The sequence below is a fragment of the Peribacillus sp. GL_122 genome (assembly GCF_057835005.1).
The window spans coordinates 984,214-1,041,884 of sequence record NZ_CM174415.1 but is presented as its reverse complement, the minus strand read 5'-3'; the positions used below and the strand labels follow the sequence as shown (position 1 = coordinate 1,041,884).

Here is a 57,671-nt window from a genome sequence, read left to right as displayed (position 1 = left end):
GTATTTTCTATGGCTAATTCCAATTCTTCTTTTCCTTCTCCTATATAACGTTTGGTCATGTTCAAATCTTTATGCCCCATCAATTTTGAAACGGTTTGAAGGTCTATCCCCTTATCGATTAATTTTTGGCAAAACGTATTCCGTAGCTTATGGGGAGTCGCATTATATTTAGCCAGCATATATTGCACGGACCTTGGCGTGATCCGCTGATTCACACTGGATATGAAGATGGCTTCCGTTTCCATATTTAAAAATTCCTTGTATGCCTTGATCTTTTCACTAGCAGTCATGGAGAGTGGAATCTTCCTGTCTATATCACCTTTCGAATCCCGGATGAGGATATATTGTCTTTCTCCCTCTTTTTGAATGTCGCTATGGTTCAAATCACAAAGTTCGGACACCCGGATACCCGTATGAATCATTGTATAAACAATAGCAATATTCCTGAAATGCCCAGAGGCCTCGATTTCTTTTAGGAGAGCAGCTTGCTCAAGCATGTTCAGGGCTTTTGGCGGATCTTCTTTCTTTTCCTTTGCTTTACGATCGATGTTGAGGACGATTTCGGGTTTATCAAGGAACCTGGAAAACATGGTAATGGCTGAATAATGTTTTTCAATCGTTCCTCCACTCTTATTTGACTGTTCCATATCATCTAAATAGGTTTGGACGTGGGATTTTTCAATCTCTTCCGCCTCATCTTTAAACCATTGAAGAAGCTGGGAGATGACTCCCACATAGGTTTTAATCGTACCATCGGATTTATTTTGACCCATTAACCATTTCGCAAAAGAATGAAGAATTTGTTTATTGTCCAGGATTTCTTCTTTTCTGGTCATTCGAGAAGCCCCCTACCAAAATCATGCTATTAATAAGCCTTTCCAACGAATTGTGGAATTTATACAAAAAAACCTTAGGATAATCCTAAGGTTTCGAATGCGTAGATAGGATTAGAACCTGTTTATACGGGTTTATGAATCCTAATTGATGTGATAAATATTGCTTGGCGGCGTCCTACTCTCACAGGGGGAAACCCCCAACTACCATCGGCGCTGAAGAGCTTAACTGCCGTGTTCGGAATGGGAACGGGTGTGACCTCTTCGCTATCGCCACCAAACATAAAAGGAACGTTGTTCCTTCAAAACTAGATAATAAGAAGGTATTTCATTTTTTTAAAAGCGTTGGTTAAGTCCTCGATCTATTAGTATCAGTCAGCTCCACATGTCGCCACGCTTCCACCTCTGACCTATCAACCTGATCATCTTTCAGGGATCTTACTAGCTTGCGCCATGGGAAATCTCATCTTGAGGGGGGCTTCATGCTTAGATGCTTTCAGCACTTATCCCGTCCGCACGTAGCTACCCAGCTATGCCTTTGGCAAGACAACTGGTACACCAGCGGTGCGTCCATCCCGGTCCTCTCGTACTAAGGACAGCTCCTCTCAAATTTCCTGCGCCCGCGACGGATAGGGACCGAACTGTCTCACGACGTTCTGAACCCAGCTCGCGTACCGCTTTAATGGGCGAACAGCCCAACCCTTGGGACCGACTACAGCCCCAGGATGCGATGAGCCGACATCGAGGTGCCAAACCTCCCCGTCGATGTGGACTCTTGGGGGAGATAAGCCTGTTATCCCCGGGGTAGCTTTTATCCGTTGAGCGATGGCCCTTCCATGCGGAACCACCGGATCACTAAGCCCGACTTTCGTCCCTGCTCGACTTGTAGGTCTCGCAGTCAAGCTCCCTTGTGCCTTTACACTCTACGAATGATTTCCAACCATTCTGAGGGAACCTTTGGGCGCCTCCGTTACTCTTTAGGAGGCGACCGCCCCAGTCAAACTGCCCACCTGACACTGTCTCCCACCCCGATAAGGGGCGCGGGTTAGAATTTCAATACAGCCAGGGTAGTATCCCACCAACGCCTCCACCGAAGCTAGCGCTCCGGCTTCTCAGGCTCCTACCTATCCTGTACAAGCTGTACCAAAATTCAATATCAGGCTGCAGTAAAGCTCCACGGGGTCTTTCCGTCCTGTCGCGGGTAACCTGCATCTTCACAGGTACTATAATTTCACCGAGTCTCTCGTTGAGACAGTGCCCAGATCGTTACACCTTTCGTGCGGGTCGGAACTTACCCGACAAGGAATTTCGCTACCTTAGGACCGTTATAGTTACGGCCGCCGTTTACTGGGGCTTCGGTTCAAAGCTTCGCTTGCGCTAACCTCTCCCCTTAACCTTCCAGCACCGGGCAGGTGTCAGCCCCTATACTTCGCCTTGCGGCTTCGCAGAGACCTGTGTTTTTGCTAAACAGTCGCCTGGGCCTATTCACTGCGGCTTTTCTGGGCTATTCACCCTAAAAAGCACCCCTTCTCCCGAAGTTACGGGGTCATTTTGCCGAGTTCCTTAACGAGAGTTCTCTCGCACACCTTAGGATTCTCTCCTCGCCTACCTGTGTCGGTTTGCGGTACGGGCACCTTACATCTCACTAGAGGCTTTTCTTGGCAGCGTGGAATCAGGAACTTCGGTACTATATTTCCCTCGCCATCACAGCTCCGCCTTAATGGAAACGGGATTTGCCTCGTTTCCGGCCTAACTGCTTGGACGCGCATATCCAACAGCGCGCTTACCCTATCCTTCTGCGTCCCCCCATCGTTCAAACGATGTATAGGTGGTACAGGAATATCAACCTGTTGTCCATCGCCTACGCCTTTCGGCCTCGGCTTAGGTCCCGACTAACCCTGAGCGGACGAGCCTTCCTCAGGAAACCTTAGGCATTCGGTGGAAGGGATTCTCACCCTTCTTTCGCTACTCATACCGGCATTCTCACTTCTAAGCGCTCCACCAGTCCTTCCGGTCTGACTTCAACGCCCTTAGAACGCTCTCCTACCATCGACACCTAATGGTGTCAATCCACAGCTTCGGTGATACGTTTAGCCCCGGTACATTTTCGGCGCGGAGTCACTCGACCAGTGAGCTATTACGCACTCTTTAAATGGTGGCTGCTTCTAAGCCAACATCCTGGTTGTCTAAGCAACTCCACATCCTTTTCCACTTAACGTATACTTTGGGACCTTAGCTGGTGGTCTGGGCTGTTTCCCTTTCGACTACGGATCTTATCACTCGCAGTCTGACTCCCAAGAATAAGTATTTGGCATTCGGAGTTTGACTGAATTCGGTAACCCGTTGGGGGCCCCTAGTCCAATCAGTGCTCTACCTCCAATACTCTCATCTTGAGGCTAGCCCTAAAGCTATTTCGGAGAGAACCAGCTATCTCCAGGTTCGATTGGAATTTCTCCGCTACCCACACCTCATCCCCGCACTTTTCAACGTGCGTGGGTTCGGGCCTCCATTCAGTGTTACCTGAACTTCACCCTGGACATGGGTAGATCACCTGGTTTCGGGTCTACGACCTCATACTCATTCGCCCTATTCAGACTCGCTTTCGCTGCGGCTCCGTCTCATCAACTTAACCTCGCATGAAATCGTAACTCGCCGGTTCATTCTACAAAAGGCACGCCATTACCCATTAACGGGCTTTGACTACTTGTAGGCACACGGTTTCAGGATCTATTTCACTCCCCTTCCGGGGTGCTTTTCACCTTTCCCTCACGGTACTGGTTCACTATCGGTCACTAGGGAGTATTTAGCCTTGGGAGATGGTCCTCCCTGCTTCCGACGGGATTTCTCGTGTCCCGCCGTACTCAGGATCCACTCAGGAGGGAACGAAGTTTCAACTACAGGGTTTTTACCTTCTTCGACGGACCTTTCCAGGTCACTTCATTTACCCCGTTCCTTTGTAACTCCATGTTGAGTGTCCTACAACCCCAAGAGGCAAGCCTCTTGGTTTGGGCTAATTCCGTTTCGCTCGCCGCTACTTAGGAAATCGCGTTTGCTTTCTCTTCCTCCGGGTACTTAGATGTTTCAGTTCCCCGGGTCTGCCTTCAGTACCCTATGTATTCAGGTAAAGATACTGTTCCATTACGAACAGTGGGTTTCCCCATTCGGAAATCTCCGGATCAAAGCTTACTTACAGCTCCCCGAAGCATATCGGTGTTAGTCCCGTCCTTCATCGGCTCCTAGTGCCAAGGCATCCACCGTGCGCCCTTTCTAACTTAACCGTTAAAAAAGTCTTACAGATGCTTTGAAAAAAATTAATTGCCTTCTATCTATTATCTAGTTTTCAAGGAACAAAGCAGAAAGAATCCATCACATCGTGATGCTTCTCTTTCCTATTGAATGAATTACTCATTCAAAACTGAACAAAACAAAAGCGCTCTCGTAATTATCCTTAGAAAGGAGGTGATCCAGCCGCACCTTCCGATACGGCTACCTTGTTACGACTTCACCCCAATCATCTGTCCCACCTTAGGCGGCTGGCTCCATGAAGGTTACCTCACCGACTTCGGGTGTTACAAACTCTCGTGGTGTGACGGGCGGTGTGTACAAGGCCCGGGAACGTATTCACCGCGGCATGCTGATCCGCGATTACTAGCGATTCCGGCTTCATGCAGGCGAGTTGCAGCCTGCAATCCGAACTGAGAATGGCTTTATGGGATTCGCTTACCTTCGCAGGTTTGCAGCCCTTTGTACCATCCATTGTAGCACGTGTGTAGCCCAGGTCATAAGGGGCATGATGATTTGACGTCATCCCCACCTTCCTCCGGTTTGTCACCGGCAGTCACCTTAGAGTGCCCAACTGAATGCTGGCAACTAAGATCAAGGGTTGCGCTCGTTGCGGGACTTAACCCAACATCTCACGACACGAGCTGACGACAACCATGCACCACCTGTCACTCTGTCCCCCGAAGGGGAAAGCCCTATCTCTAGGGTTGTCAGAGGATGTCAAGACCTGGTAAGGTTCTTCGCGTTGCTTCGAATTAAACCACATGCTCCACCGCTTGTGCGGGCCCCCGTCAATTCCTTTGAGTTTCAGCCTTGCGGCCGTACTCCCCAGGCGGAGTGCTTAATGCGTTAGCTGCAGCACTAAAGGGCGGAAACCCTCTAACACTTAGCACTCATCGTTTACGGCGTGGACTACCAGGGTATCTAATCCTGTTTGCTCCCCACGCTTTCGCGCCTCAGTGTCAGTTACAGACCAGAAAGTCGCCTTCGCCACTGGTGTTCCTCCAAATCTCTACGCATTTCACCGCTACACTTGGAATTCCACTTTCCTCTTCTGTACTCAAGTTCCCCAGTTTCCAATGACCCTCCACGGTTGAGCCGTGGGCTTTCACATCAGACTTAAGGAACCACCTGCGCGCGCTTTACGCCCAATAATTCCGGACAACGCTTGCCACCTACGTATTACCGCGGCTGCTGGCACGTAGTTAGCCGTGGCTTTCTGGTTAGGTACCGTCAAGGTACCAGCAGTTACTCTGGTACTTGTTCTTCCCTAACAACAGAACTTTACGACCCGAAGGCCTTCTTCGTTCACGCGGCGTTGCTCCGTCAGACTTTCGTCCATTGCGGAAGATTCCCTACTGCTGCCTCCCGTAGGAGTCTGGGCCGTGTCTCAGTCCCAGTGTGGCCGATCACCCTCTCAGGTCGGCTACGCATCGTCGCCTTGGTGAGCCATTACCTCACCAACTAGCTAATGCGCCGCGGGCCCATCTATAAGTGACAGCGTAAACCGTCTTTCCATCTTCTCTCATGCGAGAAAAGAACGTATCCGGTATTAGCTCCGGTTTCCCGAAGTTATCCCAGTCTTATAGGCAGGTTGCCCACGTGTTACTCACCCGTCCGCCGCTAATCTCAGGGAGCAAGCTCCCTGAGATTCGCTCGACTTGCATGTATTAGGCACGCCGCCAGCGTTCGTCCTGAGCCAGGATCAAACTCTCCGAAGAAATGTTTGACTTGCTCATTTGCTTTTTGATAGTGTGTGCTCACTAAAAATTTAACGTTGGCGCTTTGTTTTGTTCAGTTTTCAAAGAGCAATTTGTTGTAGGTTTTTTCAACTAATTCAACTTAACATAACGTTGAATAGTTGTCAACTTCTACGAAGTATTTCTTTTGTAAAAATCGCTCATTAATTAGGCGACTTCATTATCATACTGCTATTCTTCTTTAGTGTCAACATTTAATCCGTAAAATAAGAATCTCTAATAACACTTTCCTCTTGAAACCCTCTTGTTGATGAATACAAAAAAACCACCGTACGTGTTTCATCATTAAATTAATCAACTGGGATGCACTAAACTGAAGATTTTATCATTTTAAAGTATTCTTCAATATACATTATCTACCTCACAAATGGCTAACAAATTAGTGTTACAATTATTTTGAGATGGTAACTTTGTTTATTTCTCCTATGTTATTGCACAAAGCAGAGCAACCCTTCGTGGATGAAGATTTTATAACTGAACTGAAGTTATCTAGACCTAATTATAAAAAAACTTAATAAATAAGGGAGAGTACATATTAGCCATGTATAATATATACTCTCCTTTTTTCTTTTATGGAACTAACCTGCCCCGTTAGTTCCATAAACAAAAAGCTGCCTTAAAGACAGCTCTGTTCTTCAGCTAACGCACCAGATAGTTTAAGAAGAAATCTTTAAAGTTAGAGATCTAAATCATTTAAAGTCCCGTTCAATATTTATCTGATTTTCTCCGCCAACTCTAAAATAATTCCCTCTGGACCACGAACGTAACATAACTTATAACTTTCTTCATATTGCTGTATCTCACTAAAGATTTCCGTGCCCTTCTTTTTCAATTTTGCAACAATAGCTTCAATATCTTCAACAGCAAAGCAAATATGTCGGATACCCAGCGTATTTGCAAAAGGTTGCTGAATATCTTTTTCATCTGACGGCGTATAAAATTTGACTAGCTCTATCCATGCCTGACCATCTGGCATCCCCAATCCTACACATGCCGTTTTAACATCATTAAGCCCAACTATTCTGTCCAACTGTTCTCCATCCAATTCCCATTCCGCTTGCACTTCAAGTCCTAAATCAAGAAAAAACGCTTTAGCCTCTGAAAGATCATTTACGTTTATACTCACATGATCTATTCTATTGATCTTCATATCTCATACCTCCTATGTTCCTGTTATTTTCAATACCTGTATTCGTGTAAGGTTTTTTTGAAATTCTAATTCGCTTAAAACAGGAAAATATCCTTCTTCAACAAATCTGCCTACTTTCTCTTCGTTATACGATATTGAATCAAATCCCTAATCCTTAACAAAACTCAGGCTTTGGCAATTCGACCTTGCCTCTTTAACTGCTTCAAAGTAAATAGATAAATAACATTTCTATATTATTTCCTTAAAATTCATCTATATTTGATATTTGTTTAATCTCACATTGAGATATATAATAAAAACAAGAAAAAAAGAAAGCGTTTTCAATATTTAAATACTTCGTTACTTCTCATACTATAAGGAGGATTTAAGATGAGCCAAGTAGAAAGAAATTCCAAAGTGCAGAAATTAATTGAGCAACAAAAATTCAATAAGAAAGACATTTCCAAGATGACAGATTCACAGATTGAATATTATCACTGGCTCTATTTTGATGACTCTGTTTATGATTATATGTAACTCAAATATAAAATGATAAAAAGCGGGAAAAACATTGATAATTCAGGGTTTCCCGCTTTTACTTTTATCACTTTCAGAAATAATTTCTTGCAAACCCACTTTTTTGGTAATAAGTATTTTGCACATGCAACTTTAAAACCCAGCTACCTTCATAAGAGAAGATTAGCTGGGTTTCTTCATTATTACTGCTTTTCTAAATACCGATAAATCGTTGTTCGAGATACGTCCCATTTTTCTGCGACGTCTTTAAACGGTGTACCATTCAATTAGGGACTTCATCATTTCAATATCTTTCGGTCCAAATTTTTCAGGACGTCCACCAAGACGACCACGTGCTCTAGCTGCAGCTCGTCCGGCAGCCGAACGTATCTCAATTAAATTACGTTCAAATTCCGCAAATGCTGCAAACAAATGAAATTCACGACTTCTTCAACACTTATATTTACTTCCATTTGTTCCCTCCTTCTCGTTCTTAGTTATATATTTCTCTCTCATGAAAATAAATACAATCAATCTTCAACTAAATTTCACATTTAGTTGAAGAACATATCGGTAATTTGTCACTTTACAATATAACCTTTAATATTTTGCGAATTGTTTAACTGAAACAAATCCTCCCGGCTTAAGACCATTATGTGAGTTTAAAATATCCAACAGAAAAATATTGATATTTTCACACAACGTTCAAACATTATTGAAAACGCTTTCAATTATTGGTGTATACTATACTCCCTATTGTTGCATTTTTTACTAATCATCATAAATAAATGTTTACTAGCATAAAAGTAACTTTTATAAAGCCAGACAGGAAGAGAAATAACCTCATATGACAGTTTTGCGGAATAGGTTCTTTGTCAATGAGTCGTGTTCGTCTGTTGGTTCAAGCCGTTTAGCTGGAACATGGTGAATAGTGTTTACCTTATTAGGAGGAATATTCGGTCCACCGGCTACATAGCCGGTGGCTTTTTCATTATGTAAAACAATTAGTTTTTTCCAAGTCCAAAGACTGTACCTTCATTAAAAATCAAATGACAGTTCAGGCATGAATTGATTCATATGTTTTTGGATTTCGTTATATTTATCAGACTGATCACTCAAGGCTTTCATTGGAATGATCTCATATGGCCGGTTGACCCAAGTTGGCAGGAATTTTGGATTTTGCAGTTCGATTTTCACATCATCCCCGGTTTGGATTTTCTTTACTCCAATTTGCATAATACCGCCGATGTCTTTGTAATCTCCCTGCTGGCCGGATAAGAAATTCCCAAGCGAATAAGCAACAAATGCCCGTTCGCCGTTTGGTTTTGTAAGCCATGAAACAGGCTGCAAAACGTGTGGGTGGTGGCCAATAATAATATCAGCACCTGCATTAGCTGTCGTTTGAGCAAGCTGCTCTTGTTCATCATTAGGCAACCGTTCATACTCTTTGCCGAAATGCAGGCTGACCACAACGACATCTGAAACTTTCTCTGCCTCTTTAACTTCCGCCTGAATTCTCGTGGTATCAATTAAATTCACAAGATGCGGCTTCCCCTCAGGAACAGGAATCCCGTTCGTTCCATACGTATAGCTGAGAAACGAAAAGGTAATATCGTTTCTTTTCAATATCCGAATGATCTTCTGGTCTTCAGACGATTGATAAGCTCCTGTATATGGCATCCCAATACTGTTCCAGTGGTTAAGCGCATTCAAAATGGCCTTTTCTCCTCGGTCAAGTGTATGGTTATTGGCGATTGTCACGAGATCAACCCCGTTTTCCTTTAGAGCATCTCCCACCTCAACCGGTGAATTAAAGGAAGGATATGAGGAAAGCCCTATTTCTTTCCCGCCAATCATCGTTTCCTGATTAGCCACCGTAATATCCGTTTTTCCCAGATAGGGCTTCACAAATCGGAACATCGGATTAAAGTCATACGAGCCGTTTGACTTGCGGGCGGGTTTATACACCCTATCGTGAATTAAAATATCTCCCACAGCGCCTATGGTTGCTGCAGTTACTTTTTGTTCCGGAACAGGTGTATGAGCGTGAGATGAAGCGTTTTCGGGTTTAAGTTTCTTTTTATTTTCTGCCTTTGTTTCCGAGACTTTTGGTTCTTCTTGAAATTGACCTTTTACAAATGGTGCAAGAATCCATAACAAACACATAAATGTAGCTAGAAACACTAGTATTCTTTTCATGGCAAATGCTACCTCCTACTATTATAGTAGGGTGTTTTTAGGAAATAACAACAAAAATATCTATTTGATATTTAAAATGAACACATCATTTGTTTGAAACAGATAACGAAATAGGAAAAAAAGTGAGACATATCATGTGTTGCTATGTCAGATGTGCTTGCTAGCTCTGATATGCCTACTGTATCTGAAAGCACTTGTCTGTCACTTTATGCGGTAATTTGCGTATATTTTAAGTGCTATTTTGCACGTTAGATACATTCAAAAGCTTTAGTACGTTTGTTTGAAACTAAGCCGAGACTAATTAATTAGTCTCGGCTCTTGATATTTACGATAGAATAGAAGTAATAATATTTGCCTATAAGTTTGGATGAATCTTTAACACTAGGCAGAAAATTTTAAAACGAAGTGAGCAAGGAGGCAAATAGGTGAAGAAATGGATCATAATTTTAGTGGTGATTATTATAGCGATAGGAACGTATTTCGCTTGGCCTAAAACGCATTTAAAAGAGCCAGTTGTCATGTCGGTTCAATTTGACGAAGCTGCTAAAACTCTAGCAGTCTCCTATATAGTTGAGCAAGATGATAGTACGTATGTAATGGAAATTGCACACGAAACAAAAGGTTTTTATCCGCCTCGTTCGAACGGGGATGGGGAAACGGATTATACACAAGTACTAGCAAAGCAAAATGGCTATGAGCTGAGAGAAGATATTGTTGAACTGACCGACGATCAACTCGAGTATTTTCTATCTCTAGATGGACGTGCAGTACCCGTTGACATTTCGTTTGAAGCCTATTCACCAATTGAGACAATTCTCGTGCTTTTATTGAAAGATGAGGGTGTTGAGGTAACAAAGCAAGATGAAGCACTTCTCTATACATATACAGCACCCGAAGATATAACGATTGATTCGATTGGCCACTATGACAGCGTAGCGACGATTTCCTTTGAAGAAGCTGTGTTCCCCTTAGCTCTTAAAAAAGGAAAATCTGTCGATGTCTTCATTCATGAGCCGTATAAACTTAGCTCACACGATGAGCTGCTTATTGAAATCACTACGACAAAGGATCAGTCGTATACAAAGCATTTCCGTTTGACGCAGTCCATTCCAAAAGGATACTTAAAGCAAATCGCGAACGAAGCGAATGATGAATAGACTTACTAGAAGTGAGCTAACTTGTCACCGTTCAACGAATAGCTAATTTTAAAAATGGGCACCAATCATATGTGACCACTTTGGATATCGGATAAATACCCTTCTCATATATAGAGGGGCTTTTTTAGGCTCATTTACTAGAATCATTCAGTGATTGATTTCATAACATAAATTTAAAATATCTTGTAAATTTTGAGTACACTCATAGTAAACAATTAAAAAGCTTGTTACTTTAGGTGATAATTTGCACGTAAAAGAATCAACTGTAGGAATGATCAAAAGGTCCTCATGAACCCCATCATATTAGCTAAATAAAAAGAAACCATGTTGTAAAAATAATCAATATGGATTCTTTTCTAGTGATTTAGTATACGGTTTTTATAAAATAGTTTGATTATTTTTAGTGATCCTTATAGAACTAACGCACCCGTTAGTTCATTAAGAAAAGCGAAAATTCTTCAAGAATCGCGCCCGATTGCAGAGGATTAAAAAGAATAGAGTTCTAATATTTTTTCTAAGGGTAATTTATTCGGATTACACATGTCAACAAAATAGGGTAACTGCCATTTTTGAGTTTTCATTGCTTGATTACTACTCGGACTATCCCAGCTAGGATAAACTCTTATTGCCATTTTGCCCTTTGTTGAAGTAGACCTAAGAATGTTCCTTTCTAATAGAATTTCTTTTGGGAAAATAAATTGACCAAACTCATTTTCATTTTTAAAGGTAGTTATAACTAATAAATCAGGGGCTTCCTCATATAAGTAGGGTTGATTTTTATTATTTTCGTCTTTTTCCCAAAATGCAACAAACTGCCCTACTTTGGTAGGGGTTATATTCGCAACTCTGAATCGAACTGTTTTAGAAGATAATTGAAATGTACCAGCACCATACTTAGAATTTTGCTTCTCTTCTTGAACTGACTTTACAGTTAAGTGATTCGACTCATAAATCATTTTATTTACATAAGTTAATGCTGTAAAAAAATTATTCATTTCTTCACTCCTAAATTTCAAACAAAATGGCCCAATTGTTGAATAAAGATCAAACAGTACTCTTCAACTATCCTGCCCCGATAGTTCCATAAGAAAAGGCTGTCGCAGCAACCTTCGTTATTGAAGTAAAGCACCCGTTAGTATTAATAATACTTATTGTAGAGTTGGCACAAACTATTAAAAAAGCCGAAGTTACTCAACAGCAAATTCATATTTATACATATTTATTTACTAAAGCTATAAATTCTGGTCAGTATAATGGTGCAAAAAGAGAAATACTCCAAGCTATAAGAATAAAAGATACAGTTAGCCAAACTGTGTTCTTTGCAGTACTTTCATGTGCTACTGCTTTTTTAATAATACTGACTAGATTTAAACAAAATATAATACAAAAAATAGGCATGAAGTTTTCAGCGATTAAAGTGAAAAATTGGTACATTTATTTATCAACCTTTCTCTAATGAATAAACAATTTATGGATTATTATGTAAAACAATTTTACCACATATTTCAGTACAAACTATGCTTCATAAACTAACCTGCCCCGTTAGTTGCATAAAGAAAGAGCTACCTTAAAGACAGCTCTGATCTTCAGCTAACGCGCCCGTTAGTTCTATAAGAAAAGCGATTCTTATTAAAGAATCGCGCCCGTTTGTGGAACAAACATATTTCTTTTCTGCCTATATAACATAAGTGAGATTATAGGGAGTTAATCAAAATACAAAGCTGACTTTAAAAGCCAGCTTTATACACCATTTACTTATGAATTAAATTATTTTTGCTTTAGTAATTGATCAACAAGTAGTTGAGACTTTAACCCTTCTAATCCATCAACAAGGGGTTGCTCATCATTTTGAATACAATAAATGAAATGCTGTACAGCATCTTCAAAGCCTCTTTGTTTTAAAGTTGTTTCCCATGAAGAAGAAACTATTTTAGATATTGCATTTTCTTCTTCGATTTCTGTTGTATTCATGTTTTTTACACGGATAATTGCTCCGTCTGTTATCAATTCTATTTGTTCTAAATTCGTTCCTGCTTTTCTATGCATAGCTGTGGTGAAGGACATATTTTGAGAGGATTCATACGTATGCTGCGCATATAAAAGTTGATTTTCATCGTTCGTATGAACAGTTCCGTACAGCACACTAAGATCTCCATCACCCAACCAACGTACTGTATCGACTAAGTGAAGATAATCATCTAACATTGTGAACTCATAAGAATAAGGACCCACACTGTCCGTTCTGTGCTTTTCAACACGTACCCAAGCTATATTATTCGCTTTTTCCTTTGCTTTCACATACATTGGAGCAAAACGACGATTAAATCCAACCATAAGCTTTCTTCCCAATTTTTCACTTAATTCGACTAATTTTTCTGCTTCTGAAATAGATGCTGCCAATGGTTTATCGACATATACATCTATCCCTTTGTTAAGCAGTTCCGAAACCACTTCATAATGTGATTCAGTAGAGCTGTGTACAAACATGGCATCACACTCTTGAGCCAATGCTGGTAAGCTATCAAAATCTTGTATACGATACTGATTGCAGATTGTCTTTCTCTTCTCTCTACTGGGTGAAAATGCACCCGCAAATGTCCAATCTGTTTCTTTTGAAAGAATAGGCAAATATGCTTTCTGAGCGATACCACCCAGTCCTACCATACCGATTCTAGGTTTCATCAAATTAATCATCCTTTATCATATATAGATTTTGTTAATGAAAAACTTTATAGGAATTTTATACCTTATTTATATAAGTTGTCTTAAATGATTAATTTAGATGCTAATCTTGAAGCAGCTTCTTCAGCTTCTTTATTTGCTTTTTGTAATACTTCATTTGGTTCTAGTAAAGCAGTTCCTTGTGCCCGAATGATTTGATAATCTTCAATACCAAGGAAATTGAACATTGATTTCAGGTATTTATTTGAGTAATCAACTTCTGTATACCAATCATCATTTGTATAGATTGAACCACTTGCTTGTATGACAAGCATTCTTCGTCCATCTTTAAGTAAGCCCACTGACCCATTTTCTGTATATTTAAAAGTTTCACGTGCAATCATTATATTGTCCATGTAATCTTTTAACTTTGATGGAATATTAAAATTGTGCAAAGGTAAAACGATGACATACGTATCTGCACTTTTAAATTGTTGTAAGATCTCGGACATACGCTCCGTTACTTTTTGTTCTTGGCTAGTTAACTCCTGTTCATTTCGTTGTTTTTCCCATGCACTTAAAACCGTTTTATCTATCATAGGCACTACATCACTGTACAAGTTAACCTGTTCAATTAATTCTCTATCAGGAATTAATTCTTTATAAGCGTTCAAAAAGTGGTTAAAAACCTGCAAGCTAACTGAAGAAGTATCATCTATTTTTGGATGTGCGTTAATGATAAGTGTTTTGTTCATTTGATTTCTCCTTTAAAATAAATTTGAGGTTTTAATTAAAGACTAAGTTAATCGACGATTAACATTATCTATAATATGTACTATAATTATTTTTGTCAAATGAATATTATTTACCCAAAAGAGATTTCTTTTATTTGACTAACATACTAAATACTAGATACAATTTGATAACCCTTAAAATCAAAAGCAGGTGAGTTTATATGCAGTATAGTGTCGGAGTTGAATATGCTTTACATTGTCTGGTTTATTTAATTGATGTTCCTTCTAAGGAAAGTGTTGGGATAAAGGACTTGGCAGAATTCCAAGGACTTTCTGAGACATTTCTTTCAAAAGTTTTCGGTAAATTATCTAAGGCTGGTATTGTATGTTCTGTCCCAGGTGTAAAGGGAGGATATAAGTTATCTAAGTCTCCAGAAGATATTTCCTTTTGGGATGTAATTGAAGCAGTTGAAGGTCCTAAGCCTATATTTCAATGTAAAAATATTAAAGATAATGGTTATTTATATAGAGAAAATTGCTGTTCAGCTCCCTCCTCTTGCACCATCAATTTAGTTATGCTCTCTGCGGAAGAAAAAATGCGTGATGACTTACGTAGTAAATCACTGTCATGGTTAAATGAAGAGCTTGATCGTGTCTTACCTAAACAAATACGTGAAGATACTCAGAAGTATTTTTCGAAGAGCAACATATAAAACAAACCTCTCGTGAAATTCCTTAATTAAGAGGAATTTAGAGAGGTTTTTAAGTTCAAGGAAACGTATCATTCAATTGTCTAGCTATAACCAATCCTCAACTAACCTGCCCCTATAGTTGCATAAGAAAAGGAGCTGCTGATCAGCTCCTGGTAATGAAGTAAAGCACCTGTTACTTTAAGTACAATGCTTCACAATCATGCTGAAAATTATGTTGTCTCATAACAAAAGCCGCCATTATGCCGGCAGCCTTGTTTTTAAAAATCCCTTTATTTTTTATTCCACCAAATATAGTGAACTTAATAAAATCAAAGAATAGCTAATCCTTGCGATCCAAGGTAAGGAAAGTTAGTCCAAGCAGCAACCTGCAATCTAACTAGACTTCCATCACCTTGAATAGTAAATACGGAGACTGTACCCTGGTTTCCGTTAAGGGTGTAAAAATGCCGTCCATCTTTACTCACTCCAACATCCATCGGCAGTCCTGGAGCTGTACCTGGCGGTGTACTGGTAATATGCCTTACCACCGAAAGTGATCCATTGGGATCGATTCGGTAAGTGGAGATGGTGCCGCTTAAGGTATTGGTAATGTATGCAAATGAGTAGAGATAATAAAGTTATTTAATTTTAAAAGCTTAAACAAGCATAACCCCGTTCTAAATTTAGGACGGGGTTAAAAATATAGTTGTTTAATTTTTAATGTAAGATACTTCACTACACTAAAAAATATAACAATAAAGTCGTATAAAAATCTAAGTTTTATTCAACAATAGCACCCGTTAATGGAATAATATTTTTACCTTGCATAGAACCGTCCCTTACTTCCCAATAAACTTTATTAAATCTGTACACTGAGTTTACAAGACTTTAATAGTCAGATGATATGATTGGTTTACCAACGATGAGGAGGCAGTATAAATGAATGTGCGTGCAATATTTATTGATATGGATGGTACACTACTAAAAGCCTCAAACAACATTTCCCGCCGAAATATGGAAGCCATTTATAGGCTCATTAATCAGGGAGTCAAGGTTTTTCTAGCTACTGGTCGACACTATGAAGTAACCGCTCCCTACCATAAAGAAATTGGATTACAAACTCCAATGATCTGTTTGAATGGTGCCGCTATTCACGATGCAGAGACAGGAAGAGCTATGCAAATGAAAACCGTCCGACTGAACGAAGAACGATTCCACCAGCTGACAGCTGAAAATTCTTGTAATGTTATTATCCATACAGCAAATGGGCTTTATTGTAAGGAAACAAATGAAGAAATCGATTATTGGACAAAAGTTGGGCAAATTCCGCCACGTTATATTGGAGATTTAAGACAGGCAAATTATCAAGATGTTCTTAAATATAGTGTTCGAACAGGTGCACCAAGACCTGAATTATCCGCTTTGTTTAAAAAGGAAGCAGAGGTCATCAATTGGAATGACGGGTTTGAAATGGTTGCTCCTAATGTTTCCAAGTGGTCTGCTATAAAAAACTTACTTCACGCATTTCGAATTAGTCCAAGCGAAGTCGTAGCCATTGGAGACGGACCCAATGATATAGAGATGCTTCGTCATGTCGGTACTGGCGTGGCAATGGGGAACGCTAGCGAAGAGGTTAAAGCAGTAGCTGATTTTGTTACAGGACACCACGAAAATGATGGATTGGCTGAGTTTATAGAAACTTATCTTCATAAATCATATAATTCATATGTGATTTAGAGTTATTTTAAAATAACTGTTTTTATCATCAGATAGTGTATCTTCATTTGAACATTTTCATTTATGTTGGTTTTTAACAGTATCAACCGTTTCAGAATTACCAATTACTACCAATAATCAATATTCGCACCCTTTAATGCAATAAAAAAATAACCTCTATTAGCTGGTGTAGTAAAAAAGCATTTCTTCTTATTGAAGTTATGCACCCGTTAGCTGAATAAGCATATATTTGTTGTAACGTTAAAAATCATTATTAAGTTATCGAAGCCCATCTTCTTCTAAACCCGCCAAATAAGCATTTGTAAAAAAATCGAGAAAATATGAATTTTCCTCAAAATATCTTTTGAATCCCTCTAACACATCCTCTTGAAATTTTTTATCCCCAAACCAAATTGGCATAGCACCTAAATCATCAACAAATTGTTTTAGTACCATATGAAAAGTATCATCAGAAAAAGAATCTCTGTTTTCTTCTAACCATTCCAACCATTCCTTTACCATTTCATTATTTATGGTTGGTTTTCCATTTAAAACAGATTCCTCAATATCGGTTAAAGTAATTGATGAAAAATAGTCCAATGTAAACTCAGCAAAATCTCTTATATTCACCAAAAAATCTTCAGCTAACGCACCCATTTCTTGAATAAGAAAAATTGCTTATGTGTTTATTTTCCACCTAAATCTTTGAGTTGTTTTTTTATTTCTTTAAGTTCGGACCGAAAAGCCTTAACTTCTTTAGAATTGTCAATCCCAATACTAATGGCATATTGAACAATAAAAAATAGAATAACTAAACCAACAAAGCCGTAAAAAATTGAAATAATAATCATAATTTTAGCTCCCCTAATAAAATTCATTAATTTAACGTTACCATAAATTAGTAAAATTAGTTAAACTTTTAACATAGCTCTTCTTCAAGTAACCTGCCCCGATAGTTTATTAATAACAAAATAAAAAGGACCCTTGGTCCCTTAAAAATACTTTCTATACAAGTCTCTCCGCATTGCACCACTTAGATATGCATAAATTTTTGTGGTTTCACTTTTTTCATGACCCATTAAATTTTGAATCACTTCTAGAGGCGCTCCATTATTCAATAAATTTGTGGCGTAACTATGTCTAAGCTGGTGGGGATGAATGCTCTTTTTAATGTCCGTTCTCTTTGCTACCAGTTTTATAATGTTCCTCGCTTGAGAAATACTCATTCGATGGGGTGCGCGTGTTGTCACAAATAGTGCTTCCTCATGATCTTTTCGCTCACTTAAATATCGCTTCAACCATATTTCACAACGAGTATTGAAATATACTTCTCGTTCTTTACGCCCTTTACCTAAAACGATTGCTGATTGATTAGAGAAATTGATTGAGGCCCTATCTAGAGTTATTGCTTCACCAATTCTGCATCCTGTTGAATACATAAACTCAAATAAAGCATTTTCGAATGTTGTATGACAAGCTTCCCGCAAATGTTCAATTTCCTCTTCAGACAAGTATTTTGGTACCCTTAATTCTAATTTTGGTTCCTTGATTTTGGAAGCAGGATTTCCATTAATTAAATTTTCATCCTGAGCCCATCTAAATAAAGATTTAATAAATCGAATTCTGTGACCCAGACTGGATGGCTTAAGCTTTTCAGCTGCTTTTCCCAGATAAACTTTAAGAGAATTAGTTGAAAGTTCTTGAATGGATATATTTCCAAAACTACTCACCAACAAGTTAAATTGGACGTAATAGGCCTTTAATGTTTGTGGAGAATAACCTTGGATTTGCTTATCTGCCTTATATAAACCCCATACATCAGTTAAGATCATACCTGTTTCTCTCCAATCTATACCATATTAATAGACAGTATAGACAAAAGAAGAACTATTATACTAGATTAGTAGATTTTTCATTAAACAATAGCACCTGTTAGTCAAAGAAGAAAAAGCTGCCTTTAGTCTTTAGTAACTTGACTTAAGCACATTGTTTATTTTATTTTTCTCATTATTTGAATCAAACAATAGAAAATACCCCAAGGCAAAATATAGGTTGTGATAATTTTAAAAGCAATAACAAAAGAATATAAATCATTGTTTTCTATAAAGTAATAAGGCAAACCAATAAAAACTATGGGGTAAATTACAAATTTATATTTAAGAAATAATCTAGTTGAATTATCTTTTAATTTTATTAAGCCCTCCAAAGGAATAATTAATTGTTTTTCCTTATCCATTTTTAATTCCTCCTTTAGCTTTGATTTATGTACAATTCTATATGTATCAAGGATACTCCTCTTAGAATAACCAGCCCCTTTAGTTGCAAAGAAAAAGCTGCCTTAAAAACAGCTCTGATCTTTAGCTAACGCACCCTCTAGTTTAAGTAGAAACCCTCACATTCTCTTATGTGTATCATAAAAAAGGATGGAACCAATGCGATCCCATCCTAAAAACTCTTTATTGTTTGTGTTGCTTTTCCTCTTGTTGTTTGTGTTTCTTTTCCTCTTGTTGTTTATGCTTCTCTTCCTTTTGTTTGTGTTTCTTTTCCTCTTGTTGTTTATGCTTCTCTTCCTTTTGTTTGTGTTTCTTTTCCTCTTGTTGTTTAGGCTTCTCTTCCTCTTGTTTATGTTTTTTACCCTCTTTATTTCCACCAATATCCAATGATTTTTCTTTATTATTTTTTGTAACTGGTGGAGCTTCTTCAGGATTTGCACCTTTAATGAACAGTTCATTATTCACCCGGTATACATCACTAGGCTGCTGGAAGCTACTTTGGTCTGTTCCAAACGCTTCCAGCATGGCCTTAAACATTTGGTGCGAGATTTTAGTTGAATTTCCATCCATATAATTACCTGGACCATTTTTAGTATATCCAGTCCAAACCGCCATAGTGTATTGCGGTGTATAACCAGCGAACCAACTATCATTTACCGCACCGGTTGGATATCCATATTGTGCTCTGGTTTTACTGTCAAAATTGGTTGTGCCAGTTTTTCCAGCCACATCTAGTCCAAGGACATTTGCTGTTTTTCCTGTACCAGATTTTACGACTGTCCGTAACATATCCGTCACCAAATAAGCTGTGTAATCATGCATAGCACGTTTTGGCTTTGGAGTTAAATTAACAACTCTGCCATCAGGATAGACAACTTTACGAACAAAATGTGGTGTATTGTATTCACCATTATTTCCAAAAGCACTATATGCCCCTGCCAACTCTAATGGATTAACCGTATTACTTCCAATCGCATATGATTCGTACACCTTATTATTATTAAAAGTAATACCCAGATTTTCTGCAAAATTTTGTGCTTTATCCATCCCTACATCTTGAAGGGTAAGAAGTGCTGGAATATTGTATGACCATTGAAGTGCTGTTCTAATCGACATCATTCCGTGATATTGATGATCCCAGTTAGAAATAGACTGACCATTTGAGTAGGTTATCTTATGATCATTAATTTGGTGTGCTGTAGACCATTTTGAATTTTCAATAGCCGGACCATAATCAAAGACTGGCTTGAAAGTAGATCCTGGTTGACGTTTAATATCAACCGCAAAGTTGTTGCCTCGGAAGGAAGCTTTATATTGGTTTCGACCGCTTCCAATAGCTCGAACTTCTCCTGTTTTTGTATCTGAAAATACGAAGGCTCCTTGAAAATTGTCATTTGGATAAGAAATAATCGTATCGGTGTTCATTATTTTGTCCGCAAAGGTCTGAGCTTTTGGATCTAGCGTCGTATAAATAGATAATCCATCCGAACTGATATCTACATTTTTCAGCTTTCTTTCAACTTCTTTTACAACAGCGTCCAAAAACGCCTCGTACGGCATTCCTTGCTGTTTCGTTTTTGGAACAAGTCCTGCTGTAACTGAAACCTTCTTTGCATCCTCCAATTGCTTTTTCGTAATATACCCTTGTTTATACATAGCTTCTAAAACAATATTACGACGATTTGTTGCAGCTTTCACATGTTCGGGTTCAGTGGGATCGTAATTACTTGGACTCTGTGGGAGCCCCGCCAACATAGCGGCCTCCGGAAGCGTTAATTTATTTAGATGATCGGCATCGATTCCGTAGTAATTTTTGGCGGCAGCTGCTACACCATATGTCCCGTCTCCAAGGTATATCTTATTTAAATACATCATTAAGATTTGATGTTTGGAATACTTTTGCTCAAGCTGATAGGCCAAGCTCCATTCCTGTACCTTCCGCTTTATTGTTTTCTGAGGTGACAAAAAGGAGTTTTTAATGACCTGCTGTGTAATGGTACTTCCGCCTTGAGATCCGAAATCCCCTTTTAGGTTCTTGAAGATTGCTCTCGCAGTTCCTTTTATATCAATGCCATTGTGTTCATAAAAATGTGCATCCTCCGTGGCAATGAAAGCATGTTCCAACATTTTTGGAACTTGAGAATACTCAATTTTTGTCCGCTTTTCTTTACCATATTCGTAAAGGAAATTCCCGTTTTTATCGTATAATTTGGTAGAAAGCGGATCGACTAGTTTTGAAGCATCTATTTTAGGTGCATCCTTAATCATTGCTGCAACCGTAACTGCCCCTATTCCAATTGAAACAACACCTAACAGTAAAAACCAAAGTAAAACTTTATTCAAGAAAGACCTTCTTTTAGGGGGATTTTTATCTTTTTTTTGATCTTGTTTTGTTTTTTCCACTTGTTTTCGTTCCTGACGAGAACGATACGTTTCTGACATTAATCTTCTCTCCCATATTCAAGTTATTCAACAAAATTTAAGAAAACTATGCAAAGAAATAACCTTTTATTTACTCACTAGTCATTGATGGTCAGTATGGTATTTAAAACAATGCATTTCATGCAAAACCTGTATATAACGAATTAAGGAAGAATTTATCCTATACTCTCCTTGGTCGGTTTTCGCAATAAAGTAATCACTTCGTACTATCTCATCTAATGCATCTTGTAGAACGTATTCCTTCTTTACATCTGGCCCTTTTAATATTTTTTCTCGTTTAATATCATTATCCAAGGTATAACAAACAATGACATATAGTGAACAAATAAAAAAAGACAGTGTACCACGCTGCCTCTTGTTGTATGGGTTAAAGAAAACAAGAATTATTTAATCTTATCTAGTGAACAATTATTCTATGTTTTAATTCTGAATTCATATCTAAAACACCTATCACAATTTGATTATCTTCCGTCAATGTTATGTATCTGAAATAATCATCATCAGAAATCAACAAATCGGTGTCATTCGTCGTTTTTTCCATTTTGGCAAATACATCTACTGTGTACTCAAGGTGAAAAAAATCATCAAATCCCTTGCTTGAACTACCTACCCAGGTATACAGAAAATCTTTCAGTGTGATTTGTTCAATCCTCGATAATTGTTTCTTAAATTTTAACTTATCTACTGTGACGCTTATCATTTTTCAACACTCCTTAACGAGGATTAATTATATACAATGAATTCTCCTCCAACAATGCTATTTGTATAACAATCCGTTTACAGTTTAGTTACTATAGGGGTACCGCCACATCGCCATCAAGCTAAGAAAAAGGATTATCCCCAAAACGAAAAAATATGCTATTCTTTGTAAAAGCTGCTGAAAAGAAAATTCCCTATCATTTATAAATTTTAGAGAATAGGCATTTAAATAAATTAGGAGGAAGAAGCCGTTGAAGACTAGTATCATCATTATCGATGACCATCAGCTTTTCCGTGAAGGCGTTAAGCGTATATTAGATTTTGAATCATCCTTTGATGTTGTTGCCGAAGGCGATGACGGAAGCGAGGCTATGGATCTTGTTAAAACACACAAACCAGATGTCGTTATCCTGGATATCAACATGCAGAATATGAACGGTGTCGAAGCAACTAAAATGCTTGTAAACCGTTACCCTGAAACGAAAGTCATCATTTTATCGATTCATGATGATGAAAACTATGTACAGCATGCATTGAAAACAGGAGCACAAGGTTATCTGTTGAAAGAAATGGACGCAGATGCGTTAATTGATGCTGTTCGTGTAGTCGCAGAAGGTGGCTCATACCTTCATCCGAAGGTGACACATAATCTAGTCAAAGAATATCGCCGTTTAGCTACTGATCGTGATTCAGTGCATGCTGTAGAGATCAGAAGACCGCTTCACCTATTGACTCGACGCGAGTGTGAAGTTCTTCAAATTTTAGCATACGGAAAAAGCAACCGTGCCATCGGCGAAACTTTATACATCAGTGAAAAAACAGTAAAAAACCATGTGACTAACATTCTTCAAAAAATGATTGTAAACGACCGTACACAAGCTGTTGTTCTAGCTATTAAAAACGGATGGGTAGAAGTGAAATAATTTCAACTTATGTTAAGTCCGGCTCTTCAGTTTTCGCAATGCGTGCTGAAGAGCCGGGCTTTTCTCACGAAACGAGCCTTAGAAACAGGAACTAGCAAAATATATAGAATACTATAATCACAAACGAATCAAGGCAAAATTAAAAGGCATGAGCCCGCCCGGTACAATACCGAGCTCATGCCCAACGGGCTGCCTAACGAAATAACCTGTTTGTTTAAGTACATTTCTTCACAATCTTTACCCGGAATAAAAAAAAGCTGCGACAATGACAGCCGGTTGTTAATCTCTTGCACCCCACTAATTAAGAAAGGATACTTTCATCGCGATGCAATTCTGACTAACCATTGTTATTGATTTCTTGAAACAAGGCATTCAACAGATTCTCAATGTTAAACCTCAATTCTGCATCAATTATTTCTTCGTTCTTACCTAATTTTTTGTTGATAAAAGGGACCGTCAATATTCCTCCTTCTACCACTGATGCACTCATCATCGAGAGTGTACCCAGAAGAGAAGCATTAGCTATTGCACCTCCATCGGGGTGTGGGGAGGCACTAATAACTGCTACAGGTTTGTTTACGAATTCCCCAGATGACACCACCCAATCAAGTGCGTTCTTCAAGGACCCCGGAACCCCTTTAGCGTACTCTGGTGTGCATATTAGTACACCATTCGCTTCCTTTAGGAATTTACGCCAATCTGCAACAGCAGTATCAATTTCATCTAAATCTAAATCCGGATTAAAATGAGGGAGTTGAGCCATTTCACTGTAATTAACGACGGTTCCCTGTGATGGAATCATTGAAATAACAGAACGCAATAATGCTGAATTCAATGATTTTTCCCTTAAACTTCCCGATATAGCCAAAATATTATAAGAGTTGGCAGTATTCAATTTAACACCTCCAAGATAAAGTTTAACATCAATACAATTAAATATAGGTATCGATATATTCTATGTTCAGTTTCCATAATCCTTCTTCAACAAACCTGCCCCGTTAGTTCCATAAGAATATCTTTTAAAAGTAGTCGGGAATATCAAAAGATATGGAGTCAATATCATTTTCTTTTGAATAATACATACAAATACTATCCTTATATTTTTGCTTAGAAGAAGGTATTTCAATAAAATTAAATCTTCTATAAAAGTCTGACCCAATATCGCTATATAAGAAAAAATTATTACAATCTATATTTTGCTCTAATTTGTTTATCACTTCTTCAATTAATATAGAAGCATACCCTTTTTGTCTTAAATGTAAAGGAGTAGCAATTGACCCAATCCCTCTAACAAGTAAGTCTTCTGAAAGATTTAGTTCATATACTATTAGGGAACTTAATAACTCTTTTGTATCAGTTTCCTCCAGAACATACCATTTCCCCTTTTTGTACTTACTGGAACCCTGACACATCGTTACATATTCTTGAGAAAGCATTCTGTCTCCCCAAACATCATAGCCCATCATATAAACTACTTTCATATCCTTGTCTGTTGCTTCTCTAATTTTTTTCAATATATCTCTCCTTATGAATGTATTTTCTTATTGATTCACTTCGCCTTTCAAAGTTTAAGTCCTTTTTTTATTGAGCTAACCTGCCCCGTTAGTTGCATAAAGAAGAAGCTGCCTTAAAGACAGCTCCGATTTTCAGCTAACGCACCTGTTAGTGGAACATAGTCGCAAATCATAAACTAGTATTGAACAAGGCTACCCCGAATACATCTATCTCACAAATGTAATAAAGTCAATATTAACTGGTTCAAAACCATCTGCTCGAAGTCGTGAGTTAATCTGTCCTCGATGATACTGACCATGCAATGCTACATGAGTTAAAATATCCCGTACAGAATTCTTAAACTCTTTTCCTTTACTATTTGTGTAGGATATTAATTTATCCAGGTCAGTATTTGATAAATTAGTAAGAAACGTTGTTAAACTCTCTTTATTTTGCATAACAAGCTCTGCACAGACTTCTATATCGACCTCTGACCAGATGGGCAGTCGTGAACTGTCCAATCCTCGTAATCTAGTCATCCATACTTTTTCTGCAAGTAGGATATGGGAAAACAAACGGCTCACCTCTTGATTTTTATCTTCAATACTTTGCAATGTTTCAAGAATACGTTGATTAGCCCAATTTAAATGCTCATACATCTTTTGGATATTTTCCAATGAGAATCTCACCACCAATGAATGAATTTTCCAAAAGGATTTCCCCTTTTAAAAACCAATTTCCTTTCATTTTTATATTACTATATAATTCCTTTTATTCGAGTGAAATAAAAGGATTCTTATTCAACTAAACTGCCCCATAAGTTCCGTAAGAAAAAGGTTGCCGCAGCAACCTCCATTAATGAAGTAAAGCACCCATTTGTTGAATAATGAAATTTGAAATTTCACTCCGTCCAATCATAATAATTATCTACCAATATTGTACTTGTGTTTTCCGCCTCATCTTCATCAAAATCTCTATCCTCAATCCATTGTGATAATGAATAATTTCGTGAGCCATACTATTTAAAATAGCAAAGACAGCATCCTCTTCTCCTCGTTCAGATACTAATTCTTCATAATCCCCTGTTGCAACTCTAATGTATGGCTCCACATCCTTATCGTAAGGAGCAAAAAACGTCGCACTTACCATCTCTTTAGTATCTAAAGTTTTAATCTGATAATCTTTCTTAATGTACACAACACACCTTATTGGAAATTTCTTATTTATTCGTAACCAAATAGCAAAATATATACAGGCTTGTCTTACTCTTGAATTAACACCTTGTTCGTATCTTACTCTTAACCCTGAACATAGGTACTGTATATTAGACATCATATCTTTGCCCTTCTTCAACTAATCTGACCCGTTACTTCAATAAGAAAATAGCCAGTAATGGCAGCCTTTATCTTTGCCTACTTATAGATCTTTTTGATTAACATTTAGTTCAATCAAATTACCATCTGGGTCGGCACAAAAAATTTGTGCAAATCCACTTTTTCCGTATGGTTTTTCAAGTATTTCAACTTTATTCTGTTTTAACCAATTAAGAGTATCATAGTGGTTCTCGACTCTAAGGGCAAAGTGACCTTCTCTGCTGGATAAGCTTTTATCCTTACGAATTGTCTGTGAAGAGGGATCGACTATCAAGTGAAGTTGATGTCCCTCTATTTCATACCAGGCACCTGGAAAATCAAAATCAGGACGCTGTATTTCTTTTAAACATAAAGTTTTACCATAGAATTCTTTTGCTCTTTCCAAATCTGTCACAGTAAGACTTACATGATGGAGGCATTTATATTTAATCAAAACCTTCACTTCTTTCATTTAAACTATTTTTTTACCTTAGTCATTTTGTGGCTAAGATGACCCCTTGCACCGCATCTGGAGCTGGATCGGTTAATTTAAACTATTCGGCAGCTAGAATCAATAATCCTTCTTCAACTAAACTGCGCTCGATAGATGAATAAAGAAAAAGCGAACTTAAAGTCAGCTTAGATCTTCGCACCCGTTAGTTAAATAGACTATATAACAATCCTATTTCTGGTGATATTATTCTTGAATCTCTTTAATGCTTCTTCCACAGAAATAGGCGTGTCCCATTTTTAGTTTTTCTACTGTTGTAAATAAGTATTTTTGATGCATTTTTTCTATTCTTTCATTATAAAAGACTTTGATTTTCACATAATTAGTCACTTGGATTAATAAAAAATTTATTTCAAAAATTCTTACTTTAATGTACAATAACATGTAGTTTATATTTTTGCAGAATAGTTTTAATAATAAGAAAGGGGATATGTATGGTTCTAATTGGTGTTCTTTTAATCATGATTGGCTTCGTACTTAGATTCAATTCGGCAGTTGTGGTAACGATTTCAGCACTCGTTACGGGGATGATTGCAGGTATTCCCATTACTAGTATTATTACGCAATTTGGCGAAGCATTTACAACTAACAGGTACATGTCTATTCTCATAGTCACGCTTCCCGTTATTGGGCTGCTTGAAAAAAATGGTCTCCAGCAGCAAGCTTCAAAGGTTGTATCAAAAATTAAAGCCATCACAGTTGGCCGGGTATTGACCATGTATTTATTGATCAGGGAAGTCGGAGCTGCTCTTGGTTTAAACAGCCTTGGTGGTCATCCGCAGACTGTACGTCCGCTGATTGCCCCAATGGCAGAAGGGGCTGCTCTAACAAAATATGGTAAGCTACCGGAGAAAGAGCAACAGGAAATCCGTGCACACGCTGCCGCTACCGATAATATCGGCTTGTTTTTCGGAGAAGATATTTTCGTGGCGGTTGGTGCAATTCTATTGATGAATGGATTTTTTGAACAGAACAATATACCTGCTGACCCAATATCAATGGCGTTATGGGGAATTCCTACTGCCATCTTTGCTTTTATTGTACACGCCATTCGCCTCCGTATGTTTGATAAAAAGCTGGATAAACGTTTGGGCAGTCGTGGCCAATAATGATAAACACTCCAAAGAGAAAGTGAGCATCTATTATGATATTCTCAGTTGAAATGATTTACGTATTGATGGGCATCATTGTTCTAGGCTGCTCCCTATATATTTTCACTGATCGGACGAACAGCCGCCGGTTGACTACGGGAAGCTTTTACTTGATTTATTCAATTACATTAATGTTCGGCCAAATTATTCCGCCATTTTACATTGGGCTTATGGTTATTATTATGGTTTTAATCATTGCAGGTGGCGGGTTAAAGAAAAGCGAACATGTTGAAGAAAGCATTACTGTAAAGGAAGAGCGCAGAAAACGGCTTGGCGGCCGTCTTTTCCTACCCGCCATCTTGATTCCTATTTTAACCTTAGCTGGTTCTAAGCTGCTAGACGGTGTTAAAATTGGCGGAAAGGCTTTGCTGGATCCATCTAATGTAACGATGGTTGCTTTAGGTCTGGCGTGTTTGACTGCCATTATTTTTGCGATGGTGATGACACGCGGAACACCTACAGGAGCTGTGAAAGAATCACGTCGCCTGCTAGAATCTATTGGTTGGGCTGTATTGCTGCCACAGCTACTTGCAACATTGGGAACCATTTACACAAATGCAGGGGTTGGTACAGTCGTTTCCAAAGCTGTAACAGCAATCATTCCCGAAGGTTCGCTATTTTGGGTTGTGGTCATTTTCTGTCTCGGCATGGCTATATTCACTATGATCATGGGGAACGCCTTTGCTGCCTTCCCGGTTATGGCTGCAGGTATCGCCATTCCTTTTCTGATTAACCAATTTGACGCTAATCCAAATCATATAGCTGCCATATCTATGTTTGCGGGTTATTGTGGAACATTAATGACGCCAATGGCTGCCAACTTTAATATTGTGCCGGCAGCCTTGCTGGACTTGAAAGATAAAAACCATGTCATAAAAGTTCAAGTTCCAACAGCTTTGGCAGTATTAGCTTTCAATATCGTACTTATGTACTTACTTGTTTCATTAGGAGTATAGGAGGGATCTTCATGAAGCAAAAAGTGTTATTAACCGGGTTTGAGCCCTTTGGCGGAGAAAGAGTAAACCCTTCCTGGGAAGCAGTAAAACAGTTACATGGAGAAGTTATTGAGGATGTGACTCTAGTTGCTGAACAAATCCCAACTGTATTCGGGAAATCAGTTGCAGTAATGGAGCAGCTTATCCAGCAGCATAATCCTGACATCGTTATCTGTGTAGGACAAGCCGGGGGTCGGCTTCACATCACACCTGAAAGGGTGGCAATCAATATGGATGATGCTAGAATCCCAGACAATCAGGGAAACCAGCCTATTGATGAGCCTATTACAGACAATGGGCCAGTAGCCTATTGGTCTACGATCCCCATCAAAAGAATTGTCGAAAACATGAAGGAAAGCAACATTCCTGCATCGGTATCCCATACCGCCGGAACATTTGTATGCAACCATATCTTCTATGGATTAATGGACTATATCACCCGAACCTCATCAAGCATCCGGGGTGGATTTATCCATATTCCTTTCATTCCGGAGCAAACTATTAATAAAGAAGCGCCTAGCTTAAGCCTTGAGACAATTGTTAAGGGCATAAAAATAGCTGCTGTCACAGCTGCTAAATATGAATCGGATATTCATACAGTAGGCGGGACGACCCATTAATTGTACCGTTTTTTTAAAATTTGACCGATTTACTTGTTTTGGTTATAATTCATGATTGGCCTCATGTTTATGATGTTTTTGTCCTTTTCGCTTACGAGCTTGGGACACTTTCATCATATCAAGAGGTCTTTTTGTGCTCAAATCTCATTCATTAATAATTCCCATAATAAAAGGAGCTACTGATCAGCTCCTGATAATGAAGTAAAGCACCTGTTAGTTCATTACTGTTTTTTCCATAACCCACCTGAACAGGGAGTAAAGCCACAGGTTTCATAAAAGTTTTTATGTTTGGAATCATACGTTAAGGTAACAATTGCTAAACCATACCGTTCAGATTCGCTTAATAATTCTCTTACTAACCCCACACCAATTCCCATTTTTTGATAATCAGGATGAACAATTATGTCTTCCATATAACCATGTTCTAATCCCATACCAGCAACATAACCAAATGCTATAAGTTTATTATTTTCGTTTCTTACTCCAGCCCAAAAGTTACATCGTTTGAATAAGGTTGGGAAGTCTTTGTCTCGTCTTCCCCAACCAATCAGTTCCCTTAATTCTGGTACTTCATGATTAGATATTGGCATGTTTATTATGACCTTATAGTACATTTAATTCCCCTTTCATCATCTACAATAGAATTCAATATTATAAAGTCTTATTCCTTGTACAACTAATCTGTCCCGTTAGTTCCATAATAAAAGAGCTGCCTTAATGATAGCTCTAATTTGCAACTAACCCACCCGTTAGCCATCCATGAATCGCAAAGAATGAAAATGGTTAGGAAGTGTCAATACTGATACTGACCTTAATCCGGTCAACCCCAATCCATAGACTAATTAATTAACGCTCTCCTCTTTTATTAAACGATTGAGCAGAGTCTTCTTAAGTATTGTCATTTTTCCATTTTTAAAGAAACTTATTTTCATGGTAGTTGTATAAGAAAAGCGATTCTTATTAAAGAATCGCACCCTTTAACTGAATAAGAAGGGAATATATTTTATTGAAATTATCGTCAACAAACCTCTTCTTTTTATCTGTCTGGTCAAAATTGAAAATTATGGCTGTTCCTATAATTGCTTGAGTTAATTTTTCAACAATGGAGGAATATAAATGAGTTCCTGCCGACTCACGTTTTAACATTATTTCAATGAACTGACGAGTTTCCTCCAAAGTACTCATCAAATTCCAGCCAATAAATCGTGAAACCTCTTGATCTGACGCATAATGATGTATCTCTTGAACATCCTCTATCCTTAGTGCTTTGATGATTTTTTCACCCTCTAATGAATGAAATAAAACAGCCTGCTTCTCCATTTTAATCTCCTCTAACTACGCTTTGTTAATGAACCTCCGATGGTAGCCAAAATGTCCCCAAATAAGGGTTAAATATCATCGAACTCATCTTAGTATATCCTTTCAAATAATTTTCCATATATATGTTTCAACTGTTTCCTCGGCAATCTGTCCCTTTAATGGAATAACATGACTGACGTTTTTAAACAACTTTAATGTCACTTAACAGTATTCCTTATGGAACTATCCTGCCCCGTTAGTTCCATAAGGAAAAGCTGCCTTAAAGACAGCTCCAATCTTCAGCTAACGCACCCCTTAGTTCATTAAGAAAAGCGATTCTGGAATATTGAAAAAAAGAGGCAATCCTTTTTGGACAGCCCCCTTTCCGCTAATTATAAAATTTCTAGTAGAGCTCGATATCATTATATTGGTCACTTCAGAATGTTACCATCTATACTTCAGAGAAGGTATCTCCAAAATGAATTGGCTTTCAATCTTTGAAAACTATGAGAATACTGCAATTTTACGTGCGATAGATTCCGTTAAACGAGATGCTACTTTTGGAACAGCCCATTTAATAATTGGTGTTAACACCGCACCAGATAATCCGCCTGCATGGATTTCCACCGTACAAGTCATTATTGTTTTACCATTAACATCTTCTGCAGTAAAGTGACCGCTTCCTGTAAAATTATCTGATAAACCTTTTAGTTCAAACTTAATATTTGAAGGTTCATTCCATTCGGTAATATCTACCTGCGCTTGTATTGTTTTTTTAATACCTTTCACACTACCTTCAAATGTCCAAATAGATTGCCTGTCATTTATGATTTCATGTTCTTTATAGGCTGGTACTGTCGTTGCCCATTTTTCGAGATCACTGACATAATCCCAAACTGCTTGTACATCTACTGGAACTACTACAGTATGCGTTCCCGTTGCCATTATGATCCCCACCTTCACTATGTATGTATTATAACTTTACATTTCTACAAAATAATTATTACATAAAAAGTAGAAACTTACATCACTAATTATACATAACTTTCCTTCTTCCAATCCCCCAATTATTTGTAGAATCAAAATTTTCCAATCCTCCACAATCCGACCCTTTAATGGAATAACAAGACTGACGTTTTTAAACGACTTTAATGTCACTTAACAGTATTCCTTATGGAACTATCCTGCCCCGATAGTTGCATAAGAAAAAGCTGCCTTAAGACAGCTCCGATCTTCAGCTAACGCACCCGTTAGTTCTATAAATTTAACAGACATTATACTTTGCTCTGCCGATACGCTTCCCTCACCCTCTCAATCTGGGCAAGGTGTCCTCGAACATGCTCAACACGGAATTCCAGCAATTGCTTAAATGTGCACCGCTCTGCATCGTCATATACCCCCACCCGCTCGCTTTGTTCATTTGTCAGATGGTCCAGAATGGGCTGCATACTGGAACGCAGCAATTGGAACAGGAGCAAATACTGTTCACGGTCCAACAGATCATACCCCAAGCCATTCGCCCATGCGTCTTGGTCAAACGAAAGCAGAAGTGGCTCCTGCTCCGCCAAGACTTTTTTCAGCCGATGTGTAGACAAGACCTCAGCATCCGTCACATGGATGAGAATGTGATGGATGCTCCACTTGTCCGGTGCGGGCTTGAAACGAAGCTCCTCCTCCGCTAATCCTTCGATAGCTTTCCGAATCATTGCGTATCCACGACCATACTCTTCAATCAACGCTTCCATTTTTGTCCCACCTTTTCCCAAAACCTTCTTCAATTTATATTCTTGTTTTATCATAATAATCCTTTAATATCTTTTTCTTATTCAACTAATCTGCCCCTATAGTTCTATAAGAAAAAAATTCTAGTATTTATTTCGGTTTATCATGTTTATAACCGGTTAAACTTTTCTGATTGGATGTTGTCAGGCAAGGATTTTCTACTATTGCTGTACTGATTCTTAAAATGTTTTCTATATTTTTAGCTGTACTTCATAGTAACAAAGGTTTAATTTTAAAAAACAGAAAACCTTCTTATAAGTACAATCGTCTATAACTAGGGAAGGAAGTGTGAACTGTTTTGGAGGAGTTTGTGTTGAAATGGTCTCAAATGAAAGATGACAAATCCTTACTGGATGAAATCATGTCCCTTTATGGCCAGGATATTCTGCAATTGGTCTATTCCTATGTAAAAGATGCAGTTGTGGCAGAGGACCTGACACAGGAGATTTTCATCAAATGCTATAAGGCGCTACCCACGTATAACCAACAATCAAATATAAGGACGTGGCTTTGGAGAATTGCTATTAACCATTGTAAGGATTATAGGAAAAGCTGGTACTTCCGCAAAGTTTCGACTGCGGAAGAAGAGCAGGAATGGACTTCTACCGATAATGTGGAAGAAGAGATCATTCAGCAGGATGAAGACAGGCAGCTTGCTGATGCAGTCATGGAACTGCCAATCCAGTATCGCGAGCTCATTTATCTCCATTATTTTCAGGAAATGAAGCTCAAGGAGATTTCTGAAATTACCGGGGTCAAACTTGGAACGGTGAAGACCCGGATGCGCCAAGCGAAAAGACGGTTAAAAACCTATTGGGAGGAATCCACCGATGGAAGATAAATTAACACGCTTGAAATCGGCTATGAAAAAGCATACATTTCTTGATTTGAAATTCACTGAAAACCATAGAAACTCCATCCATACTGCTATCGAAAAGCAGGATGTAAGTAGGGAAGACATCTTGATTGGTATTTTCAGATCATTGGATAAGGAGAAAAATGGTTATCAAATTAACGAATCTCTTTACCAGAAAGGCATCCGGAAATTTGAAAATAACGAAGGCTCCTTGTATGCTACGTTGCATGAGCTTGAGAAGGAAGGCTGGCTCCAGTCTTTTTGGGAAACTGAAGAAAGGAAGCTCTATTCCTTGGATGAACGTGCGAAAAAGTGGCTAAAGAAAAAGGAATCTAAAAGTGGTTCCGCCTCTGCTAGTTGGCGGACAGCGTTTGAAGGAGGAAGAACCGATTGAGAAGCAATCATTTTTTAGATGAGGTTTCGTCGTATATCCGATCAAAAGAAGCAAAAAAATATATAGAAGCTGAATTAAAAGCCCATCTGCATCAAGCTAAAACTGAACTGGTCAAAAAAGGATATAAAGAGGATGAAGCAGAGGAACTGGCTGTCCGGAATATGGGAAGCCCCTCTGACATTGGGCAGAAGATGGACAAGCTGCACAGGCCGAAGATTGATTGGAAGCTAATGAGCATGTTTCTGTTCATGTCAGCTACGGGCCTGTTTTTGTTTTGGTTCTTATTTAAGGATGGTAATTCATTTTCAGTGCTGAAGCAGGTATCCTCTGTCACAGGAAGTGTAATTTTGGCCTGTGTCATTCTTTTTTTCGATTATCGGAAATTTCAGAGATGGGGCTGGGTTTTCTTTACGATAGGATGTCTGATTCTTTTTCAGTTCCAATTTTCTAATGTATTAGTGAACGGCCGTCCTCGAATTAATATTATGGGTTTATTGTCGGTCGATTCTAATGTGGTTCTGCCAATTTTTCTGCTTGCCTGGGCCGGAATGCTGCAATCAAAAAAGATGAATGTTTATTTGGCTGCCATTTTATACGTTTGTTCTGCCTTTTTGTTTATGTTTACAACCAACTTGCAGGCGGCGGTGCTTTATTCATTGATGGTTGCTGTAATGGTCTGGAGGAGCAGCCTAAATAAGAGGAAAATCCTTATCACTGCAGCGGTCCTGCTTACTACATGTGTTTCACTTCTGCTTATAGAGTTAGAGTTGAAAGTTATAAGGGCCTATCAATTTGAAAGGCTTTTTGGGTTCATTACGCCTGAAAAATTCAGTGAGACATCGGGGTATATATATTTGAAACTGGAAAAGCTAATTGAGGATGCCGGATGGTTTGGCCATTTTGGTTCCCTCGGGGAGATTGATTTTTCAAATGAAATGATGACGGATTTTATCTTTGTAACGATTACCTATACGCTTGGCTGGGCCGGGGCCTTGCTCATTGGTCTGCTGTTTTTATGGATGATCTGGCGAATTTCCCGTATATTCCAAACTGTGAAAGACCCATTTGGGAAAATGCTTGTTTCCGGCAGTTTTGCCATATTCACTGCACAGGTAACTATCAGCATCGGAATGTCTCTCGGCTTCTTACCAATAATAAGCGTATCCCTGCCATTTATGAGTTATGGTGCTTTATCAGCGATGATTAACGCCAGCTTGTTTGGTCTGGTTTTAAGTGTGTATCACAAAAAGGATATTATACTGATGAAGAAAATATGAGGTACTGTAGCTCATATTCTCTTTTCTGAAGAACCAGGAATGGGTAAAGGCATGAAGCTTTGAAGGATGCATTGAATCATGAGGATAATTATCAGGTGGAAAGTCCCCTAAAAGTTGAATATATAGGAACTGAAAAATGATCAGTAAGTCGATTTATCAAAATATAGAACTAATTAAGATCTATGTGTATTTTTGGAATCAAGCTTGATTAAAATTTTCACCTGCCCCCCATATTCCAGCGTAAATAAAAAGAATCCATTTTGAAATAAGATTGATTAAAATGGATTCTTTTCTTGTCGAGCAAGGTAACCCTTTATAACCTCTTCACCCGATATTTACGTTGTTCCATGGATTATATCACCCATCCCGCCTCGTTTACGAAGTGCGAATAATAAGAGAGCTATTAAACTAATTAAAAGAAATGAAAACGGAATTAGTACAGTCCATAAAGGCTGTTGATCAATACTGAATGGAAAAATCGTGCTTAATGGTGAAAAATTTGGTACACCTAGCACACCCGATACAAAGTTAAAAACATGGTAAAAAACGAATGGAACGGATAAAGCAATAAAATTGGATTTTATGAGGAGCATTAGTAGATATGCAATAGTGGAATATACTATTGCGTTAATGGAAACCCACTGAACAGTTAAGACTTCCTTTGTAACCTGATCATTAAAGCTTACTTAGATTGTTATTTTTGAATTTTAATTTCCAAACCTCTTCTTCGAGATTAACAATTCTTTGTTGTAGCTCTTTCTTCGGTTCAAATATCCTTCGACCTAATATAAAAATGAAACCGGTAATAGCAATAATTACCCTAGCAAAAGCAATTATTAATATAAATAGAATATCTCCCATCTATCATCTAATTTCATATTGAAAGTAGACTCTTAATGAAGGTAATAAAGTTTATTTTACCATAAAAAACCATATTCGTTCTTCAACTATCCTGCCCCTCTAGTTCCATAAGTAAAGAGCTGCCTTAAAGACAGCTCCGATCTTCTATGTATCCTTAGTGTGGTCTATATTACCTCAAATTGTATTAAAAGGGGATTATTTATATAATATTTACATAATCGATAATGAAAATCGTTTTCAATTATGTTATTATATCTCCTAGTCATTATTTTTTATTTATAGGGAGGAAAAGTATGTTTATTGATCTTTTAAAGCTTAACAAAAATGTCTCCATTCTTTTGGCTGTTTTGCGTGTGTATCTCGGATATACGTGGGTTATGGCTGGCTGGGGGAAATTAACAGGCGGACAATTTGATGCTTCTGGTTTCTTACAGGGTGCGTTGGCAAATTCAACTGGAGAGCATCCGGCTGTTCAGGGATGGTGGGTTGCATTCCTTGAAAATGTAGCCATTCCTAATGTAGAGATATTCAATACGTTAGTACCTTGGGGAGAATTCCTCGTCGGGATAGGATTATTGCTGGGTTGTTTCACTAAAACAGCTGTCTTTTTTGGTCTAGTTATGAACTTCTCTTATCTGTTTAGTGGCACGACAAGTACCAATCCACAACTTGTTCTATTATCTATGTTTATCCTTGTTTCTGCTATGAATGCAGGAAGGTATGGGGTAGATGGCATGATTATACCTACTCTTAAAGAAAAACTATTTACTAACAGAACAATAGAGGAAAAAAAGGTAGCTTAACAAAGAGTAGAGTATTAAAAAAGAGGTCGGGATAAGTATCCCGACCTCTTTTTTTGCGATAATTGTGATTATTTAAAGTATTTCTTCACCCCACATTAATTTTTTTAATGCAACGTCTGCTACTGCTCCAAATTTCCCTCACCTTTTTTTGGAAGTATTACCTGATAATTAAAAGGTTTTTGGGAGTAGAAAATCCGATTATCTTTGCTTCTTATCTATACCCAATAATTGCAACTAAAATCGCTAGAAAGATACCTATAAACGCAGTAACCATGCCCTCTGTTTTGTCTCTTGCATAAAACAAATATATGTATTAAAACAGAAAAAAATTATTAAAATTAATAACTTTGTAACTAAGTTAATTTTATTTATTGATCTCACAGTAAACCACATTCCTTAATGGTGAATTAACGATATCAAAATTAAACTCAAGATCAGTAAAGTAATTTAAACCTTTAAGAAAATAATAACAATGATGAGTAATTATTCATAAGGGTAAAATAATCCAAAGTATTTAAGTTATATAAAACTAAGCTAACTTTAGTACCACTAAAAAAGAGCTATGATCATAGCTCCAAATTCATTTATGTCTTCAACTAACGCACCTGATAGTTCTATAAGAAAGGCATCGTCTCCAATTTTATAAAATGCCCACCGTTAACAAATAGGAATTCTTATAAAACTAATTATTTATTTCGAACCCGTTCACAAAGTATCCAATCGTTTCAAGCTCTTCTTCATTTAGCTCTCTGTTTAGCTTGAGTTGATAAGATTTCTTTATATCTTCAAAGCGTCCCTTATATTGATCTGTCAATGTGGCTACAGTCCTTAATAGTATTGCTTCTTTCTGATATTCTTCCTTCGATATTGGCTTCCAATGGGATAGGACATAGATTTCAGCATCAAATTGATCGATTGTGTCTAATAATTGAATCGTACTTTTAGTCGTATAATTCCTTTTGTTTGAATAGATATCTGCATAAATAGAGTCGCCAAGGAATAGTATTTTTTCTTCTTTGATATAGACAATGATAGAGTCTGGGGAATGATTGCCACCTACATGCTGCAAAAGACAAGATACTCCTCCTAGATCAAGCTCCACTCTCTGTTCAAAGGATAAATCTGGTAATGAAATGATAATATTTCTTTCACTTCCAAATTCTTTTTTGATTGCATTGGCACAAAATTCAATTTCCAATCCCGATTTCACTCGTTCTTCTAAAGCAGAATCTGTCCATTCGTACGAAACAAGGTTCTTAATTTTAGCTTTCGTTTGAATAGAAGCAACTGACAGCATATTCAAAGCAGACAAACCAAAAATATGATCCCAGTGCCAATGTGTAAGCACAACGATGCTTGGAAGTGGAATACCTTGTTCTTTAAGCTCTTTAAGAAAACAATTAGCATGTGCTTCTGAATTTCCTGCATCAATCATTAACGATCTGTTTTCTCCAACCACTACTCCTAGAATAGGTCTATCCGTTTCTGAAACAGGTGTTTGATACCAACATCGATTGCTGATTTTTTCCAAAGTTTGCATATACTTTCCCCCTAAAGATACTATACTTCAGTAATTCCTTAAGTATCTTAATAAACCCTTTGTCGTTTTTTTAAAAGTATTTGATTATATTTCGTGAGTTACTGCGAATGATAACAAACGTACCCAACTCTTTTATGAAAGATGGGAGCTACTGGAGAGTGGCCCAATTATTCAATACAATGAAGAAAATGATTTCCCCCATTCGAAAAAAGCTACAGTACAACTTATTACGATTTTCAACAATTGCGCACTTTTTACCGCACAGTGGACTGCTCGTTTTGGCAACCCTTCGAGGACGGTGGCTTCATAACCGAGCTGAAGTTTTCTATAACTAATTTTAAAAAACCTTAATAAAGGAGAGTACATATTAGCCATGTATACTATGTACTCTCCTTTTTCTTTTAGTGACCTAACGCACCCATTAGTTTAAGAAAAACATTTCACAAACTCGCTTGAAAATATGAGTTGTTCTTATCATTTAACCCATGTTCCAATAGGCTTTTGCTTCTTCCTCAAGCACCTTTAGTCTTTTGTAGTAATCAGGGAACTCGTGAAGATGAGCTAGGGCAATTTTCCCCGTTATAATAGGATCATCACCAGTTACATTTGTTTGGCTGGATATTTTTCCATGTTCAAGCTCGGTATTTACTCCCATCCAAAACTCATCTAAATCAAACTTGCTTTTATTAAAATCAATGCCTAGAAGTAAAGCTATCGCTGCTGCTTCCTCCTTAGAAAAGCTTGTTTTTACGATGTTAAAATTATTTGTTTGAATCCTATTTAGATACTTTGTTGGATGAGAATAGTGCATATCACAGTCAGAACGGTGTTCTGCAGCCAAAGCGTCTGCTTTAGTTACATGTACCGTGCCAAATGGATGTTGTGGAGGTGCGTATATAGAATAAATTTTCAACGGGATATTACCTGTATTGGTTACATTATGCCATGTTCCAGCAGGTATCATAATGGCAAAATCATCATCAACATTTCGTACAAAGTTTAAATTATCTTTTCTCTTGCCCATTTGAACAATCCCTTTACGTTGTTCAATGCGTAAAAATTGGTCAACGTTAGGGTGAATTTCTAAACCGATATCTTCCCCAGCTTTAAGACTCATCAATGTAACTTGAAAATGATTTCCTGTCCATAATGCGGTACGGTAGTTATTGTTTTGTTTTGTAGCTTCATTAATATTGATTACAAATGGTTTCTGTCCATAATCTTTTAGTCCGATTTCATTCCTTCCAATTGATGATTGAAAAAAATCCAATCGGTTAGCAACATCATGTGTAGTCCAGCATTTGTGCTGTATCATATTGTTAATTATTGGTACATTAAAATAATAAGGATTTTGATATTGATATTGGTGGGGATACGAAAAAGGAGCATCATACATTTTTCTCAACGCCTTCAAAGATTTTTTTAATTATCCTATTCACTATGTTAAGGAAATGTACTAATACTCAGGGTTACCCAATTAAAGGAAAATGATTAGCCGTTAACATTTGCTCAATCTAATGGAACAATTCAAATAAGGAAATTCCTTCTGCAACTATCCTGCCCCGATAGTTTAAGTGTTTTTCTTCACAATCTAATACCTATTATTAATCAAATTCGACTACCTTAGTAACTTTCTTCGAATTCAGTACAATTTTTGAAACGCACGCCCAAAGCATAAAACCAATCATGAGGAAGCCAACATTCATGCTGATTACTCCCCCCCATCCGTATGTGGACCAAAACACCCCTCCTAGTGTTCCTCCTACACTTGAGCCAGTATAGTAAAGAAATAAATATAATGAGGAGGCTTGTGCTTTGTTTTGTAATGCACGTTGACCGACCCAGCTGCTTGCAATCGAATGACCTCCAAAGAATCCAAAAGTAAACAATCCAAGTCCAAGTATTTTAATAAATAAATGAGTATCCAAAGTCAAACAGACACCGGTCAATGTAATTAATAAGCTAATGAATAATATTTTTTGCTTACCGTGACGATCCACCAATTTCCCAGTCCAGACAGAGCTAAACATTCCAATTATCATAATTAAGAATATCCAACTTACAAATGTTTGACTTAATGAGTAAGGCCTTTCAAGTAATGCATAAGCAATATAATTGAACAACGCAACATTACTGCCTAAAAGTAAAAATCCCATAACAAATAGACAAATCAAAACGGGATCTTTCAGATGGTCAATTAATGATTTACCTAACTTTCCAATTTTTAATTGACGAGCTTTGAAATTCCGCGAAGGTGGTAGGCATTTCCAAAAAATCAGGGTGGCAGCTAAACTTGTGATACCAATTCCCCCTATTGCTATGTGCCAGCCAAAGTAGTCACTCAACATACCTGAGAAAACTCTGCCAAAAACAGCACCAATTGAATTGCCACATATATATAGACCCATTGCTGTGCCTAGACTCTTGGATTCTATTTCTTCCCCAAGATAAGCCATTGCTATAGAGGGCAGACCCGCCAATGAAATTCCTTCAATAGTTCGAAACACCAACAGAAAATGAAAATTAGGACTGAATGCTGTGAGAATGCAAAACACAGAAGCAGCGAGCATTGAACTGACCATGATAGGCTTGCGTCCCCATACTTCTGACAAAGAACCAAATATTAGCATGCTGATGGCAAGAACCATTGTTGTTATTGAGAGAGATAGACTTGCTGTAGTTGGGTTTATACTGAATTCTTTTGAGAATTCTGGCATTAAAGGCTGTACGCAATAAAGAATTGCAAATGTATTGAAACCAGCTGCAAAGAAAGCAAAGCTGGTTTTGCGAAAGAGCGGCGTACCTTGTTGTATGTAACTCATAATACATTTACCCAATTCATGTGGTTTCCCACTTGTTGCATAAAAAATCATCCCTTTAAAAAATTATTTTTTTGAGAATAATCCTGATGTTTTTCTGATTTTTATAGTACCACCGATTTTTTATGATGTATAATTCATTATATTAATGTTTTTAATGCATATATGTAATGAAAAAATCAGATGGAAATAGGTGTTATAGAATGGAATGGCAACAGTTCGAATATTTTCAAACACTGGCACGAATGCAACACGTGACCCATGCTGCAGAAGCCCTATCAATTTCCCAGCCTGCCCTTAGCCGTTCGATTGCCCGATTTGAGGATGAAATAGGTGTGCCTTTATTTGAACGTCAGGGACGTTCGATTAGATTAAATAAATATGGTCATATCTTTTTAAAGCATGTGGATAATATGATGAAGGAATTCCATGAAGGTAAGCAAGAAATAAAAGATTTACTTGATCCAGAGCAGGGAGAAGTGTCGCTAGGGTTTCTGCACACTTTAAGTACAAGTCATATACCTGATTTACTCGCTTCCTTTCGTGCCTGCCATCCTAAAATCAATTTTCGTCTCGGACAAGGTCCCTCCCATAACCTTATTGATCAGATGCAATCAGGAGAATTCGATCTTTGTCTAATTGCTTCAATGGAGATTAAATCACCAATTGTATGGAGACAGCTTTGGAAAGAAGAACTTTTTGTTATTGTCCCTAAAGCCCACAAATACTCTAATCGTAAAAATATTACGTTAGAAGAAATTTCAGATGAAGCTTTTATCTCTTTAAAAGAAGGTTTTTCCCTTCGTATCACCATCGAGCAAGCTTTTAAGGAAGCGGGAATTACACCTAAGATTACATTTGAAGGAGAGGAAGCAGACACCGTTGCAGGGCTTGTCGCTGCTGGACTGGGAATTTCAATTCTGCCGAACTTAAAGGGGACAGACCAAAGTAAAATAACAAAAATACCTATCAAAAGTCCGCATTGCCAACGGACAATTGGAATTGCTTGGGTAGAGGGAAGATATTTATCACCTGCAACTCAAAAATTCAAACAATTTATTTTGGACCATTCCTATGAAGAGTAGGAGTGGTCATTCTTTTGAGCTAAATTTTATTTAATAATCCCCCTATGGAACTCCCTTTACTTCCATAAGAAAAGGAGCTGCTAGTCAGCTCCTGAAGCAAAGTACCTTTTAGCTAAATATCGGTTATTTATACAAGATATCATCTCTTAATGAAGCAACTTTAGTTAAAGCTGTATCTATGTCGGCTTCATTCACTCCAAAGTGAGCAAGTGCATCGTTTAGATGTTTTACAATGGCATCAAAATGGGCTGGTTGCAGATTCAATCCTTGGTGAGCTTTTGCCATGGATTGTCCAGAGTATTGTTTTGGACCACCTAATGCAAAACTAATAAATTTTGTCTGATGACGGCGTTGTTTTTCCATATCCGTCTTTTCAAAAAAATGATTAACTGTATCATCCTTAAGAACCAACTCGGAGTAAAAATAGTCCACAACTTTTGCTATCGCTTCTTCTCCGCCAACTTTTTCATAAAGTGTTTGTTCCATATATACACTCCTATTTTGTAGTTAATAGAAGTATTTTCTGTAGATTATTTCGTTTTTATTCCTTATCTTTCATCAAATCCCTTTAATTGAAAAATAAGCCATCCGGCACCTTATGATCTTATGCAGCTATCCTTTCCCTTTAACTCCATAAGTGTGCTGCCAAAGCAAACTCCCTTAATGAAGCAAAGAACCCGTAGTTCATTAGCCCTTTGGGTATCCTGCTGTTTGAAAACAAACTCGAAAAATAAGGAGAAGTCATCATCCATTAGAGGTTATTAATTTCTACAAAAAACTAATTGTGGACTAACACTATAGTCGCTTCTCTTTCCTTTTCCTACTCAAAGAATCATAACTTGAACAGTAGATATTAATCTTAAAATAAAAAAGTTACCAGATTGGCCAAAAAATAAGTATAAGAATGTAATAGATTGGATAAACTAATAAAAAAGGAGTGGGAGATTATGGAGACTAAAATTAAAGAAGGAACAAAAGAAATGTGGCGCGAAATTAATGAATGTATAACTCAGAAAATTAATGAAAAACATGATTTATCTTTTCAAAAGAAAAGTAATGATAATTATATGAATCTATATATTCAAACAGCAGTATTACACACCTTATTTGAGCTTTCGGATGAGTTCAGGAAAATCGAAAGAAAATATAACCGCTTGTGATGCTTCTGGAAAGGTCATGCACTAAAAAATTCAACTTAATGGTGGATTAGGATTAAACTCTTTAAGGGAGCCTTTTAATCCTAATCCACGTTTTTTCTTTCCAGCTTTATTACTTCATCATTACGACAATTTGACTAACATCATTACTGTACCATTTGTTTCCCTTCCCTATAAATCCCTCTTTTCATTCCAACTAGAATCCATTTTTCAATCTTACATTTAAAAAAAAGCAAAGATTATTCGTCAATCGAGACAGTATACTAAAGCTTAAAACACCTAACAAAACCCCACCATTTCCTATTAACAACTGGTGGGGTTTCTAGTTGTGGTTTCTACATCTACGTTAACCGGTCCCTCTTTTGCAATCACGCCGGATAAATTGGCTTCAATGTGTAAAGTAGTTTTTTAATGGGAGATTTTCAAGGGAGTTGTTTTTCTAATGGTACGCTGTGTCTAAAACTATTTTTTGTTCTTTTATAAATAACTAAAATCCTTTATATTTAATATAACTTACTGATTTTTGAATCGAATGAAGCTCGGTATAGCTTTATAATTAACTAAAATTATTGAAAGAATATTTTTGAAAGAGAGCTGAAAGCTGATGTTGTGGTCACCGCTATTCGAAAATGATGTACCTGCAGTTATTCTTCCTTAACGGTAGAAAATTGCATCTCCGTTAAGGACTGGGAATATTTAGTTAAAACGGAGGGTACAAAATGAAAAACACTATATTAGGTTCTTTATATTTATCACTCGCTGCTAGCATTTGGGGCGGGATGTATGTTGTGGTAAAAGTTGTGGTAGAGGTTGTTCCACCACTTGAATTAGTATTATTACGATATGTAATTGCGATTTTAGCATTGCTGACAATTGGTTTTATAACAAAACAATCTTGGCGGATTGAAAAACGAGACTGGCTTTTGGTTTTCATTATAGGACTTGTTGGAAACACAATTTCTATTGTAACCCAGGAAGTCGGTACGCTACTATCCACTGCACAAATGGGAGCCATCATTACTTCGACAACACCTGCATTTATGGTGATATTTGCACGTATCGTTTTAAAAGAAAAGATTACTTTTAAAAAATCAATTTCTGTTATTTTAGCGACGATCGGTGTCGGTATCATTGTCGGAAATGCCCATATTGGCTCATCTTACCAACTTGGGGGCGTATCACTGCTTATTGCTGCATTAACTTGGGCACTTATGTCTGTTCTAATTAAACGAATACCTGGGCAATATTCACAAATTGTTATAACGACATATGCAGTGCTTGTGGCAATTGTCTTTTTAACACCTGTTACGATTAGTCGATTAGATGAGCTTGATTTTCAAGCAATCATGCATCCATCCATATGGGGCGGCCTTTTATACTTGGGCGTTATTTCCACAGCATGTGCCTTTTTACTGTGGAATCGCGGACTGCAAATGCTAACCGCATCAAGTGGGGGATTATTTTTCTTTTTCCAACCTATAGTGGGTACTTTTTTAGGTTGGTTAATACTAGGTGAACAAATCGGCTTGTCTTTTTGGATAGGTACAATATTAATTTTTATTGGTGTGTTATTAGTCATTCGGGAAGAATAACCCATATTAAAAAGTTTGTTAGAGTTATATTTTAAAAAGTACCCTATAGAGCAGTCACTTTAAAAAGGTCTGCCTATAGGGTACTTTTTGTATTTTTACTTGTTTGTTTTTCTTAGGTAATCCAATTTTTATTTACTTCAACCTATTGCATTGAAATATACCTTTTATACATTCATTACGTAATTATTATCATGATTTTATGTACATTTCGAAAGCATTTTTGTTATCATTAATTCATAATCATGGAAAAGAATTCTAAAACCAAGGAGGAATCGTTCTTGAAAAATCCATATACGGAATTGACGATCGGGATGATGAGAACGGGGATTTTAGGTTTCGGCGGCGGGCCATCTGTCATCCCGCTCATCCGCCACGAAGCAGTTTCCCGTTATCACTGGCTCGACGATGATGAATTCGGGGACACTTTGGCGATTGCCAATACACTCCCAGGACCTATTGCCACTAAGATGGCAGCATATCTTGGTTATAAATTAAAAGGCTGGCCTGGAGCCATCGTCAGCGTGGCCGCTCACGTTTTACCTTCATGCATTGCGATGGTCTTCTTGATTGCATTCATTAATGTTTTAAGTAATTCGGCAATGATCAGTAATATGATCGCTGCTGTAATGCCGGTTGTTGCTGTCATGCTTGGTCAAATGGCTTATGAGTTTGGCGAAAAGACGGTAAAAGGGTTAGGAAAGGTGCTCGGTATCACCTTCTTTGCGATTTCCTTTTTGCTTCTGCAGGTCATTTCCCTGCATCCGGGTATCGTCATTATGATTTTCCTTTTATATGGTGCTTTCCATTATAAATTAAAGGAAAGATTGAAAAATAAAAAGATTAATAGGAAGGAGGAATCCACTTAATGGGTCTTATTATCCCAATAGGAGTTGCTGTTTTTCTAGCGTTTTTCATTGCCAATATTCTTGGTTATGGCGGAGGTCCAGCCTCGATTCCGCTTATGTATGATCAAATCGTCACTCGTTATGGCTGGCTTGATAATACCGAGTTCTCACAAATGCTTGCGTTAGGAAATTCACTCCCAGGACCGATCGCCACGAAAATAGCCGCATATGTCGGATATGATGTATATGGCTGGCCAGGGTTTCTAGCCGCATTGGCAGGCACGATCATCCCTTCAGCCGTGGCTTTGATATATTTATTAAAAATCCTACGAAAATACAAGCAATCGCCTATCGTAAAAGGCATGTCCCTGCTTGTACAGCCCGTGATTGCGATCATGATGTTATTGCTCACCTGGAATATGGCCGAGGATGCCGTCGGTTCCATCGGCTACATCCATTCAATCGTCATCGCTGGATTGGCCTTTTTGGCCCTAGGTAAATTCAAGATCCACCCGGCCTTCGTAATCATCCTTGCCTTTGCGTACGGCGGCTTTATCATCCCGCTCACATTATAATAAAAAATCCACCTATATAGGGGGATTTTTTCATTTAAAGCTTCATGCCCATCCGGCTTTTATAACGTTTAATGAGAATTTGGCAATCAACGCTGACAACACCGACGACCGCATACAGCTTCTCATTGAGAAAACGTTCCATCTCCTGGTTATCAGTAAAGATTCCGTGCATATGGAGTTTACTCGGACCGGTCATATGATATAAACTCGTTACAGCCGGTTCACTTTCTAATTGCTGTGCGACCGATTCCAGATATTTAGGCTCAACCTCAACGTTAAAGAATGCCGAAACATGGATGCCGACCTTAGCAGGATTTATGACCGCTGTGAACCTCTCGATCACACCGTTTTCAACAAGATGATTGATTCTCATCTGAACCGCAACCCTGGAGAGCTCCACTTTCTTCGCTAAGTCGGTATACGAAATTCGCGCATCTTCATGTAAAACCGAAATGATTTTCTTATCGATCTCATCAACTTTCAAGCTAGGAATCTTAAAGTCCTCTGCCATCCTACGTAACTCCTTTTCGATTTCTTTATTCCATTATCGCAGAGAACACCAGCGGATCACAACAATCTTCCTTTTCACTTTTTAACCTCCATTAAAAACGGCAGAAATTAAGCGATAGCCAAAATATATGGCCTGCCCATTTTCAATAATCCCCTCCAATTTGCCATGAACATCCATCATATATGTAGTTTTTCAAACTTAGGATACATCATTTCGTCTAGATGTATGGCTAAAAGCGAAGCCGTCAAACAGGTGAATTCCGATAGGAATCAGAGCGGGACAAATTGACGGCATCAGCGACACCCCTTAAGAGATAGTAAGGGAAACCATCATCCTCCTCCGTAATTAATGGGAGCAAATGAGTACCTGCCAGACTGCAGTCCCCCCTCCTCATTCGAAAAATTGAAAGGCGGGGGTTTTACAGACCGTTTAATGCAGGATGAAAGTTAATGAATAGATCCAATGGACACTTGCTCAATCCTTAGTTTGAAAAGTCTTTGCGATGTTTTTGTATTCCTCTTCATTGAGAATGCCCATTTTTTTGAATAATGCGGAATAAGCGATTATTTTTTTCTGCGTACGGTTTGTACAATTCATATGGTTCAGCTCCTTTCTTACATAGTATTCACTTACGACAAAATGTTTCCTTAATGCAAAATATTTCGAATGAACTAAATCAAAAAACTGCCCAATTTCCTGGCAGTTTCATATTGTTATAGGTGATTAAAATAAGACTAGTATATATAAATTCAAGTAATGAATAAGCATCTATTTTTTTAATAACAACGGGATGCACTCCGAACCATCTTGAAGGCAGTTTGTGTACGTTAATGAACGCGTAACCGCTCCCTCCAGCATTAAGCTAATGACCTCGCCAATTTATTGGCTTGTTCCCTTTGAAAACCGTATTATTGTTTAAGAAGATGCGAAGAAATTGAAAAAATGCATACTTTCTTCATATTTTTTCGCTAAACTGACTTTATTCTATAAGAAGGTGAATGCTCCTGAAAATCTCATTTAAGCTCGGACTATCTATATTTGTTTGCATTTTTTTGATAGAAACCGTTTCCATGGTTTACTTGCATAATAAAGTGATACATTCCCGTGTCAATCAGGAATTGGATTCACTGAAGGCCCGTGGCAATAGTCATCGTGATGTGTTGGAAATTACGTATTCCGGCTCAACCCTTCAGCATATCGGCCTGATGGAATCACATAACGATACAGATGTCGTGATTACGGATACAAGAGGAGATATTCTGATATCTTCCGAAAAGGTAAATGGGGGAATGGAAAAAATCTTAGCTAAAAACCTACCGCAGGTACCTCGAAAAGGTCTGATCATCCAATCGAGTTGGAAGGATGAAAGATATATAGCCACCGTTACGCCATTTATCAGCGATGAAGAAAACAAAGGCTATGTTTATATGTTCAAAGATACAAGAGATGTGGAGGATTTAATCGCACAATTGAATAGGCATTTCCTTCTTGCGACCGCTTTGCTCCTTTTCTTCATGCTTGTCATCATTTATTTTCTATCAAAGGCTTTAACTAGACCACTGATAGCGATGAAGGAAGCGACAACCAAGCTCAGCAAAGGGAATTTTTCAGTGGCTGTGCCAGTACGATCTCATGATGAACTCGGGGAGCTCGCCCAATCCATTCAAAGCTTGGCTGATGAATTGAACTATTTAAAGAAGGAACGGAATGAATTTTTGGCAAGTATCTCTCATGAACTGCGCACGCCGCTAACTTATATAAAGGGATATGCTGACGTTGCCCGACGGAAAGGTTTGGATGATTCCGAACGATCACGATATTTAGAGATCATCCATGATGAATCCGAACGATTAAACAGATTATTGGACGAACTATTCAATATGGCTAGAATGGATCTAAATACATTCACCATATCAAAAGAAACCGTCCAGCTCTCTTCATTCCTGCGAAACATTCACGAAAAAGTTTTACCGGCTTTTACAAATGAAAGAATTCAATTGAATCTGGAATGTAAGGATGATTTATTTATAGATATAGATCCCTCACGGTTTGAGCAAGTCATTCTTAACCTGCTGGATAATGCGCTGAAGTACTCGAACGAATATACAGTCACCACCATCAAAGCCACTGAATGCCTTGGCAGGATTTCCATCTCCATAATTGATCAAGGAGTTGGCATTCCCCCTGAAGATATCCCCCATATCTTTGATCGTTTATATCGTGTCGAGAAATCACGCGCCAGAGATACCGGTGGATTCGGATTGGGGCTCTCAATCGTCAAGCAATTAGTGGAGATACAAGGAGGAACCATTTCGGTTAAAAGCGACTTGAAGCAAGGAACGTGCTTCACTATCACATTTAAGGAGATAACAAATGAAGACAGTAGTTCTGGTTGATGATGAACAGAGAATGCTTGATCTATTAGATCTATACATTACACCTCACGGATATACATGCGTGAAGATTAAATCTGGACATGAAGCCATGCAGTTCTTAAGGCATAAACATGCGGACATAGTACTTCTTGATGTAATGATGCCTGAGATGGATGGGTGGAAAACGTGCGAAAGGATCCGTGCGTTTTCCAATATTCCCATAATCATGCTCACAGCCCGGGATGCTGCACAAGAAATGGTGAAAGGGTTGAAAAAGGGCGCAGACGATTATATTACGAAACCCTTTAATGAAGATGTTTTACTTGCCAGAATCGAAGCGGTCACGCGGCGAGTGCATATTCAGGATGATCATGTGATCTTTAGGGGGCTAAAATTAAATGAATCCGCTTATGAAGCACATTATCATACCAAAACAATCCCATTAACACCAAAAGAGTTCTCACTGTTGTGCTTGTTTTTAAAATCCCCAGATCAAGTGTATTCCAGAGACCACCTCCTTTCGACCATATGGGGATTTAAAACGGATACGGAAGATCGGACAATCGATTCCCATATTCGAAATATTAGAGAGAAATTGCGTCATGCCGGTTTTCCTGCAGATCAACATTTGAAAACGGTCTGGGGCATCGGTTATAAATGGAGTTCCGTGGATTGATATGAATTTCATTTCTGAGGCATTACTTTCCAGCGGCCCTTTTTCCATTGCTGTAAGTTTAGCATTCAATATATTGATTAGCGTGCTTGGTTTTATTCCAAGCGTATTCATCACGGCTGCCAATATCACCGTATTTGGATTTGAAAAGGGATTGATCCTTTCTTACATGGGGGAAATTGCCGGAGCAGTGGTCAGCTTTTGGTTATATCGAAAGGGCTTTCAAACATTCAAACCCAAGTTCATGAAGAACCGGTGGATCATGAAGCTGCAAGAGTCACAAGGATTTCATGCATTTTGGATGATTCTGATGCTTAGGCTCCTTCCTTTTATTCCATCCGGCGTGATCAACCTCACAGCAGCATTAAGCAAGACGGGAATGATGATTTTCTTTCTCGCGACATCCATCGGAAAACTGCCTGCCCTCCTTGTCGAAGCGTATTCGGTAACACAAATATTGAAGGCATCGGACGATGTAAGGATTGTTTTGGTACTGTTGATTCTGGTAATCGCAGTCGTTTATTACTTTAATAGAATTAAGAAAAAAGGAATGTAGTAATAAGGCTTCTCTACTTTTAGGGTAAATTAGTAGGGATTTTCTTTTTAACCCTACAATTGATAAGGAGCCGTCCCCCCTTGGTCTCCAAGGGTTAACGATCAGATCCAGAAGGCTGATGCGACCTTTTCTTTCCACGAAGCATTACCCCATTATATCAGGATATGATATTCGACGAGTTCGTTGTTTAATATATCCCTGTGCTGCGAACGGTTTCGAAACCATTTTTCTGCGCCGCCTTTTCATTAAAATAACAAAAGAAAGACACCACGATGGATGGGTCGAAATGCTTTCCTTTTTGTTCGTTTATGAAAGATAATGCCCGCTCCACTGTCTAGGAATCTTTATACGGCCTTCTGCTGGTCAATGCATCGAACACATCCACAATGGCAACTATTCTAGCTTCCAATGGGATGTCCTCACCTTTCAAACGATGTGGATATCCAGTTCCATCCCATTTTTCATAATGATGGAGGATGATGTTTTCAGCCACTTCCAGGCTGCTGATCACATCATTGTTCATTTCCTTTGAAATCTTATTCAAAATATCGGATCCCATTAACGGATGCATCTCGATGATTTTTCGTTTATATGGAGATAACGGGCCAGGTTTGTATAATATCCTCTCAGGAATCTCCGCTTTCCCGATATCATGTAGAATACTTGAATGAACGATATGATTCATATAGCTTTTAGATAGTTCAAGCTGGCATCTTCGATTATGAACCATAACTAGCCGCTCGGTTAGGTTTTGAACTCTCAAGGGCCTGGATCACGGATTTCGAATGAAATGGCGAAGACCTTTAACAATTCCCTTTGAGTCTCTGCCCTTTTCTTTTCCGAGAGGTAAATCCCTTCTTTCAATTGTTCCAGTTCACGGAAAATCCCTACAAAATACCACTGCCCCCCTAGATGAATAGGAGTAATCGTAATAGAGAAATGCCAAATGTCACCCGATTTCTTTCGGTTGGTGAAGACCCCTGACCAAAGATTTCCTTCCCTTAACTCGTTTTTCAGGGATGTGTATGTATACAAAGGTGTTATCCCTGACTTTAGGAATCCAGCTTTGAACCCAATGATACTGTTCCTTGAATACCCTGTCGTCCTTACATAATATCCATTAATATCAAGTATGCGATGATCTTGATCCGTAATGATGACGGCATCCCCCAACTTTAAATATCCTGCCAATTCAAATGGCAGCCTTGATTTTCCTTTCAAAATCTATACCTCCAATAGCTGATTTTCCGATCCTGTCCCTTTGTTTCACTTTTCTCATTGTCACGGCTCACTCCGTTCATGATTAAAATTCTCAACATATAGGCTAAATGAACTACATTCAGATGATAAGGTATAAAATACCATACAAGTTTTAGATACAATAGTTACTAAGCAATGCTTGTGTGTAAGTGATAGACTACAAGTTTCTGTCTGCACCACGTATCAGCCTTCGCATTCCTTTTAAGCTTATTTCATGACGAAGGGTAAAATGGTTCATTTCCGCGAATGTTACACTTATATAATGAGATAATGCCTATACTATCTTCCTGTTTTCTGGAAAAAAGAATGAATATATTGTGTTTTAATGGGAAATTCCTTTATAATGCGCATTAGATGATTTTTTAGCATTGAATACGAGAGGAGACTGAAATATGAAGAAACTATTGTACCCAATCATCATTGGATTATTGGCAGTTGTTCTAACGGCTTGTGGTTCGAACGATGAAGCTGATAAGAAAAATGACGAGAAAGAGACTAAAACAACTGAGAAAGAAACGGCCAAAGCAACTGAGGAACAGCAAAAACAGATGGAAGAAATGCAGAAGAAACTAGACAAGCAAAAGGTGGATGAAAAGAAAACGGTGGCCATCGTCAATGACGAAAAAATTTCAGGTGCGGAATATAATACCGTGTTGTCTACCACACAAATGCAGATGCAGCAATTCGGACAAGACCCAACAACCAAGGAGGGAGCCAAACAAATTAAAGAGCAAACGCTCAATTCTTTAGTTGGGCAAAAATTGCTACTTCAAGCAGCTGATAAAAAGGGCTACACAGCTTCCAAGGCCGAAATTGAAAAGCAACTTGCCGAAATCAAAAAACAATATGAGAGTGAAGAGAAATTCAAGGAAGCGATGAAGCAAGCAGGTCTGAATACGGAAACGCTGAATGCTCAGATCGCAGAGAACATCCCATATACGAAGTACGTCGAAAAAGAGATTAAAGTGGAAGAAGCAACTGATGAAGAAATCCAAAAGTATTACGACCAGGTTGCAGAGCAAGCTAAAACAAGCGGACAGAAGGTACAGAAACTCGAAGAAATGAAGCCGCAAATCAAGGAACAACTAGAGCAGCAAAAGAAACAAGAAAAGCTTGTGAAGCATGTGGAAGAACTTCAGAAAAATGCTAAGGTCGATATTAAGATTTAATAATGAAAAGAGCTGCCAAGATTGGCAGCTCTTTCTTTATGGTCTTTGGTCCGCCTACTAACACTCTTTAGGTAAAGGAGCATTGGCTAATCACGACTGGGTAAAGAAAGTTCAAAATGAAGAACCATTGGAAGCGTTCGATTCGGAAAAAGTATTACATCCAACTGCTGTATTAAAGATTTCGAATTGTAGATGAAAAAATAAAATGTTTAAAAACGCCTATCCAAAAGTAATTTAATACTGCATCTCCAAAAAGCATCAATATAAAGCAGAAAAAACTGCCGAGTGATCGGCAGTTTTTTCTGCTTTATAAATATTTCCGGTGAATACCCTTTCCATCATAGGAAAACAGGACTTCTTTTCCTTCAATGACTGATTCCATATGAACGGAGCGGCCCCAGAGCTGATGGATATATGGCATGACTTTTTCGAGGTACTTCAAATCCAGTTCAATATCTTCATACCAATGTTTTAGATAAAGTTCCCCATTGCGCATGAAGTCCCCATCATTTACTGTGATATAAGGGAAACCGCCGTTAACCCTCATACTCACGAGTTGATCACGAACATTCTCCCATGCCTTATCGACGATTTTATAATCCTTGCCCTGCTTTTGGAATAAGTACATATCCTCCCGCATGACCAGATCTTTCGTCAAATAATTACGGAGAAAGGAAATATCCGATTCGATTTCCCTGACTTCGAACATCTTTTCCCGGCCAGATCCAGGCTTGACGCCCAGCTTGATCATTTCTTCAGTGGGATTATCATAGCGTTCTTCAATATCTTCAAGCACCTTCAATCCTAGATAATAAGGATTGATGCTGGTCCGTGATGGCTGAACGACGCCTGCGTTCAGTTTTGCGAATTCAATGGCTTCCCCTGAGGATAGATCCAATTCACGGATTATGCGCTGATGCCAGTAGGATGCCCAGCCTTCGTTCATGATTTTCGTTTCCAGCTGCGGCCAGAAATACAGCATCTCTTCCCTGATCATCGTCATGATATCCCGTTGCCAATCGGTTAAATCCCTGCTGTACTGCTCTATGAAAAGCATAATATCCTTTTCAGGCCTTGGCGGGAATTTTTTTCTCTTTTTAATGTTCGATTGCTTCGGTTTATCCTTATTATCAAGGTTCCATAAATCATCGTATTGTGTGGCTGTCGGTTTTATTTCCTCTTCTTCTTCCTCATCTTCCATCGTCCAGGCAAGTTTCGGTCTCATCAGCGACGGATCGATATGTTCTTCAATGGCTAAAAGTGCATCGAGAAAGGTTTCCACTTCCTTTTTGCCATGCAGGATTTCATATTCACGGATTCTTTCTGCCGTTGCCGACATACTTTCTACCATATCTCTCTTAGTATTATTAAAACGTATATTATTCTTAAAGAAATCACAATGCGCCAAAACGTGGGCAACAATCAATTTATTTTGTACAAGTGAATTGGAGTCCAGTAGAAAAGCGTAACAAGGATCAGAGTTAATGACCAGTTCATAGATCTTACTTAATCCAAAGTCGTACTGCAGCTTCATTTTATGAAATTGCTTCCCAAAGCTCCAATGAGAAAAACGGGTCGGCATCCCATAGGCACCAAATGTATAAATGATTTCTGAAGGGCAAATTTCATAACGCATCGGGTAAAAATCCAACCCGAACCCCGTTGCTATTTCTGTAATTTCACTAATGGCATATTCCAGAGCCTTTTGCTCCGCTTCATTCATCCGAAATCCCCCTTGTCTTCCGCCTTTAAACTAATGTATGAAAAAAAGGAGGAAAAATGCCGTGATCATGAGTAAAGGTCCTCGATAACAGAAAAAAACACCTCCATGAAGAAGATGTCAGGCCAAATGTTTCATGCAGTTCTACACACAGTCCTATTGATATTAAAATTTCACTATTTCCGTATTCACAGCCTCTTTTTTCGTTTTTGAACGGATCCAGGAAATGATGAGCGCTGCTATGATTACAAAACCTAAGTACCCTGTGATCGGGTATACCGTCCCAACCAATTCAATAAAGCCAACGAAACTTGCAAGGAAAGCGAGGATCCCGACCATAATCACGGATATTTTAAAGCGTTTCGTTTCCGCAGGCACCAACCTGGCGGTGAATGCATACAGCATCCCGACAGCGGTATTATAAATCATTCCTAAAAGGATGATTGATAGGAGATATCCCAACCATGGAGAAATCTGATTCGCTAAATGAAGGGTAGGCATACCTGAGCCTTCTATGCCCTTCAAGTCGGACATCATCCCCAAATTGATCAAGAATAGCAAGATCCCCAATCCGATACCTCCTAGAATTCCTCCCATACCAGCCTCTTTCTTATTCTTGAAGGTCCCTCCCATTACGGCTAGCATGGCAATTCCGGCAGTCATATTATATGAAACATAAAGTAATGAACCCATCATCCAATTTCCGGTTGCAGCCGTCCCTTTACTTGAAGATGAAATGATTTGATTGAAACTTAGATCGGATGTGAAAAATGAATAACCTGAAATAATGATCATGATAACAAATAAAAACGGTGTTACGGCACTTATGATGGACATAATTTTGTTAACATTAAGTAAAAGAGTACCAATCGTGAGCACCGTCATGACGATTGCACCAACTATACTTGGAATCCCGAATTGTTCTTCAAAAATCGTTCCGGAACCGGCAATCATGATTACTGTAACGCCAAACAAGAAAAATGTGATAATAATATCGACCACCCTGCCTATATAGCGGCCACAAATATGATCGATGATGCTTTTATGGGAGCGTGTTTGGAGAGTGCTCCCCAATTGAGTAACCTGCATGCCTAAAAACGCGAATAAAGCGGTTGCCACCAAAATTCCCAATACACTGTAGATTCCAAAACTCGTGAAGAACTGTAATACTTCTTGTCCTGAAGCGAAACCTGCTCCAATGATGATTCCAATATATGCACCTGCAAGATTTACACTGTTTTTCATATCACATACCACCTTAATTATATGATTATTCTGACAATTAAAGTTAAAAGAAATATCTTCCCTTTCATCATTATCCTGTTCTACAATCCCCTCCCAGCTTCAAGTTAACGGGCCGAAGCCCATGAAGCTGGGAGGCACTTTTATTTACAACTTTTGTACATTTATCATTTGGTATATCTTTTACTATAGGAAGTGAATTCATCGACCGCAGCGTAATCTACTTCATAGCCAATGCCAGCCGCCTTTGGAACGGTTATGACTCCATCTTCCACTGTAACCTCCGGTTGGATGATGTCTTTATGCCAATAATTCGCGGATGCTGCCGTATCACCAGGCATCGTGAAGTTATCAAGTGTTGTCAATGCGATATTATGGGCACGCCCCACACCAGATTCCAACATGCCTCCGCACCAAACCGGTACATTCCTTTCTTTACATAATTCATGTATTTTCATTGCTTCCGTTAAACCGCCAACCCTGCCGATCTTAATATTAATGATTTTACAGCTTCCCAATTCAAGGGCTTTTCTTGCATCTTCCACGGAATGTATACTTTCATCCAAGCAAATCGGTGTTTTGATTTCGGCTTGTAATGTGGCATGATCGACAATATCATCTGATGACAAAGGTTGCTCGATCATCATTAAATCAAATTGATCAAGCTGTTTCAGTAATTCGATGTCTTTCAGACGGTAAGCGGAGTTTGCATCTGCCATGATCGGGACATCGGGATATCGATTGCGCACTTCCCTGATTACATCTACATCCCAACCTGGTTGGATTTTCATTTTTATTCTTTTATACCCATCCTTCAATCCGGCTTCTATCTTCGCCAGTAATTCAGGTACCGTTTTTTGGATGCCGATACTGATCCCAACATCGATTTTTTCTAGTTCCCCGCCTAAAGCCATACTTAATGGGATATTATTTTCTTTTGCGTATAAATCCCAGATGGCTCCCTCGATTGCCGATTTTGCCATATTATTTTTACGAATATGCGAGAACATATCCGATACATCACGGGGATGTTCTATTTCTTTATCCAATACAAGCGGTATCAAGAAATCCTCCAGCATGGTCCAATTGGTTTTTATGGTTTCTTCGTTATACCAAGGTGCTGAAAATGCCACAGATTCAGCCCAACCTGAAAGCCCCTCTCCATTTTTCACTTCCACAAGAATGAACTCCTTATCCACAAACGTTCCAAAGCTTGTTGTAAAGGGAGCTACCAAATCCATATTTAAATGACGTAAACGCACTTCTGTTATTTTCATCCCGATTCCCCTCTTATTCTTGTTTTTTTAATAAATAGTTTTGAATATTTCCACCTTGTTCCCGTTCAATCCCTGCTGCAACATAACCTTTGGCAAAAAGCGTTTTGAATAATTCACTGGTTTTTAACCGCCAATCAATCGCAAGGCTGAGATCAGCTTTTTTGATTTGTTGAATATCTGTCGGAATGGGTATGGCGATCACCTTTGCATTGGTTTCAAAATGATAATCCTTGATGTAAGGAAAGCCTTGGTCATTCATTCCTGTCGTTACGATGTGTATGGCTTTATCTGGAAGCGGAGTCTCTTCCTTTGCTTCCTGCCGTATATTCCATTCCACCATGAATCGATCAGTGGACAATCCTTCATTGAGGGTATCCTTCATATTTCCATAACAATCATCCATATACGTAGAGCAAACAGCTTTTAGCTTACCGATGTTCAAGTTTGCATTCACACTTTCCAATGGATCATACGTCCATGTGATTAAGTCGTAACCTTTTTTGAGTGCTTCTTCTTTTTGTGCAAGTTTAAGTAATTTGCCGTAGCCCTTCTTTTGATGGGCAGGATGGATTGCTAACATATGTGAACAAAGATATGCCCTTCCGTCCTTGAATCCCGGGAAACTGTATTGAAACCCGACTAACTGACCATTGATGTAGCCGCCTAAAACAAGCCCGCCGTTTTTGACTGCCGTAATCGTCTGATGGATGGGAACGCAATCCATGCCCCATACAAGAACTTCCAGTCGCTGCACTTCTTGTAAATCCTCCAGTGTTGATAGGGATTTAATGATTAATTCATCAGTCATGCAAGTGTCCCCCCTCCCCATATTTCTCGAAAGTCAGTATGATGGCTTTGGTCAGG

Annotated in this window: 54 protein-coding genes, 3 rRNA genes and 4 pseudogenes (2 of these 61 only partly in view); 22 read left to right on the top strand and 39 right to left on the bottom strand. The window is 38.4% G+C overall.

Going from position 1 to position 57,671, the window contains the following annotated elements:
* The 5 genes from AC3ISB_RS05000 to AC3ISB_RS04980 form a co-directional block, all read right to left on the bottom strand.
* Positions 1–836, bottom strand: partial view of a tyrosine-type recombinase/integrase gene (locus AC3ISB_RS05000; protein ID WP_480340639.1) — the 5' portion only. The gene continues 16 nt to the left of window position 1, outside the view; 836 of the gene's 852 nt are visible here — the first part of the coding sequence; it begins with the start codon at positions 834–836; its stop codon lies off the left edge, out of view.
* A 162-nt stretch (positions 837–998) separates the two neighbouring features.
* A 5S ribosomal RNA gene (rrf, locus tag AC3ISB_RS04995) occupies positions 999–1,114 on the bottom strand.
* A 64-nt stretch (positions 1,115–1,178) separates the two neighbouring features.
* Positions 1,179–4,111, bottom strand: a 23S ribosomal RNA gene (locus tag AC3ISB_RS04990).
* A gap of 174 nt (positions 4,112–4,285) precedes the next feature.
* Positions 4,286–5,836 (bottom strand): 16S ribosomal RNA (locus AC3ISB_RS04985).
* Together the 16S, 23S and 5S rRNA genes form the textbook arrangement of a ribosomal RNA operon.
* Before the next feature lie 751 nt (positions 5,837–6,587).
* Entirely contained in the window at positions 6,588–7,025 is a 438-nt protein-coding gene (locus AC3ISB_RS04980; RefSeq protein ID WP_093274033.1) for a VOC family protein, read from the bottom strand.
* A 369-nt stretch (positions 7,026–7,394) separates the two neighbouring features.
* Between AC3ISB_RS04980 and AC3ISB_RS04975 the strand changes: the two genes are divergently transcribed.
* Complete coding sequence (locus AC3ISB_RS04975) at positions 7,395–7,541, top strand: BH0509 family protein (protein ID WP_452452208.1); 147 nt, start codon at positions 7,395–7,397, stop codon at positions 7,539–7,541.
* 182 nt (positions 7,542–7,723) lie between these two features.
* Here AC3ISB_RS04975 and AC3ISB_RS04970 read toward each other — a convergent pair.
* Together AC3ISB_RS04970 and AC3ISB_RS04965 are read right to left on the bottom strand one after the other, a co-directional pair.
* Positions 7,724–7,958 (bottom strand): annotated as a pseudogene (locus AC3ISB_RS04970) (helix-turn-helix domain-containing protein); the annotation flags it as partial.
* A gap of 600 nt (positions 7,959–8,558) precedes the next feature.
* Positions 8,559–9,719 (bottom strand): CapA family protein, encoded by a 1,161-nt coding sequence (locus AC3ISB_RS04965; RefSeq protein WP_141995146.1) that lies wholly within the window; start codon positions 9,717–9,719, stop codon positions 8,559–8,561.
* A gap of 425 nt (positions 9,720–10,144) precedes the next feature.
* Between AC3ISB_RS04965 and AC3ISB_RS04960 the strand changes: the two genes are divergently transcribed.
* Positions 10,145–10,876: a hypothetical protein gene (locus tag AC3ISB_RS04960; protein WP_141995145.1), complete on the top strand. Its 732-nt coding sequence runs from the start codon at positions 10,145–10,147 to the stop codon at positions 10,874–10,876.
* Between the two features lie 485 nt (positions 10,877–11,361).
* On the opposite strand, the gene AC3ISB_RS04955 is transcribed toward AC3ISB_RS04960, so the two are convergent.
* From AC3ISB_RS04955 to AC3ISB_RS04945, 3 genes are all read right to left on the bottom strand, one after another.
* Positions 11,362–11,871: a MepB family protein gene (locus AC3ISB_RS04955; protein WP_480339902.1), complete on the bottom strand. Its 510-nt coding sequence runs from the start codon at positions 11,869–11,871 to the stop codon at positions 11,362–11,364.
* 772 nt (positions 11,872–12,643) lie between these two features.
* Positions 12,644–13,561 (bottom strand): Gfo/Idh/MocA family protein, encoded by a 918-nt coding sequence (locus AC3ISB_RS04950; protein ID WP_489275712.1) that lies wholly within the window; start codon positions 13,559–13,561, stop codon positions 12,644–12,646.
* 80 nt (positions 13,562–13,641) lie between these two features.
* Positions 13,642–14,292, bottom strand: coding sequence for an FMN-dependent NADH-azoreductase (locus AC3ISB_RS04945; protein WP_489275710.1), 651 nt, complete (start codon positions 14,290–14,292; stop codon positions 13,642–13,644).
* A gap of 200 nt (positions 14,293–14,492) precedes the next feature.
* On the opposite strand from AC3ISB_RS04945, the gene AC3ISB_RS04940 reads away from it, so the two are divergent.
* The gene (locus AC3ISB_RS04940) at positions 14,493–14,984 is read left to right on the top strand and encodes an RrF2 family transcriptional regulator (RefSeq protein ID WP_489275708.1); all 492 of its coding nucleotides are present in this window, start codon (positions 14,493–14,495) and stop codon (positions 14,982–14,984) included.
* Between the two features lie 308 nt (positions 14,985–15,292).
* Here the strand turns inward: AC3ISB_RS04940 and AC3ISB_RS04935 are convergent.
* A pseudogene (locus AC3ISB_RS04935) lies at positions 15,293–15,583 on the bottom strand (beta-propeller fold lactonase family protein); the annotation flags it as partial.
* Between the two features lie 319 nt (positions 15,584–15,902).
* Between AC3ISB_RS04935 and AC3ISB_RS04930 the strand changes: the two are divergent.
* Positions 15,903–16,700 (top strand): HAD family hydrolase, encoded by a 798-nt coding sequence (locus tag AC3ISB_RS04930; protein WP_141994337.1) that lies wholly within the window; start codon positions 15,903–15,905, stop codon positions 16,698–16,700.
* Between the two features lie 258 nt (positions 16,701–16,958).
* Here AC3ISB_RS04930 and AC3ISB_RS04925 read toward each other — a convergent pair whose 3' ends face one another.
* The 6 genes from AC3ISB_RS04925 to AC3ISB_RS04900 all read right to left on the bottom strand — a co-directional run bounded on the left by AC3ISB_RS04925 (position 16,959) and on the right by AC3ISB_RS04900 (position 22,094).
* Complete coding sequence (locus AC3ISB_RS04925; protein ID WP_489275706.1) at positions 16,959–17,309, bottom strand: hypothetical protein; 351 nt, start codon at positions 17,307–17,309, stop codon at positions 16,959–16,961.
* Between the two features lie 56 nt (positions 17,310–17,365).
* Complete coding sequence (locus tag AC3ISB_RS04920) at positions 17,366–17,530, bottom strand: hypothetical protein (RefSeq protein ID WP_181762298.1); 165 nt, start codon at positions 17,528–17,530, stop codon at positions 17,366–17,368.
* Positions 17,531–17,671: 141 nt separating this feature from the next.
* Positions 17,672–18,511 (bottom strand): tyrosine-type recombinase/integrase, encoded by an 840-nt coding sequence (locus tag AC3ISB_RS04915; protein WP_489275704.1) that lies wholly within the window; start codon positions 18,509–18,511, stop codon positions 17,672–17,674.
* A 158-nt stretch (positions 18,512–18,669) separates the two neighbouring features.
* Positions 18,670–18,915, bottom strand: a complete 246-nt coding sequence (locus AC3ISB_RS04910; RefSeq protein ID WP_489275702.1) for a hypothetical protein — start codon at positions 18,913–18,915, stop codon at positions 18,670–18,672.
* 220 nt (positions 18,916–19,135) lie between these two features.
* Positions 19,136–21,355 carry a transglycosylase domain-containing protein gene (locus tag AC3ISB_RS04905; RefSeq protein WP_489275700.1) on the bottom strand — a complete coding sequence of 740 codons (2,220 nt, stop codon included), beginning with the start codon at positions 21,353–21,355 and terminating at the stop codon, positions 19,136–19,138.
* Positions 21,356–21,791: 436 nt separating this feature from the next.
* Positions 21,792–22,094 (bottom strand): hypothetical protein, encoded by a 303-nt coding sequence (locus AC3ISB_RS04900; RefSeq protein WP_489275698.1) that lies wholly within the window; start codon positions 22,092–22,094, stop codon positions 21,792–21,794.
* Positions 22,095–22,344: 250 nt separating this feature from the next.
* On the opposite strand from AC3ISB_RS04900, the gene AC3ISB_RS04895 reads away from it, so the two are divergent.
* Both AC3ISB_RS04895 and AC3ISB_RS04890 read left to right on the top strand, forming a co-directional pair.
* Positions 22,345–23,016, top strand: a complete 672-nt coding sequence (locus tag AC3ISB_RS04895; protein WP_141994332.1) for a response regulator — start codon at positions 22,345–22,347, stop codon at positions 23,014–23,016.
* Between the two features lie 82 nt (positions 23,017–23,098).
* Positions 23,099–23,213 (top strand): annotated as a pseudogene (locus AC3ISB_RS04890) (IS3 family transposase); the annotation flags it as partial.
* A 140-nt stretch (positions 23,214–23,353) separates the two neighbouring features.
* Here AC3ISB_RS04890 and AC3ISB_RS04885 read toward each other — a convergent pair.
* From AC3ISB_RS04885 to AC3ISB_RS04865, 5 genes are all read right to left on the bottom strand, one after another.
* Positions 23,354–23,911 carry an NADPH-dependent FMN reductase gene (locus tag AC3ISB_RS04885; protein ID WP_430161123.1) on the bottom strand — a complete coding sequence of 186 codons (558 nt, stop codon included), beginning with the start codon at positions 23,909–23,911 and terminating at the stop codon, positions 23,354–23,356.
* Positions 23,912–24,035: 124 nt separating this feature from the next.
* Positions 24,036–24,530: a GNAT family N-acetyltransferase gene (locus AC3ISB_RS04880; RefSeq protein WP_379173307.1), complete on the bottom strand. Its 495-nt coding sequence runs from the start codon at positions 24,528–24,530 to the stop codon at positions 24,036–24,038.
* A gap of 207 nt (positions 24,531–24,737) precedes the next feature.
* Positions 24,738–25,187 carry a DinB family protein gene (locus AC3ISB_RS04875; protein WP_141995144.1) on the bottom strand — a complete coding sequence of 150 codons (450 nt, stop codon included), beginning with the start codon at positions 25,185–25,187 and terminating at the stop codon, positions 24,738–24,740.
* A gap of 250 nt (positions 25,188–25,437) precedes the next feature.
* Positions 25,438–25,845, bottom strand: a complete 408-nt coding sequence (locus AC3ISB_RS04870; RefSeq protein ID WP_286177211.1) for a hypothetical protein — start codon at positions 25,843–25,845, stop codon at positions 25,438–25,440.
* 81 nt (positions 25,846–25,926) lie between these two features.
* Positions 25,927–26,316: a VOC family protein gene (locus AC3ISB_RS04865; RefSeq protein ID WP_098373236.1), complete on the bottom strand. Its 390-nt coding sequence runs from the start codon at positions 26,314–26,316 to the stop codon at positions 25,927–25,929.
* Positions 26,317–26,807: 491 nt separating this feature from the next.
* Here AC3ISB_RS04865 and AC3ISB_RS04860 point away from each other — a divergent pair, with 491 nt between their 5' ends.
* The 3 genes from AC3ISB_RS04860 to pcp are packed head-to-tail and all read left to right on the top strand — an operon-like array spanning position 26,808 to position 29,139.
* Positions 26,808–27,482 carry a DUF969 domain-containing protein gene (locus AC3ISB_RS04860; RefSeq protein ID WP_098178254.1) on the top strand — a complete coding sequence of 225 codons (675 nt, stop codon included), beginning with the start codon at positions 26,808–26,810 and terminating at the stop codon, positions 27,480–27,482.
* A gap of 35 nt (positions 27,483–27,517) precedes the next feature.
* Positions 27,518–28,480, top strand: a complete 963-nt coding sequence (locus AC3ISB_RS04855) for a DUF979 domain-containing protein (protein ID WP_141995143.1) — start codon at positions 27,518–27,520, stop codon at positions 28,478–28,480.
* Positions 28,481–28,491: 11 nt separating this feature from the next.
* The gene (gene pcp, locus AC3ISB_RS04850; RefSeq protein ID WP_144553977.1) at positions 28,492–29,139 is read left to right on the top strand and encodes a pyroglutamyl-peptidase I; all 648 of its coding nucleotides are present in this window, start codon (positions 28,492–28,494) and stop codon (positions 29,137–29,139) included.
* Positions 29,140–29,360: 221 nt separating this feature from the next.
* Here pcp and AC3ISB_RS04845 read toward each other — a convergent pair whose 3' ends face one another.
* The 4 genes from AC3ISB_RS04845 to AC3ISB_RS04830 all read right to left on the bottom strand — a co-directional run bounded on the left by AC3ISB_RS04845 (position 29,361) and on the right by AC3ISB_RS04830 (position 32,183).
* Entirely contained in the window at positions 29,361–29,753 is a 393-nt protein-coding gene (locus tag AC3ISB_RS04845) for a GNAT family N-acetyltransferase (RefSeq protein WP_141995234.1), read from the bottom strand.
* A gap of 346 nt (positions 29,754–30,099) precedes the next feature.
* On the bottom strand, positions 30,100–30,459 hold the full coding sequence (locus AC3ISB_RS04840; RefSeq protein ID WP_480340001.1) for a GNAT family N-acetyltransferase: 360 nt from the start codon (positions 30,457–30,459) through the stop codon (positions 30,100–30,102).
* A 483-nt stretch (positions 30,460–30,942) separates the two neighbouring features.
* Positions 30,943–31,383: an SRPBCC family protein gene (locus AC3ISB_RS04835; protein WP_339201428.1), complete on the bottom strand. Its 441-nt coding sequence runs from the start codon at positions 31,381–31,383 to the stop codon at positions 30,943–30,945.
* Positions 31,384–31,712: 329 nt separating this feature from the next.
* Positions 31,713–32,183 carry a DinB family protein gene (locus AC3ISB_RS04830; RefSeq protein ID WP_141992983.1) on the bottom strand — a complete coding sequence of 157 codons (471 nt, stop codon included), beginning with the start codon at positions 32,181–32,183 and terminating at the stop codon, positions 31,713–31,715.
* A gap of 335 nt (positions 32,184–32,518) precedes the next feature.
* Here AC3ISB_RS04830 and AC3ISB_RS04825 point away from each other — a divergent pair, with 335 nt between their 5' ends.
* The 4 genes from AC3ISB_RS04825 to AC3ISB_RS04810 all read left to right on the top strand — a co-directional run bounded on the left by AC3ISB_RS04825 (position 32,519) and on the right by AC3ISB_RS04810 (position 36,411).
* Positions 32,519–33,061 (top strand): sigma-70 family RNA polymerase sigma factor, encoded by a 543-nt coding sequence (locus tag AC3ISB_RS04825; protein ID WP_141992984.1) that lies wholly within the window; start codon positions 32,519–32,521, stop codon positions 33,059–33,061.
* A complete protein-coding gene (locus AC3ISB_RS04820; RefSeq protein WP_480340003.1) occupies positions 33,051–33,470 on the top strand; it encodes a PadR family transcriptional regulator in 420 nt (139 codons plus the stop codon). Before AC3ISB_RS04825 ends, AC3ISB_RS04820 begins: the two co-directional genes overlap by 11 nt.
* Positions 33,467–34,747, top strand: a complete 1,281-nt coding sequence (locus tag AC3ISB_RS04815) for an FtsW/RodA/SpoVE family cell cycle protein (RefSeq protein ID WP_480340004.1) — start codon at positions 33,467–33,469, stop codon at positions 34,745–34,747. Before AC3ISB_RS04820 ends, AC3ISB_RS04815 begins: the two co-directional genes overlap by 4 nt.
* 1,154 nt (positions 34,748–35,901) lie before the next feature.
* Positions 35,902–36,411, top strand: a complete 510-nt coding sequence (locus tag AC3ISB_RS04810; protein ID WP_480340005.1) for a DoxX family protein — start codon at positions 35,902–35,904, stop codon at positions 36,409–36,411.
* Positions 36,412–37,093: 682 nt separating this feature from the next.
* Here AC3ISB_RS04810 and AC3ISB_RS04805 read toward each other — a convergent pair.
* The 4 genes and pseudogenes from AC3ISB_RS04805 to AC3ISB_RS04790 all read right to left on the bottom strand — a co-directional run bounded on the left by AC3ISB_RS04805 (position 37,094) and on the right by AC3ISB_RS04790 (position 40,773).
* On the bottom strand, positions 37,094–37,951 hold the full coding sequence (locus tag AC3ISB_RS04805) for an MBL fold metallo-hydrolase (RefSeq protein ID WP_489275692.1): 858 nt from the start codon (positions 37,949–37,951) through the stop codon (positions 37,094–37,096).
* 478 nt (positions 37,952–38,429) lie between these two features.
* Positions 38,430–38,762, bottom strand: coding sequence for a DUF5661 family protein (locus tag AC3ISB_RS04800; RefSeq protein WP_286178607.1), 333 nt, complete (start codon positions 38,760–38,762; stop codon positions 38,430–38,432).
* A gap of 18 nt (positions 38,763–38,780) precedes the next feature.
* Positions 38,781–39,347, bottom strand: a pseudogene (locus tag AC3ISB_RS04795) (cupin domain-containing protein); the annotation flags it as partial.
* Between the two features lie 208 nt (positions 39,348–39,555).
* Positions 39,556–40,773 (bottom strand): MFS transporter, encoded by a 1,218-nt coding sequence (locus tag AC3ISB_RS04790; RefSeq protein ID WP_489275690.1) that lies wholly within the window; start codon positions 40,771–40,773, stop codon positions 39,556–39,558.
* Between the two features lie 200 nt (positions 40,774–40,973).
* On the opposite strand from AC3ISB_RS04790, the gene AC3ISB_RS04785 reads away from it, so the two are divergent.
* Positions 40,974–41,855: a LysR family transcriptional regulator gene (locus tag AC3ISB_RS04785; RefSeq protein WP_141993026.1), complete on the top strand. Its 882-nt coding sequence runs from the start codon at positions 40,974–40,976 to the stop codon at positions 41,853–41,855.
* A gap of 123 nt (positions 41,856–41,978) precedes the next feature.
* On the opposite strand, the gene AC3ISB_RS04780 is transcribed toward AC3ISB_RS04785, so the two are convergent.
* Positions 41,979–42,341 carry a group I truncated hemoglobin gene (locus tag AC3ISB_RS04780; protein ID WP_098373329.1) on the bottom strand — a complete coding sequence of 121 codons (363 nt, stop codon included), beginning with the start codon at positions 42,339–42,341 and terminating at the stop codon, positions 41,979–41,981.
* A gap of 461 nt (positions 42,342–42,802) precedes the next feature.
* Between AC3ISB_RS04780 and AC3ISB_RS04775 the strand changes: the two genes are divergently transcribed.
* The 4 genes from AC3ISB_RS04775 (at position 42,803) to chrA (ending at position 46,024) form a co-directional block, all read left to right on the top strand.
* Positions 42,803–43,015: a hypothetical protein gene (locus tag AC3ISB_RS04775; protein WP_141992990.1), complete on the top strand. Its 213-nt coding sequence runs from the start codon at positions 42,803–42,805 to the stop codon at positions 43,013–43,015.
* A 716-nt stretch (positions 43,016–43,731) separates the two neighbouring features.
* Positions 43,732–44,604 (top strand): DMT family transporter, encoded by an 873-nt coding sequence (locus tag AC3ISB_RS04770; RefSeq protein WP_489275687.1) that lies wholly within the window; start codon positions 43,732–43,734, stop codon positions 44,602–44,604.
* A 278-nt stretch (positions 44,605–44,882) separates the two neighbouring features.
* Complete coding sequence (gene chrB, locus AC3ISB_RS04765) at positions 44,883–45,470, top strand: chromate efflux transporter ChrB (protein ID WP_489275685.1); 588 nt, start codon at positions 44,883–44,885, stop codon at positions 45,468–45,470.
* The gene (gene chrA / locus AC3ISB_RS04760) at positions 45,470–46,024 is read left to right on the top strand and encodes a chromate efflux transporter ChrA (protein ID WP_098373333.1); all 555 of its coding nucleotides are present in this window, start codon (positions 45,470–45,472) and stop codon (positions 46,022–46,024) included. Before chrB ends, chrA begins: the two co-directional genes overlap by 1 nt.
* A gap of 34 nt (positions 46,025–46,058) precedes the next feature.
* Here chrA and chrS read toward each other — a convergent pair whose 3' ends face one another.
* On the bottom strand, positions 46,059–46,535 hold the full coding sequence (gene chrS / locus AC3ISB_RS04755; protein ID WP_034315019.1) for a chromate efflux transcriptional regulator ChrS: 477 nt from the start codon (positions 46,533–46,535) through the stop codon (positions 46,059–46,061).
* 998 nt (positions 46,536–47,533) lie between these two features.
* On the opposite strand from chrS, the gene AC3ISB_RS04750 reads away from it, so the two are divergent.
* From AC3ISB_RS04750 to AC3ISB_RS04740, 3 genes are read left to right on the top strand one after another with little or no spacing between them, the layout of a single operon-like run.
* A complete protein-coding gene (locus AC3ISB_RS04750) occupies positions 47,534–48,931 on the top strand; it encodes a HAMP domain-containing sensor histidine kinase (RefSeq protein ID WP_489275684.1) in 1,398 nt (465 codons plus the stop codon).
* Entirely contained in the window at positions 48,909–49,586 is a 678-nt protein-coding gene (locus AC3ISB_RS04745) for a response regulator transcription factor (RefSeq protein WP_489275682.1), read from the top strand. The genes AC3ISB_RS04750 and AC3ISB_RS04745 overlap by 23 nt, the downstream gene beginning before the upstream one ends.
* A gap of 1 nt (position 49,587) precedes the next feature.
* Positions 49,588–50,139 (top strand): TVP38/TMEM64 family protein, encoded by a 552-nt coding sequence (locus AC3ISB_RS04740; protein ID WP_489275681.1) that lies wholly within the window; start codon positions 49,588–49,590, stop codon positions 50,137–50,139.
* 334 nt (positions 50,140–50,473) lie between these two features.
* Here AC3ISB_RS04740 and AC3ISB_RS04735 read toward each other — a convergent pair whose 3' ends face one another.
* Complete coding sequence (locus AC3ISB_RS04735) at positions 50,474–50,869, bottom strand: HD-GYP domain-containing protein (RefSeq protein ID WP_489275679.1); 396 nt, start codon at positions 50,867–50,869, stop codon at positions 50,474–50,476.
* 29 nt (positions 50,870–50,898) lie between these two features.
* Positions 50,899–51,360: a PAS domain-containing protein gene (locus AC3ISB_RS04730; RefSeq protein WP_489275677.1), complete on the bottom strand. Its 462-nt coding sequence runs from the start codon at positions 51,358–51,360 to the stop codon at positions 50,899–50,901.
* 431 nt (positions 51,361–51,791) lie between these two features.
* Here AC3ISB_RS04730 and AC3ISB_RS04725 point away from each other — a divergent pair, with 431 nt between their 5' ends.
* Entirely contained in the window at positions 51,792–52,568 is a 777-nt protein-coding gene (locus AC3ISB_RS04725) for a SurA N-terminal domain-containing protein (RefSeq protein WP_141992996.1), read from the top strand.
* Between the two features lie 307 nt (positions 52,569–52,875).
* Here the strand turns inward: AC3ISB_RS04725 and AC3ISB_RS04720 are convergent, their stop codons facing one another.
* From AC3ISB_RS04720 to AC3ISB_RS04700, 5 genes are all read right to left on the bottom strand, one after another.
* Positions 52,876–54,291, bottom strand: a complete 1,416-nt coding sequence (locus tag AC3ISB_RS04720) for a SpoVR family protein (protein ID WP_098373338.1) — start codon at positions 54,289–54,291, stop codon at positions 52,876–52,878.
* Positions 54,292–54,453: 162 nt separating this feature from the next.
* Positions 54,454–55,533, bottom strand: a complete 1,080-nt coding sequence (locus AC3ISB_RS04715; RefSeq protein WP_098373339.1) for a YkvI family membrane protein — start codon at positions 55,531–55,533, stop codon at positions 54,454–54,456.
* A gap of 164 nt (positions 55,534–55,697) precedes the next feature.
* Positions 55,698–56,807 (bottom strand): o-succinylbenzoate synthase, encoded by a 1,110-nt coding sequence (menC, locus tag AC3ISB_RS04710; protein WP_098373340.1) that lies wholly within the window; start codon positions 56,805–56,807, stop codon positions 55,698–55,700.
* 13 nt (positions 56,808–56,820) lie between these two features.
* Positions 56,821–57,615 carry a GNAT family N-acetyltransferase gene (locus tag AC3ISB_RS04705; RefSeq protein WP_489275674.1) on the bottom strand — a complete coding sequence of 265 codons (795 nt, stop codon included), beginning with the start codon at positions 57,613–57,615 and terminating at the stop codon, positions 56,821–56,823.
* Positions 57,608–57,671: the final stretch of a M20 peptidase aminoacylase family protein gene (locus AC3ISB_RS04700; RefSeq protein WP_179891179.1), read on the bottom strand. The gene runs 1,091 nt beyond the window's last position; only the last 64 of its 1,155 coding nucleotides appear in the window; the start codon falls outside the window, past its right edge — the gene reads right to left on this strand; it ends in the stop codon at positions 57,608–57,610. The genes AC3ISB_RS04705 and AC3ISB_RS04700 overlap by 8 nt, the downstream gene beginning before the upstream one ends.

Bases quoted from the DNA above. Each gene is read 5' to 3' on its own strand.
- AC3ISB_RS04980 (WP_093274033.1), bottom strand. From the start codon at position 7,025: ATGAAGATCAATAGAATAGATCATGTGAGTATAAACGTAAATGATCTT.
- AC3ISB_RS04975 (WP_452452208.1), top strand. From the start codon at position 7,395: ATGAGCCAAGTAGAAAGAAATTCCAAAGTGCAGAAATTAATTGAGCAA.
- AC3ISB_RS04965 (WP_141995146.1), bottom strand. From the start codon at position 9,719: ATGAAAAGAATACTAGTGTTTCTAGCTACATTTATGTGTTTGTTATGG.
- AC3ISB_RS04955 (WP_480339902.1), bottom strand. From the start codon at position 11,871: ATGAATAATTTTTTTACAGCATTAACTTATGTAAATAAAATGATTTAT.
- AC3ISB_RS04945 (WP_489275710.1), bottom strand. From the start codon at position 14,292: ATGAACAAAACACTTATCATTAACGCACATCCAAAAATAGATGATACT.
- AC3ISB_RS04940 (WP_489275708.1), top strand. From the start codon at position 14,493: ATGCAGTATAGTGTCGGAGTTGAATATGCTTTACATTGTCTGGTTTAT.
- AC3ISB_RS04930 (WP_141994337.1), top strand. From the start codon at position 15,903: ATGAATGTGCGTGCAATATTTATTGATATGGATGGTACACTACTAAAA.
- AC3ISB_RS04920 (WP_181762298.1), bottom strand. From the start codon at position 17,530: ATGATTATTATTTCAATTTTTTACGGCTTTGTTGGTTTAGTTATTCTA.
- AC3ISB_RS04915 (WP_489275704.1), bottom strand. From the start codon at position 18,511: ATGATCTTAACTGATGTATGGGGTTTATATAAGGCAGATAAGCAAATC.
- AC3ISB_RS04910 (WP_489275702.1), bottom strand. From the start codon at position 18,915: ATGGATAAGGAAAAACAATTAATTATTCCTTTGGAGGGCTTAATAAAA.
- AC3ISB_RS04900 (WP_489275698.1), bottom strand. From the start codon at position 22,094: ATGATAAGCGTCACAGTAGATAAGTTAAAATTTAAGAAACAATTATCG.
- AC3ISB_RS04870 (WP_286177211.1), bottom strand. From the start codon at position 25,845: ATGATGTCTAATATACAGTACCTATGTTCAGGGTTAAGAGTAAGATAC.
- AC3ISB_RS04860 (WP_098178254.1), top strand. From the start codon at position 26,808: ATGGTTCTAATTGGTGTTCTTTTAATCATGATTGGCTTCGTACTTAGA.
- AC3ISB_RS04855 (WP_141995143.1), top strand. From the start codon at position 27,518: ATGATATTCTCAGTTGAAATGATTTACGTATTGATGGGCATCATTGTT.
- pcp (WP_144553977.1), top strand. From the start codon at position 28,492: ATGAAGCAAAAAGTGTTATTAACCGGGTTTGAGCCCTTTGGCGGAGAA.
- AC3ISB_RS04845 (WP_141995234.1), bottom strand. From the start codon at position 29,753: ATGTACTATAAGGTCATAATAAACATGCCAATATCTAATCATGAAGTA.
- AC3ISB_RS04840 (WP_480340001.1), bottom strand. From the start codon at position 30,459: ATGGAGAAGCAGGCTGTTTTATTTCATTCATTAGAGGGTGAAAAAATC.
- AC3ISB_RS04835 (WP_339201428.1), bottom strand. From the start codon at position 31,383: ATGGCAACGGGAACGCATACTGTAGTAGTTCCAGTAGATGTACAAGCA.
- AC3ISB_RS04830 (WP_141992983.1), bottom strand. From the start codon at position 32,183: ATGGAAGCGTTGATTGAAGAGTATGGTCGTGGATACGCAATGATTCGG.
- AC3ISB_RS04820 (WP_480340003.1), top strand. From the start codon at position 33,051: ATGGAAGATAAATTAACACGCTTGAAATCGGCTATGAAAAAGCATACA.
- AC3ISB_RS04810 (WP_480340005.1), top strand. From the start codon at position 35,902: ATGTTTATTGATCTTTTAAAGCTTAACAAAAATGTCTCCATTCTTTTG.
- AC3ISB_RS04805 (WP_489275692.1), bottom strand. From the start codon at position 37,951: ATGCAAACTTTGGAAAAAATCAGCAATCGATGTTGGTATCAAACACCT.
- AC3ISB_RS04800 (WP_286178607.1), bottom strand. From the start codon at position 38,762: ATGCACTATTCTCATCCAACAAAGTATCTAAATAGGATTCAAACAAAT.
- AC3ISB_RS04790 (WP_489275690.1), bottom strand. From the start codon at position 40,773: ATGAGTTACATACAACAAGGTACGCCGCTCTTTCGCAAAACCAGCTTT.
- AC3ISB_RS04785 (WP_141993026.1), top strand. From the start codon at position 40,974: ATGGAATGGCAACAGTTCGAATATTTTCAAACACTGGCACGAATGCAA.
- AC3ISB_RS04780 (WP_098373329.1), bottom strand. From the start codon at position 42,341: ATGGAACAAACACTTTATGAAAAAGTTGGCGGAGAAGAAGCGATAGCA.
- AC3ISB_RS04775 (WP_141992990.1), top strand. From the start codon at position 42,803: ATGGAGACTAAAATTAAAGAAGGAACAAAAGAAATGTGGCGCGAAATT.
- AC3ISB_RS04770 (WP_489275687.1), top strand. From the start codon at position 43,732: ATGAAAAACACTATATTAGGTTCTTTATATTTATCACTCGCTGCTAGC.
- chrA (WP_098373333.1), top strand. From the start codon at position 45,470: ATGGGTCTTATTATCCCAATAGGAGTTGCTGTTTTTCTAGCGTTTTTC.
- chrS (WP_034315019.1), bottom strand. From the start codon at position 46,535: ATGGCAGAGGACTTTAAGATTCCTAGCTTGAAAGTTGATGAGATCGAT.
- AC3ISB_RS04750 (WP_489275684.1), top strand. From the start codon at position 47,534: ATGCTCCTGAAAATCTCATTTAAGCTCGGACTATCTATATTTGTTTGC.
- AC3ISB_RS04745 (WP_489275682.1), top strand. From the start codon at position 48,909: ATGAAGACAGTAGTTCTGGTTGATGATGAACAGAGAATGCTTGATCTA.
- AC3ISB_RS04740 (WP_489275681.1), top strand. From the start codon at position 49,588: ATGAATTTCATTTCTGAGGCATTACTTTCCAGCGGCCCTTTTTCCATT.
- AC3ISB_RS04735 (WP_489275679.1), bottom strand. From the start codon at position 50,869: ATGGTTCATAATCGAAGATGCCAGCTTGAACTATCTAAAAGCTATATG.
- AC3ISB_RS04725 (WP_141992996.1), top strand. From the start codon at position 51,792: ATGAAGAAACTATTGTACCCAATCATCATTGGATTATTGGCAGTTGTT.
- AC3ISB_RS04720 (WP_098373338.1), bottom strand. From the start codon at position 54,291: ATGAATGAAGCGGAGCAAAAGGCTCTGGAATATGCCATTAGTGAAATT.
- AC3ISB_RS04715 (WP_098373339.1), bottom strand. From the start codon at position 55,533: ATGAAAAACAGTGTAAATCTTGCAGGTGCATATATTGGAATCATCATT.
- menC (WP_098373340.1), bottom strand. From the start codon at position 56,807: ATGAAAATAACAGAAGTGCGTTTACGTCATTTAAATATGGATTTGGTA.
- AC3ISB_RS04705 (WP_489275674.1), bottom strand. From the start codon at position 57,615: ATGACTGATGAATTAATCATTAAATCCCTATCAACACTGGAGGATTTA.